Origin of the sequence: Streptococcus sp. 17.1, from assembly GCF_016648655.1 — a bacterium.
Lineage (GTDB): Bacteria > Bacillota > Bacilli > Lactobacillales > Streptococcaceae > Streptococcus > Streptococcus salivarius_E.
Window position 1 is genome coordinate 1 of sequence record NZ_JACLQM010000002.1, and the last position, 57,671, is coordinate 57,671.

49 protein-coding genes and 3 pseudogenes (1 of these 52 running past the window's edge) are annotated in these 57,671 nt (G+C 40.0%); 44 read left to right on the top strand and 8 right to left on the bottom strand.

All coding sequences use genetic code 11. The features are described 5' to 3' along the window. Positions 1–59 precede the first annotated feature (59 nt). Genes H7T99_RS01735 through H7T99_RS01750 form a run of 4 tightly spaced genes read left to right on the top strand, consistent with a single transcriptional unit; the run spans position 60 to position 4,835 of the window. On the top strand, positions 60–2,657 hold the full coding sequence (locus tag H7T99_RS01735; RefSeq protein WP_037600118.1) for an SEC10/PgrA surface exclusion domain-containing protein: 2,598 nt from the start codon (positions 60–62) through the stop codon (positions 2,655–2,657). 42 nt (positions 2,658–2,699) lie between these two features. After that, a complete protein-coding gene (locus H7T99_RS01740; protein WP_037600124.1) occupies positions 2,700–3,020 on the top strand; it encodes a hypothetical protein in 321 nt (106 codons plus the stop codon). A gap of 52 nt (positions 3,021–3,072) precedes the next feature. Beyond that, entirely contained in the window at positions 3,073–4,227 is a 1,155-nt protein-coding gene (locus H7T99_RS01745) for a DUF6287 domain-containing protein (protein WP_037600126.1), read from the top strand. Between the two features lie 29 nt (positions 4,228–4,256). Continuing rightward, complete coding sequence (locus H7T99_RS01750; protein ID WP_201035943.1) at positions 4,257–4,835, top strand: hypothetical protein; 579 nt, start codon at positions 4,257–4,259, stop codon at positions 4,833–4,835. Positions 4,836–5,033: 198 nt separating this feature from the next. Here H7T99_RS01750 and def read toward each other — a convergent pair whose 3' ends face one another. Beyond that, complete coding sequence (gene def / locus H7T99_RS01755; protein ID WP_003095026.1) at positions 5,034–5,648, bottom strand: peptide deformylase; 615 nt, start codon at positions 5,646–5,648, stop codon at positions 5,034–5,036. 93 nt (positions 5,649–5,741) lie between these two features. Continuing rightward, positions 5,742–6,380 carry a Crp/Fnr family transcriptional regulator gene (locus H7T99_RS01760; protein ID WP_037600128.1) on the bottom strand — a complete coding sequence of 213 codons (639 nt, stop codon included), beginning with the start codon at positions 6,378–6,380 and terminating at the stop codon, positions 5,742–5,744. 107 nt (positions 6,381–6,487) lie between these two features. On the opposite strand from H7T99_RS01760, the gene H7T99_RS01765 reads away from it, so the two are divergent. Both H7T99_RS01765 and rpsO read left to right on the top strand, forming a co-directional pair. Next, positions 6,488–7,651, top strand: a complete 1,164-nt coding sequence (locus H7T99_RS01765) for an MFS transporter (RefSeq protein ID WP_037600129.1) — start codon at positions 6,488–6,490, stop codon at positions 7,649–7,651. Between the two features lie 141 nt (positions 7,652–7,792). Then, complete coding sequence (rpsO, locus tag H7T99_RS01770) at positions 7,793–8,062, top strand: 30S ribosomal protein S15 (protein ID WP_008535715.1); 270 nt, start codon at positions 7,793–7,795, stop codon at positions 8,060–8,062. 537 nt (positions 8,063–8,599) lie between these two features. On the opposite strand, the gene H7T99_RS01775 is transcribed toward rpsO, so the two are convergent. Continuing rightward, positions 8,600–9,190 carry a VanZ family protein gene (locus tag H7T99_RS01775; RefSeq protein WP_002889749.1) on the bottom strand — a complete coding sequence of 197 codons (591 nt, stop codon included), beginning with the start codon at positions 9,188–9,190 and terminating at the stop codon, positions 8,600–8,602. 298 nt (positions 9,191–9,488) lie between these two features. Between H7T99_RS01775 and H7T99_RS01780 the strand changes: the two genes are divergently transcribed. Beyond that, positions 9,489–12,056, top strand: coding sequence for an SEC10/PgrA surface exclusion domain-containing protein (locus tag H7T99_RS01780; protein ID WP_037600132.1), 2,568 nt, complete (start codon positions 9,489–9,491; stop codon positions 12,054–12,056). Between the two features lie 88 nt (positions 12,057–12,144). Here the strand turns inward: H7T99_RS01780 and H7T99_RS01785 are convergent, their stop codons facing one another. Further along, positions 12,145–12,885, bottom strand: coding sequence for an amino acid ABC transporter ATP-binding protein (locus tag H7T99_RS01785; protein ID WP_002883694.1), 741 nt, complete (start codon positions 12,883–12,885; stop codon positions 12,145–12,147). Beyond that, positions 12,885–14,432, bottom strand: coding sequence for an ABC transporter substrate-binding protein/permease (locus H7T99_RS01790; RefSeq protein ID WP_037600135.1), 1,548 nt, complete (start codon positions 14,430–14,432; stop codon positions 12,885–12,887). Before H7T99_RS01790 ends, H7T99_RS01785 begins: the two co-directional genes overlap by 1 nt. A gap of 205 nt (positions 14,433–14,637) precedes the next feature. Between H7T99_RS01790 and H7T99_RS01795 the strand changes: the two genes are divergently transcribed. Next, positions 14,638–15,492 carry an undecaprenyl-diphosphate phosphatase gene (locus H7T99_RS01795; RefSeq protein ID WP_002883622.1) on the top strand — a complete coding sequence of 285 codons (855 nt, stop codon included), beginning with the start codon at positions 14,638–14,640 and terminating at the stop codon, positions 15,490–15,492. 59 nt (positions 15,493–15,551) lie between these two features. On the opposite strand, the gene H7T99_RS01800 is transcribed toward H7T99_RS01795, so the two are convergent. Then, positions 15,552–15,923 carry a DUF3021 family protein gene (locus H7T99_RS01800; RefSeq protein ID WP_002886434.1) on the bottom strand — a complete coding sequence of 124 codons (372 nt, stop codon included), beginning with the start codon at positions 15,921–15,923 and terminating at the stop codon, positions 15,552–15,554. Positions 15,924–16,129: 206 nt separating this feature from the next. Between H7T99_RS01800 and mecA the strand changes: the two genes are divergently transcribed. From mecA to H7T99_RS01915, 23 genes are all read left to right on the top strand, one after another. Beyond that, the gene (mecA, locus tag H7T99_RS01805) at positions 16,130–16,879 is read left to right on the top strand and encodes an adaptor protein MecA (RefSeq protein WP_021143484.1); all 750 of its coding nucleotides are present in this window, start codon (positions 16,130–16,132) and stop codon (positions 16,877–16,879) included. A 3-nt stretch (positions 16,880–16,882) separates the two neighbouring features. After that, on the top strand, positions 16,883–18,040 hold the full coding sequence (locus H7T99_RS01810; RefSeq protein WP_037600138.1) for a glycosyltransferase family 4 protein: 1,158 nt from the start codon (positions 16,883–16,885) through the stop codon (positions 18,038–18,040). Positions 18,041–18,201: 161 nt separating this feature from the next. Continuing rightward, positions 18,202–18,972 carry a Fe-S cluster assembly ATPase SufC gene (sufC, locus tag H7T99_RS01815; protein WP_002883600.1) on the top strand — a complete coding sequence of 257 codons (771 nt, stop codon included), beginning with the start codon at positions 18,202–18,204 and terminating at the stop codon, positions 18,970–18,972. Between the two features lie 36 nt (positions 18,973–19,008). After that, positions 19,009–20,271 carry a Fe-S cluster assembly protein SufD gene (gene sufD, locus H7T99_RS01820; RefSeq protein WP_037600141.1) on the top strand — a complete coding sequence of 421 codons (1,263 nt, stop codon included), beginning with the start codon at positions 19,009–19,011 and terminating at the stop codon, positions 20,269–20,271. A gap of 53 nt (positions 20,272–20,324) precedes the next feature. Next, positions 20,325–21,557 (top strand): cysteine desulfurase, encoded by a 1,233-nt coding sequence (locus H7T99_RS01825; protein ID WP_037600142.1) that lies wholly within the window; start codon positions 20,325–20,327, stop codon positions 21,555–21,557. Continuing rightward, positions 21,544–21,975 carry a Fe-S cluster assembly sulfur transfer protein SufU gene (sufU, locus tag H7T99_RS01830; RefSeq protein WP_002883658.1) on the top strand — a complete coding sequence of 144 codons (432 nt, stop codon included), beginning with the start codon at positions 21,544–21,546 and terminating at the stop codon, positions 21,973–21,975. The genes H7T99_RS01825 and sufU overlap by 14 nt, the downstream gene beginning before the upstream one ends. A gap of 75 nt (positions 21,976–22,050) precedes the next feature. After that, a complete protein-coding gene (gene sufB, locus H7T99_RS01835; RefSeq protein WP_002883666.1) occupies positions 22,051–23,469 on the top strand; it encodes a Fe-S cluster assembly protein SufB in 1,419 nt (472 codons plus the stop codon). A gap of 173 nt (positions 23,470–23,642) precedes the next feature. Then, positions 23,643–24,002 (top strand): hypothetical protein, encoded by a 360-nt coding sequence (locus H7T99_RS01840; protein ID WP_013989977.1) that lies wholly within the window; start codon positions 23,643–23,645, stop codon positions 24,000–24,002. A gap of 80 nt (positions 24,003–24,082) precedes the next feature. After that, positions 24,083–24,949, top strand: coding sequence for an Hsp33 family molecular chaperone HslO (gene hslO, locus H7T99_RS01845; RefSeq protein WP_037600144.1), 867 nt, complete (start codon positions 24,083–24,085; stop codon positions 24,947–24,949). Then, a complete protein-coding gene (gene dusB / locus H7T99_RS01850) occupies positions 24,942–25,919 on the top strand; it encodes a tRNA dihydrouridine synthase DusB (protein ID WP_002883588.1) in 978 nt (325 codons plus the stop codon). The genes hslO and dusB overlap by 8 nt, the downstream gene beginning before the upstream one ends. Positions 25,920–26,084: 165 nt before the next feature. Then, positions 26,085–26,528, top strand: a complete 444-nt coding sequence (locus tag H7T99_RS01855) for a zinc-dependent MarR family transcriptional regulator (RefSeq protein ID WP_037600147.1) — start codon at positions 26,085–26,087, stop codon at positions 26,526–26,528. A 1-nt stretch (position 26,529) separates the two neighbouring features. Next, positions 26,530–27,237: a metal ABC transporter ATP-binding protein gene (locus H7T99_RS01860; RefSeq protein ID WP_037600153.1), complete on the top strand. Its 708-nt coding sequence runs from the start codon at positions 26,530–26,532 to the stop codon at positions 27,235–27,237. Continuing rightward, a complete protein-coding gene (locus H7T99_RS01865; RefSeq protein WP_037600154.1) occupies positions 27,230–28,042 on the top strand; it encodes a metal ABC transporter permease in 813 nt (270 codons plus the stop codon). The genes H7T99_RS01860 and H7T99_RS01865 overlap by 8 nt, the downstream gene beginning before the upstream one ends. A gap of 164 nt (positions 28,043–28,206) precedes the next feature. After that, the gene (locus H7T99_RS01870) at positions 28,207–29,145 is read left to right on the top strand and encodes an AEC family transporter (RefSeq protein ID WP_037600155.1); all 939 of its coding nucleotides are present in this window, start codon (positions 28,207–28,209) and stop codon (positions 29,143–29,145) included. A gap of 154 nt (positions 29,146–29,299) precedes the next feature. Beyond that, the gene (locus H7T99_RS01875) at positions 29,300–31,486 is read left to right on the top strand and encodes a PTS transporter subunit IIBC (protein ID WP_037600157.1); all 2,187 of its coding nucleotides are present in this window, start codon (positions 29,300–29,302) and stop codon (positions 31,484–31,486) included. 97 nt (positions 31,487–31,583) lie between these two features. Beyond that, positions 31,584–32,399 (top strand): endonuclease/exonuclease/phosphatase family protein, encoded by an 816-nt coding sequence (locus H7T99_RS01880; protein WP_037600399.1) that lies wholly within the window; start codon positions 31,584–31,586, stop codon positions 32,397–32,399. Between the two features lie 103 nt (positions 32,400–32,502). Continuing rightward, on the top strand, positions 32,503–33,852 hold the full coding sequence (locus H7T99_RS01885) for a glucose-6-phosphate isomerase (protein WP_022496539.1): 1,350 nt from the start codon (positions 32,503–32,505) through the stop codon (positions 33,850–33,852). 184 nt (positions 33,853–34,036) lie between these two features. Continuing rightward, positions 34,037–34,837, top strand: coding sequence for an SDR family oxidoreductase (locus H7T99_RS01890; RefSeq protein ID WP_022496540.1), 801 nt, complete (start codon positions 34,037–34,039; stop codon positions 34,835–34,837). Positions 34,838–34,899: 62 nt separating this feature from the next. Continuing rightward, positions 34,900–36,726 (top strand): BglG family transcription antiterminator, encoded by a 1,827-nt coding sequence (locus H7T99_RS01895; RefSeq protein WP_079119902.1) that lies wholly within the window; start codon positions 34,900–34,902, stop codon positions 36,724–36,726. Further along, entirely contained in the window at positions 36,726–37,223 is a 498-nt protein-coding gene (locus H7T99_RS01900) for a transcriptional regulator GutM (RefSeq protein ID WP_022496542.1), read from the top strand. The genes H7T99_RS01895 and H7T99_RS01900 overlap by 1 nt, the downstream gene beginning before the upstream one ends. Continuing rightward, positions 37,220–37,762, top strand: coding sequence for a PTS glucitol/sorbitol transporter subunit IIC (locus H7T99_RS01905; protein ID WP_022496543.1), 543 nt, complete (start codon positions 37,220–37,222; stop codon positions 37,760–37,762). Before H7T99_RS01900 ends, H7T99_RS01905 begins: the two co-directional genes overlap by 4 nt. A gap of 16 nt (positions 37,763–37,778) precedes the next feature. Further along, entirely contained in the window at positions 37,779–38,759 is a 981-nt protein-coding gene (locus H7T99_RS01910; protein ID WP_022496544.1) for a PTS glucitol/sorbitol transporter subunit IIB, read from the top strand. A gap of 94 nt (positions 38,760–38,853) precedes the next feature. Continuing rightward, positions 38,854–39,216 (top strand): PTS glucitol/sorbitol transporter subunit IIA, encoded by a 363-nt coding sequence (locus H7T99_RS01915; protein WP_022496545.1) that lies wholly within the window; start codon positions 38,854–38,856, stop codon positions 39,214–39,216. Positions 39,217–39,569: 353 nt separating this feature from the next. Here the strand turns inward: H7T99_RS01915 and H7T99_RS01920 are convergent. Continuing rightward, positions 39,570–40,052: pseudogene (locus H7T99_RS01920) on the bottom strand (transposase); the annotation flags it as partial. Between H7T99_RS01920 and H7T99_RS01930 the strand changes: the two are divergent. Further along, a pseudogene (locus H7T99_RS01930) lies at positions 40,044–41,016 on the top strand (transposase); the annotation flags it as partial. The pseudogenes H7T99_RS01920 and H7T99_RS01930 overlap by 9 nt on opposite strands. A 635-nt stretch (positions 41,017–41,651) precedes the next feature. Further along, on the top strand, positions 41,652–43,469 hold the full coding sequence (gene glmS / locus H7T99_RS01935) for a glutamine--fructose-6-phosphate transaminase (isomerizing) (protein WP_022496548.1): 1,818 nt from the start codon (positions 41,652–41,654) through the stop codon (positions 43,467–43,469). A 344-nt stretch (positions 43,470–43,813) separates the two neighbouring features. Here glmS and H7T99_RS01940 read toward each other — a convergent pair. Continuing rightward, positions 43,814–45,063 (bottom strand): annotated as a pseudogene (locus H7T99_RS01940) (ISL3 family transposase). Between the two features lie 314 nt (positions 45,064–45,377). Between H7T99_RS01940 and H7T99_RS01945 the strand changes: the two are divergent. The 11 genes from H7T99_RS01945 to groES form a co-directional block, all read left to right on the top strand. After that, complete coding sequence (locus H7T99_RS01945) at positions 45,378–46,250, top strand: helix-turn-helix domain-containing protein (RefSeq protein ID WP_037600167.1); 873 nt, start codon at positions 45,378–45,380, stop codon at positions 46,248–46,250. Positions 46,251–46,403: 153 nt separating this feature from the next. Then, complete coding sequence (locus tag H7T99_RS01950; protein WP_022496557.1) at positions 46,404–47,981, top strand: ATP-binding cassette domain-containing protein; 1,578 nt, start codon at positions 46,404–46,406, stop codon at positions 47,979–47,981. Between the two features lie 155 nt (positions 47,982–48,136). Beyond that, positions 48,137–48,853: a YebC/PmpR family DNA-binding transcriptional regulator gene (locus tag H7T99_RS01955; RefSeq protein WP_002883635.1), complete on the top strand. Its 717-nt coding sequence runs from the start codon at positions 48,137–48,139 to the stop codon at positions 48,851–48,853. A gap of 125 nt (positions 48,854–48,978) precedes the next feature. After that, positions 48,979–49,317 carry a preprotein translocase subunit YajC gene (locus tag H7T99_RS01960; RefSeq protein ID WP_013989990.1) on the top strand — a complete coding sequence of 113 codons (339 nt, stop codon included), beginning with the start codon at positions 48,979–48,981 and terminating at the stop codon, positions 49,315–49,317. Positions 49,318–49,445: 128 nt separating this feature from the next. Next, on the top strand, positions 49,446–50,195 hold the full coding sequence (locus H7T99_RS01965) for an isoprenyl transferase (RefSeq protein ID WP_002886457.1): 750 nt from the start codon (positions 49,446–49,448) through the stop codon (positions 50,193–50,195). A 12-nt stretch (positions 50,196–50,207) separates the two neighbouring features. Beyond that, positions 50,208–51,002 (top strand): phosphatidate cytidylyltransferase, encoded by a 795-nt coding sequence (locus tag H7T99_RS01970; RefSeq protein WP_037598929.1) that lies wholly within the window; start codon positions 50,208–50,210, stop codon positions 51,000–51,002. A 16-nt stretch (positions 51,003–51,018) separates the two neighbouring features. After that, entirely contained in the window at positions 51,019–52,281 is a 1,263-nt protein-coding gene (gene rseP, locus H7T99_RS01975; protein WP_037600170.1) for an RIP metalloprotease RseP, read from the top strand. Positions 52,282–52,351: 70 nt separating this feature from the next. Further along, entirely contained in the window at positions 52,352–54,214 is a 1,863-nt protein-coding gene (locus tag H7T99_RS01980; RefSeq protein ID WP_142236163.1) for a proline--tRNA ligase, read from the top strand. Positions 54,215–54,696: 482 nt separating this feature from the next. Next, positions 54,697–56,637, top strand: coding sequence for an ABC transporter substrate binding protein (locus H7T99_RS01985; protein ID WP_037600173.1), 1,941 nt, complete (start codon positions 54,697–54,699; stop codon positions 56,635–56,637). After that, positions 56,637–57,440, top strand: coding sequence for an ABC transporter ATP-binding protein (locus H7T99_RS01990; protein ID WP_037600174.1), 804 nt, complete (start codon positions 56,637–56,639; stop codon positions 57,438–57,440). The genes H7T99_RS01985 and H7T99_RS01990 overlap by 1 nt, the downstream gene beginning before the upstream one ends. A gap of 165 nt (positions 57,441–57,605) precedes the next feature. Beyond that, positions 57,606–57,671, top strand: partial view of a co-chaperone GroES gene (groES, locus tag H7T99_RS01995; protein WP_002883604.1) — the 5' end (the start) only. 222 nt of this gene lie beyond the right edge of the window; 66 of the gene's 288 nt are visible here — the first part of the coding sequence; its start codon is at positions 57,606–57,608; its stop codon lies off the right edge, out of view.

A 57,671-nucleotide genomic window follows, 5' to 3' on the forward strand; every position in this document is an offset into this window, starting at 1 on the left:
GGATAATTAGTGGGGTATTTTAATTAATGGGGTATTAATATGAAAAAAAGGAGTCTATGATGAATTCTAAGAAAATCATTTCATCAGTTTCTTTGGCGACAGCTGTCCTTGCGACAGGTATTCTTAGTCAAGAAGCACATGCTGATAGTGTTGACACTACTACGACAACTGTCAGTCAGGCACAGTCTCAACCAGTTACTGCAGAGCAAGTTGCATCTGCAAAAGCAAGTTATGATACGAATCAAGAAGCTCAAGCACAAGCTCAGTCTGTGGTTGACAGTAAAAAGCAGGCTTTAGACACTGTTAAAGCAAATACTACAACGGCACAAGATGCTGTTGCACAAGCAGAGACAGCTGCAGCACAAGCGACAGATGTTAATATTCAGGCTGCTAAAGAGGCTATCCCAACAGCTGAAGCTAAAGTACAGGCTGCTAAAGAAGCTGTTGTAACGGCAAAAACGGATGTAACTACAAAAGAAGCTAGTCAGTCGCAAGCACAAGAAGCTGTTAATGAAGTGCAAGGTAATGTGAATCAAGCTCAGAAAGCAGTTGTAGAAGCGACACAGATTCAGTCTGAGAAACAAACAGCGGTTGATACAAGTGCAAAAGAAGTTGAAACAGCTAAACAAGGTGTCGTCAATGCACAAGCTACAGTAGCTGAGAAGACCGATAAAGTATCACAAGCTGGACAGACCGTTGAAACAGCTAAACAAAATGATGCAAAACTTGACGCTGATACAAAAGAAGCTGAAATCCATGTTGAAAAAGCAGACCAAGCCGCACAAGTTGCGAAAAGCGAAGTTGCTACAGCAAAAGTGAAAGCTGACGAGACAGCACAAGCCCTTAAAGATGCTGAATTTAATCATCCAACACATGTTGTAATGTCTGATGAATTCAAACAAAACTTTAAGCAATATGCATTTGGGTCATTGTCGGATGAGGCATTAGATAAGACTATTGCGACAGAAGCAGCATCTCGTAAATTGAATGTTGATTATATGTCAACAATTAAAGACGATACAACTGGTCCAAAATACGATATAACTAATATCCCACTTGAATTACAAACAGAATTGAGCCAATATTTCGCATATTTGGTGAACGATGTTCGCCAACAACTTGGACAACCAAAACTTGTTGTAAATACTGACACTATTAAGTTTGCGACATTAGTAGCTGAAAAATATGATAAGAATCATGATCCATTTAGTGAACATGATAACAAAGCTATCAATGAAGCAGCAAAAGAAATGGGATACTGGTATAACCGTAAAAACACAACTAATGCTTATGAAAACTTAGCTGGAAATATTCCAGATTCAGCATATGATTTGGATTCTGACGGTAACAGTACTTACAAGATTGGTGACAAAGTTGAGTTAACAAAATCAGAATTGTATAAATTAGTTGCTGAAAATGTAAACCAATTTATTTATGAAGGTAGTTCAAATGGTCATTATGGCCATGCCATCTCATTAGTAACACAACCATCAGTAGGTATTTCATTCACGGTATCACACACTGACGAAGGTTTTGGTACCGTTCCTATGATTGAAACCCATGTTCTATGCACACCGTTGACGGATAAGAGAACAGGTGGACCATTGCTAGATGCTAGCAAGAATGTACCTGATTTGAAAATCCCAGATAAGCAAGCTGCAGAAGTTGCAAACCGTGCGGCACAAGCTGCATTGGTAACAGCAACAGCACAAGCACAAGCCGCACAAACACGTTTTGAACAAGCGAAAGCTGCATATGATGCATTGGTAGCAACACCACGTCAAACAGCTGATGCTGAAGCTAAATTGGTAACAGCAAAAGCTGAATTGGCAAATGCACAAACAGCACTTGAAGCAGCTGAAAACACATTGGCAACCGTGACAGCATCACATGCTGATAAAGTAGCCGCTTTGGATATGGCAAAAGCATCACGCGATGAAGCTGTAAATGCTTTGACAGCTGCGCAAAACAAATTAGATGTAGCTAATCAAGAATTAGCACAACGTGAAACAGCAACAACAGTAGCAAAAGCAAAACTAGCTGAACTTGAACAAGCTGTGAAAGATGCTGAGCAAGCAATAATAGATGCAAAAGCTACTTATGAGCAACTTGTGAAAGCTAAAGCTAATCTTGAAACTGCTCGACAAGCTTACGCCAAAGTAGTGTCAGCACAAGATGCTGCTCAAGTTGCCTATGACAAAGCAATTGTAGCATTAACAAATGCGAAAGCTCAAACGGCATTGAGTGGCACCAAGTATACTAACTTAAAAGCTGCCTATGATGCTCGTATTGCTTATGAAGAGGCTCAACGAAAGGCAAAAGAAGAAGAAGCGCTACGCCGACAAGCTGAGCGTGATGTTAAAGCTAAACAAGTAAGACAGGGTGTGAATGGTACCCAGTCTAATCGTGTGAACTCAAGTAAATATGTTGGAGTTCAAACATTTATGTCTTCAACAAATGAAGTTCATACGACATCATTTTCTGCAGCACAAGTAGCAACAGCAGAGGCGACGCAAGCAGTCGTAAACCGTCGTGGAACGACTGACTATCAAGCGCCACTCCCACAAACTGGTGAAGCTGATACAGCAGTTTATCTTTTAGCAGGACTAGGCATGCTTGGACTTGCGGGTGTGACAACTCGTAAACGTCGTGGATAAAGTTGACTTTCCATCATATTTATTGAATAGGGGTAATGTAATATGAAAAAGATGTTATTAGGTGTTTCTCTTTTAGCTATGAGTCTTGTTTTGGTAGCCTGTAGTTCAGGTCCTAAGGGAACTTATAAGGGAAAAACTATGGGAGTTGAAGTGACACTTAAGTCTGATGGTAAGAAAGCAACCATGACCTCAGAGGCAAACTTTTTAGGAATGAGTTCTTCTCAAGATGAAGAACTTACCATTGATAAGAAGAATAAGACTATGAAATCAGATAAAGGAATCACCTATGACTATACCTTGGACGGTGATAAATTAACTTTGACTGCTAAAGGTTTGAAAGCTGAATTAACTAAAGAAAAATAATAAAAGTGGAACTATCTAGATTGTGCTAGGTAGTTCCTTTTGAAAGGGTATTATGAAAAAGAAACTATTAAGTCTTGTATTGTTGTCTAGTCTGTTGCCACTTGTCGCCTGCCAGAAGCTACCGACATCACAGACGAAAATTAAAAATTCGACTTCAACAACTTCTCAAGTTAAAGAATCACAAAATGAGGCTCCTTCAACCTCAAGTAGTTCTAGTAAAAAAGAAGATAACGAAAAACTCTATGCATCTGTTCTAGACATTTATCGTCCGATTATTGTGAATAAAAGTGTATCTTCTGTTCCTAGTGGTCTCGCCACTGATGAAGCTTATGCAACTAATATTATTTTTGATGCGGTCAATGCAGGTGAAACTATTCAATATAGTTTCGCTGATATTAATAAGGATGGTAAGGATGAACTTCTAATTGGGTCTCCTGAAAAAGTACACGTTATTTATTATCTTAATAATACGGATCAGCCTGTGTTTGCTATTAGTGCTGGGACTTCTGCCAAGGGTGGTTATTTGACTGATATGAAGATTTACAGTGATGGTACTATCTACTGTCAACAATTCCAAAGAATGAGACCTGAAGCTAAGGCAGAAACTTATGAAATTAAGAATGGAGCTTTCAATCAGACACAGTCTGTTGACTTTAGTATGGCAGATACAAAAGATGGCACAAGTCTAGTTGGTCTTAGTGGTGCTAGTTTATTTGAACTAGGTCAGGAGTCATGGAAAGATTTTAGTGATTCCAATGACAGTCAGACTAGTACAAATGAAGCTAAGAATAACTCTAGCAGTAAAGAAAGTAGTTCAACTAAATTTGATGCTAAACAGTCTGGCATGGATATTAATGCTATTCAAAAAGGTGATTTCTCTAGTATTGCTGGGACTTGGAAAAATGGTAGAGGTGACACCTTGACCTTTGATAATAACGGTTTAGTTAGTGATAAAGAGAAGGTAGCGACTGAATATGCGAAATTTACAGATGGCTACCTCACTGCAAGTACTGGTCCAAAATCAGGCGTAGGACCTGGTGGCGCAGCTATGGCATTTCTTCCTACAGGTGTATTCTTAACGAGTGCTGTTACCTCATCGAATGACAACGTAGATGACCAATCAGACAAAAATAAGGACCGTATATGGACCGGTCAGTCGCTAATTGGAACAACTGATGATAGTTATTTTTATTATAAAGTAAACTAATTTTGTTAATGTATGTTAGAGGTTAAAATATGAAGCAACTTGGTAAGTGGCTGTTAGTTGGTGTAGTGACTATTATAGCTTTGAAATATACTTATGGTCTTCTTTACAATGTTTTTCAACCATTTAGTGATTTTTTGATCACACATTTATCTTTTCCTGATTGGTTAGCAAATTTCCTAGGCGGAACCTTTCATACTAGTGTCTATGTACTTGCTGTTTGGTGGTTTTCTGGCATCCTTGGTCTGATTCCTCGTCTTGGTCAGTTCATTGAAAAGTATGGTTGGGTAGTTTTTATTCTTTCGTGGTTTGGTATTAGTGCAACAATAATTATTGCCCTCCTAGTTCTGGCAGCTATAGCTATTTGTTATTTATTCTCAGAAACAATAAATGAGCCAAGTGAAAGTAACACGATATCGGGTGGTATGGATACTTCTGTTCAGAATAATATTCGCTGTCAAGATGACAGAAACAAGGCATTGGATGAACGTGACCGTATTGAGAGAGGTTTACTACATCAGAAACGTTGTGAAGAACGTGCGGGAAATCAAGCAAATGCACGATATTATCAGGATGCAATTGATGCTAATCGGAGGAATGCTCCTCGTTGATCGTCTTTCAGCCTTTGACCCAAGTTATATCAACCTTCACGGTAACGAAACACTTTGCAATATGCTTGTCTGAGGACAGGTTCACATAATGAAAAAAGAACTGACAAAGTCGGTTCTTTTCTACTTTAACCCAGCTATACGGAGGCACTAAGGCTTTATCTTCAAATTAAAACCTCAGTATTGCTACTGAGGCTTTCTTTATTCGATAATCAAGAGTCCATCTTTAATTGCGAATGGATTGTCTTTATTGATGCGGTCGTAGAACATGATACCGTTAGTATGGTCGATTTCATGTTGAACAACAATTGAGTTGTACCCACGGAGCTTAACACGTTGTTTTTCGCCCTCTTTGTTGTAGTATTCAACAGTTACTCGAGCATGACGAACCACATAACCAGGAACGTCGCGGTCGACTGAGAGGCATCCTTCTCCATCACCCAAAGCAGCATCCTGAACAGAATGGGCAACTACTTTAGGGTTGTACATGATTTCTTGAAGGCTATATGCTTCTTTTGGTGGATTACCTTCAGCGTCTTCAGGGTTTGGAACGAGAACCGCGATAATGCGTTTTGAAATATCCAATTGTGGGGCTGCAAGACCGACTCCCCCACGAAGCCCCATTTTTTCAGCAATAACAGGATCTTGTGAATTACGAAGAAACTGCATCATTTTTTCACCTAGGATAATGTCTTCGTCTGATAGTGGGAAGGTTACATCTTCAGCGACAGCACGCAAGGTTGGGTTTCCTTCGCGAATGATATCATTCATATCAATCATATGGCTGGCGCGGATAATTTTGGTTTGAGCGTCCATTTGTTTACCTCTATTTTCTTTGATTTACTTGTTTATAACTATAGCACAAAAGGGTTGAAAATTAAACCATCAATGGTTAAAGTGAGGCTTTTTCTAATCGATAAAAGCCAGTTTTTCCAAGGTTTGTCGTTGCAAAATACGATAGGTCTTAAAAGCTTCTTTTTCAATAATTCCTTGATCGATAAATTGTTTGATGACTCGTTGCACATGGCGATAGCTAGTCCCAAAACTGGCAGCTAGGATAGATGGTGATAGTTGAAAAACACCCTCTTCCTCAATACTCAACATATGAGTAGCCAGACGCTCTTTGACAGAGTAGCTTGCATTTGTTGAGGCAGTAATACCCTGTTTATGCAGTGCCATGGCTAGGTTATGCCCAATTTGATAGAGAAAAACGGGATCTTTGAGGAGCTCTTCTTTATTATTTAAAGGGAGCTGAACTGCTTGAACCTCTTCTAAAGCAATGACTGATGACCCTGCTGGTTGATTGGTCATGAGTTCTACATCTCCAAATATTTGTGGTTGGTTAAGCATTTCTAGGATATGTTCTTTACCATTGAAGAGAGAACGCACAATTTTTACCTTTCCTGACAAAATGTAGGTTAGCTCTGTGATAGCTTGCCCTTGGGTACAAATATAATCATTCTTTTGAAAGGTGACTTTCTGTAATTGGTCGAGGTAGGGGGGTGGAAAGACCTGATCAAGTTGAGGTCTTATGTCATGATTACGCATACATCTCCTTTTTTAGGACCTAGGTCCTATTTTTTAAAGTCTCCTTAGATTATAATGAAAAAATAACTATCAGACAAGTAAGGAAAGGATGTTCTAATCCCTATATTATGACACGAATTTTAGAAAAAATGAGCCTACTTGGGCTATCCTTGCTCTTGATTTCGGCCTTTTCGATTTCAACAGCGCTACCACCTATGTTGGACTACTATAGCCCAACCTTTTCTGCCGCGCAAGTGGAGCTTTTAGTATCTGTCCCTTCATTTTCCGTAGTAGCGATGCTCTTACTTAATTCATTTATTGACAAATGGCTAAGTGATAGACAGCTAATTGTGACTGGATTGCTTTTACTTAGTAGTGCTGGGATTTTTCCTTTTTTTGTACAAGCCTATCCTCTTGTCTTACTGTCACGTATTGCTTTTGGGATGGGGATTGGCCTTATCAATGCTAAGGCGATTGCCATCATCAGTCAACGCTTTCAAGGTAAAGAACGGGTTCAGATGTTAGGTATTCGTGGCTCCATGGAGTTGATTGGTGGAGCTTCGTGTTCTCTTTTGGTTGGTCAACTATTGAAAATCCATTGGACCTTTGCCTTTCTTATTTATGGTCTTGGTTTTGTGATTCTGACCATGTACCTCCTTTTTGTGCCAACGATGGATCAGGTGGAGAGGAAGCAGATTACAGAAAGTAAACAAGGTCTAAACAAAAAAGACCTTAGTATGATCCTTGGCATGGCCCTTTTAGCAGGATTTGTTATCTGTATTAATTCTTCGATTAGTTTGCGCGTGCCTCTATTTCAGGTTGCTGGTAATACCATTGCGAGTGGGCAATCAGCTTTAGTACTTAGTTTAGAGCAGGGAATTGGAATTGTAGCTGGACTAAGTTTCGCTTCTCTTATAGGATATTTTAAGAATCATCTTTTGCATATAGTGATGTTTTTATTGGCGGTTTGTCTCTTTGGGATGTCAGTGGCTAGTAACTTACCGATTTTGATTTTATCCTCAGTTGGTGTTGGTTTCTTCTATAGTACTGTTTTGACAATTATCTTTAACCGACTTTCTGAGCGTATTGCTAGAAATCTGTTGAACAAAGCGACAGCCTATGTCCTCTTGGGGTGTAACCTAGGGTCTGCCCTCTCTCCTTATGTTTTGAAATTATTGGCACTTGTATCTCCAAGTTTTAGTTGGATTTTCCTAGCCTATGCTATAGTAAGTTTCCTACTTTTCCTTGGGTTTTTGATGAAATCAAGAATGACAAAAAAGTCTAAGATGTAGAAATCTAAACAGTGAATCTTGTGATTGACAAAGATTAGTAGATAAGCTAAAATAGAGAGGTCGTAAAGACAAACCAACTCTTTCTTGGTTTTAGGAGAGCCAATCCTAAGACTCGGATGGAGCAAAAAAAGGAGAAAAAACATGGCAATCTCAAAAGAGAAAAAAAATGAAATCATTGCTCAATACGCACGTCACGAAGGTGACACTGGTTCAGTAGAGGTTCAAGTTGCTGTCCTTACTTGGGAAATCAACCACCTTAACGACCACATTAAACAACACAAAAAAGACCACGCTACTTACCGTGGTTTGATGAAAAAAATCGGTCACCGTCGTAACTTGTTGGCATACCTTCGCCGCACAGATGTTAACCGTTACCGTGAGTTGATTAGCTCACTTGGACTTCGTCGTTAATTCAAGATACAAAGACCGTTAAAAGCACAAAGCAAAAATAGGAAAATTGACGAAGAAACTTCAGTTTCTAGGAGATTTTATCTTTTTTGCCAAGTGCTTAGGTCATGTTCAATTGAATACGCGAAGATAGAACTGCTCTATGAAGGAGCGGTTTTTCTTTTTCACTAGGATTTTAGCCCGAGTTCAGAACAGCTCTCTAGATTTAGAGGGCTGTTATTTTTTTGGTTTATGTTCAATCCCCAAGATACAAAGGCCGTCAAAAGTACAAAGCAAAAATAGGAAAATTGACGAAGAAATTTTAGCTTCTAGGAGATTTTATCTTTTTTGCCAAGTGCTTAGGCCTTATTCAATTGAATACACGAAAATGGAACTGCTCTATAATGGGGCAGTTTTTCTTTTTCACTAGGATTTTAGCCCGAGTTCAGAACAGCTCTTTAGATTCAGAGGGCAGTTTTGCTGTATTCATCTAAGAATTTCTTACGATGATAGATCTATAGAGCAAGCAAAAGACCTCTAGGTTTAATTCTGGAGGCTTCTCTATCTTAAAATCTTTTTGATAACTGTTTGAAATTGAGGGAGTTGATGGATAGCGGTTCCGACAAGGATACCTAGCATATTTAAGGCGATATCTCCTAAATCAAAGACTCCCAAATGTCCAAAATACTGAATGGATTCGACGGTGAAAAGGGTCAGGAGACAAAGTAGGAGATTACTCAATCGTGAAGAAAAGAGGAGTCCCAGAGGAATGAACATTAATAGGTTCATGATGGGAACGAAGTGGCTCCCCCAGTATAATTCCCGAGCGAAGGAAAGGGGATTAAGTGAGAGACCTTGGGTACCAATGTTTTTCAAGAAAAGTAGGTAGAAGAGAGCAAGAAAGTAAATGAAGTAGAGTAGGAGCAGTGTCTGTTTTTTCAGCTGTCTAGTAAGAAGGAGTTTCAAAAAAGCATAGACAAAGTAACTAAGCAGGACTATGATGACTAGGTTTAGTAAGACTTGGAAGTAGGAGCCATAATGGGCGATGTAATGAACGTACTGTTCGAGATGGCCCCTATAAAACCAATAAGACAAGCACAGTGATAGGCTTCCTAGTAAGATGTTACTCAATGTTTTTAATGTTTTTGCCACTTTGCTCCTCCATTTGCATATGATGAGTACACATTATATCAAAAAAACGTTTAAAGAAAGTTAAGAAACTGTAACGAAGTTTTGATAGAATGGAAAGATAAGGCAGAATCAAAGACTAAAAAAGGACTTTGAAACAGCAACTCTACTTTTGACTAACAATTTAATGGTTTTTGTAAACAGGCTATGAAAGCTTATAAAATAATTAAATTTAAAAAATTAGGAGTCAGCATCTTGTTTCAGGATTATTAAAATGTTATTATATAGTAGTGAATTTTTAACATAAAAAGGAGTTCGTCTTATGAATAAAAAGGTTTTGGCGACAGCTGGAATTGCAGCACTTGCAGTTTCTGCTACAGTTGCTAAAGCTGATGAGGTAACGACAAACGATCAAGCCTCAACAACAGCATCAGTATCATCGACAGCTACACAAGCTGTCCCAACTCAAGCCCAAGTTGAAGCGGCTAGAGAACAAGCCAGCGCTGCAAATCAAGCAGTATCGCAACAAGAGTCAGTAGTTGCTAATCATGAAGCAGTTGCCAACCAGGCTCAAGCAAATCTAGCGACAGCAGATGCTAACTTGCAAAAGGCACAAACAGCAGCCGATGAAGCAAACCCAGAAACTATTGCTGCCGCTCAAGGTCAAGTAACTACTGCAGAAAATGCGGCTAAGGAAGCTAAGTCAGCAGTCGAAACAGCTCAATCAGCAGAAAAAACTGCCAAAGATGCAGCAGACAAACAGCAATCTGTCGTTAATACAGATCAAGCTAATGTCAATGCTAAAGCTAGTGAAGTTGCTAATGCTCAAAAATCAGTAGATGCTGCTAAAGCAGCTCTTAATGGTTCTAGCGCTTCTGAGGCAGCTTCTAACCAAGCTAAAGCACAATCAGTTTTTGACGCTGCAACAGCAGCTGAGAAAAAAGCTCAAGAAGAATTGGCAGCCGCTCAGGCAGCTGATAAAGAAAAAGCTACTGCTATCTCAGCTAAAGAAGGTCAATTGACTGCAGATCAAAATGCAGCAAACCAAGCTAAAGCAGCCTATGAGACTGCTCAAACAGTAGCTAATGAAAAGGCAGCTGCCCTTGCAGCCGCTGAAGCAGCTAAGAAAAAAGCAGAATCTTCAACAACTTTAACAGCTAATGTTCGTCAAAAATTCTCAGTGTCACAAGAGTATGTTAATGCCCTTAAGATTCATGAGTCTAAAACAGCGACAGCAGCAGAAATAGCTCAAGCTGAACAAGTCTTGAAGAACGTCAATAAACGTGATCGTGGTAACAATAGTTATCAAGATAATGAAGCGGATAAAAATGTTAAAATTAGTGATTTGAATAACCTTAGTGAAGCTCAAATTACAGATTTGTCATTGTATGCTTCAAGTTTGATTAACCAAATTCGTACAGCTTTTGGTACAACTCAAACATCTGTTTCAAAAGGTAGTGTTCTTGCAGCTGATCGTGTTTCAGATGGTTATGTAGCAGATAACTGGGGTTGGGAAGCTATTACCCATAAACGACATGATAGTGCGGCCCTTGACCGTGCTGGTAAGTCATTTAATAGTGTAAGTATTGGTGAAAACCTTAATACATGGCAAGGGTTGACAGGACCATTTACACTTAACGACATTAAGAAATATGTCTATGAAGCTATGCTTGACTTCATGTTTAACGGTAATGAGTGGAACCATGCCCGTTCTATCTCTGGACTTACAGCAGATGGTGGTGAGGCTTACATTGGTACAGATATCAGTGTTGTTGCCGGTGCCTTTAATGTTCACGTAAACAATGTCAACAAAAATTCTATCGCTTCTGATAGTAGCTTTGACACAACTAAGATTGCTAACCCATATGTAGGTAACTCATCTCAACCATCTTCAAATGCAAATCTTGCTGCTGCAAAAGCAGCTTATGAAGCTGCTAAGCAAGCTAACGATCAAGCTCAAAGTGATTTGGCTAGCAAGAAAGCGGCTTCTGAGTCAGCAACTCTTAAGCTTAAGAATACTCAGTCAGAACTTGCAGCTCTTAAAGCGACTGCAAGCAAGTTGGCAGCTGCTCAGAATAACCTTTCTGAAAAACAAGCAGCCCTTGCAACTGCTAAATCAGAATTGGAAAAAGCTAATGCTGCAGTTGAAAACCTTAATGCTAACGCACAAGAAAAAGCAGCAGCCCTTAGCAAAGCTAAAGCAACTCTTGATGAAAAACAAGCAGAGCTTCAAACAGCTAAAGATAAACTTGCGACAAGTTCTGCAACCTTGCAACGTTTGACAAATGCCTACAACGCTGCTAAGCAAGATACTGCTAAGAAACAAGTAGCATTGACACAAGCTAACCAAGCTTTGACTGCTGCTAAGAACCGTCTAGCAGCCCTTACAAATGCTTCAGGTAACCTAGCTAAGGCTAAAGCAGAACGTGCAACAGCCTTTGCCAAATTTACTGCGGCGAAAGCAGCTCTTTCAACTGAACGTGCGAAACTTGTTGAATTGTCAGCTAAGCGTGATAAATTAACGAGCGAATACACGACTGTTCAAACAGCCTTCGATAACTACATGAAAGCTAATGCAGACAAAGAGCGTCAAACACAATTGGCTAAAGAGTTCGCTAACATTACATCTAAAGGTCTTACACCAGTACCTGTTTACGATGTAGATGGTAAAGTTATTGCTTTCACAACACAAGAACAAGCAGCTCAAACTGTAGCCCAAGTTCCTGTTAATTATGGTCAAACAAAAGCTGAGAAACAAGCTCCTGTACAAGCAGCAGACAGCTTGCCAGAAACAGGTGAGTCAACTGCAGTTGGATTCAGTCTTGTAGGTCTCTTCATGACACTATTGGCTTTCCTTGGTTTCGTTGACAGACGTACACGTCGTAACTAATCATTATAGACAAAAAAACGGCAACTGCCGTTTTTTATATGTCTGAGAATCTAAAAAAGTTAAGGTCTAAACCTTAACTTTTTCGTTTTTAACCCAAGAAACGTTTGAGGAATTCCTTAGTACGTTCTTCTTTAGGATTTTCAAAGATTTGTTCTGGGCTACCTTGTTCAGCAATTACCCCTTTATCCATGAAGATGACACGGTCTGAAACGTCACGTGCAAACTCCATTTCATGGGTAACGATAATCATGGTCAAACCAGTTTCAGATAGCTCCTGCATAGTCTTGAGTACTTCCCCTACCATTTCTGGGTCAAGGGCTGAAGTTGGCTCGTCAAAGAGGATGGCTTCTGGATCAACAGAGAGGGCACGAGCAATCGCCACACGTTGTTTTTGTCCCCCTGAAAGTTGTTTTGGCTTAGCTTTCCAGTATTGTTCTCCCATACCAACTTTCTCCAAGTTAGCTTTGGCAATGCTTTCAGCTTCTTTACGATCACGTTTGAGAACGGTTGTTTGAGCTACGATAGCATTTTCCAAGACATTAAGGTTTTCAAAGAGGTTGAAAGATTGGAAAACCATACCGAGTCTTTCACGATAGGTCGTGAGGTCGTAACCTTTTTCAAGGACGTTGTCCCCGTGATAAAGGATTTCACCGCCGGAAGGTGATTCAAGAAGGTTAATAGAGCGAAGGAAAGTTGATTTCCCTGAACCTGAAGAACCGATAATTGAGATAACCTCACCTTTTTTGACGCTGAGGGAGATATCTTTGAGGACTTCATTTTTTCCATATGATTTTTTGAGGTTTTTGATTTCTAAAATCGTATCAGTCATTAGTGAACCCCTCCTTGTGTGTAAGTATCTTGATCCAAACGGCGTTCTACATAACGCAAGATGCGTGTCACTGTGAAGGTAAGGACAAAGTAGATTGCTGCGATAACAAAGAATGTTTGGAAGTATTGATAAGTTTGGCTTGCGACAGTGTTACCTGCGAAGTAAAGTTCCACAACAGAGATAACGTTCAAAACAGAGGTATCCTTGATATTGATAACGAACTCATTACCAGTAGCTGGCAAGATGTTACGGATAACCTGTGGAAGAACAATCTTACGCATGGTTTGACCGTGGGTAAATCCAAGAGCAGTTGCAGCTTCAAATTGTCCTTTATCTACGGCGAAGATACCACCACGAACGATTTCACTCATGTAGGCTCCGGTGTTGATAGAAACGATGAAGACAGCTGCTAGGGTACGATCAATATTGATACCAAAGGCTTGGGCAGTACCGTAGTAGATAACCATAGATTGTACAATCATTGGCGTACCACGGAAAACTTCGATATAGACATTAAGCACCCAACCGAAGAGTTTTTGGAGCAAGGCTACAAATTTATTAGCAGCCTTAGGAGCTGTGCGGTAAACACCAATCATAAGACCGATGAAAGTACCTACAACTGTACCGATAATTGAGATAAGAAGGGTAATTCCTGTACCACGTAAGAATTGTGGCCAGTTCTTAGCGATGATAGTGCTCATCTGACTAAAGAAGTTTCCTTTTTTAGCCTCATCAGTCTTATCTGCAGGTTGGATGTTAATGATGTGATCCATCAGTTTGACACGTTCCTCTTGGCTGATTCCAGCAAGGACCTTATTGACTTGCTCCATTTGTTGGCTGTCTCCTTTGCGAAGACCGACGGCCAAGGAGACGTCATCGTCTGAAACCTGGAAACCACCATCTTTAAGCGTAATCATCTTATATTTTGAGCTAGCTTCTTCGGCAGTTTTTGCTTCAGGACGCTCTGAAACATAACCATCGATGATACCAGATGCGAGGGCTTGGCGCATAGCCCCGAAATCACCCATAGCGGTTTGTTTGCTGACACCTGGGATTTGATCAATCAAATTATAGAGATAAACCCCTTGTTGAGCTGTGATTTTAGCATCCTTGAAGTCTTTGAGACTCTTAGCGTTGGCATAATCACCGTCTGAGCTGACAACCATGACAGGTTCGCTTCGGTAGTAGCTATCTGAAAAGTCGATTTCTTGACGACGTTCAGCTGTTGGACTCATACCTGCGATGATCATATCGATTTTGCCGGAAGTGAGGGCAGGAATCAAACCTGTCCAAGCTGTTTTAACCACCAAGGGTTTCTTCCCTTGAGCTTCAGCGATTTTTTTAGCAATCTGCACGTCATAACCGTTGGCATACTGTTTGGTACCTTCGATTGGAACGGCTCCGTTTGAGTCATCGTCCTGCGTCCAGTTGAAAGGTGCATAGGCAGCCTCCATACCGACACGGAGATACTCGTCTGCTTGAGCGCTTGATACTCCGCCAAAAACGAGGAGGAGCGCTGCAAAGCAGGCTATAATAATTTTTTTCATTGAAACAATGTCTCCTATAAAAATGTCATACCTTACTATTTTACAGGAAATTAGGATTAATGACAATAAGTTGGGATTAGAAAAACAATCTCTATATCAAGATTGTCTTCAAATACAAGTTGTAATTTGATATAATGGGAAGGACGATTTGGAGCCTTGATCATTTTTGGTGTGATGAGGCTAGCATTTTAAAACGGAGATAATTATGCAAACGGCACAATTTATTATTGAATTACTAAAAGCAGTCTTTCTTGGGATTGTCGAAGGTATCACTGAGTGGCTACCGATTTCATCTACAGGTCATTTGATTTTGGTGAATGAATTCTTGAACTTGAGACAAAGTAAGGATTTCATTGATATGTTTAATATCGTTATCCAACTTGGTGCTATTCTTGCGGTTATGGTCATTTACTTTAAACGTTTGAATCCCTTCCAACCTGGTAAGACAGCACGTGAAGTGCAATTGACTTGGCAACTTTGGCTCAAGGTGGTCATTGCCTGTATTCCTTCAGCCTTTTTTGGTCTTCTTTTAGATGACTGGATGGAGGCCCATCTCAGTAATTTCTTTGTAGTAGCTATCATGTTGGTAGTCTACGGGATTGCCTTTATTTGGATTGAGGACCGCAATCGACGTGTAGAGCCTAAGGTAACGGATTTGGCACGTATGTCTTACAAGACAGCTTTCTATATTGGTCTTTTCCAAGTCTTGAGTATCATTCCAGGGACAAGCCGTTCAGGTGCTACTATTCTTGGGGGTATCATCGTTGGTACTAGTCGTAGCGTAGCTGCTGACTTTACCTTCTTCCTTGGTATTCCAACCATGTTTGGTTATAGTGGACTTAAGGCGGTTAAGTATTTCATTGACGGGAATACCTTGACAGGTGGACAAGTGGCTATTCTCTTGGTAGCTAGTGTGACAGCCTTTGTTGTCAGCTTGTTCGTGATTCGCTTCTTGATGAATTACATTAAGAAACATGACTTCACTGTTTTCGGAAAATACCGTATCGTGCTTGGTATTATTGTGCTTCTTTATGGAGCTGTCAAACTTATTTTCGGATAATTACTTTTAAGTAAACTGAAAAGGACTTCAATTGAAGTCCTTTTTATCTGGTTTAGAGATTATTTGTGGATAAGTTTTCCAAAGATAAGGTAAGCTAGCAACCATAGGACCAGTCCACAAGTCAAGAAGCTAGCTAGGATTTTCAAGAAGTCCACGATATTATGCAAGGGATACCATCCGGACAAACAGAGAATTGGAAGGATGGTAACACACATGATTGAGAAGTGGAGAAGAGATTGCTGTTTGAGCGATAAACGGTTATCGTCGTAAATGGGTGCAGTTGCTAGTATGATGGCGACGATTAGCCCTGTAAGAAAGGTAGATTTGTTTACTTGATAAGGTTGCCCCGATAAGTAGAGAAAGAGCGTCAATAAACTCGTTATTCCTCCAGCAATGCTAGCTCGTAGCCACCCTTTTTTATAGGCAGTCATGGTCATCACCTCCATGTATATCTTCACTTTTATTATACTCCAATCTAGGATAGATGACAGGTATAAATGGGGAAATACAAGGTTTTGTTAGTATTAAGAAGTTTTTAGAAATCCTTTCCAAAATAAGACTCAAACTTGCTCAGAAATTGCTATCTCTTGGCTTTTCTAGTATAATGAAATAACTACTCGTGCGAGGTTTTTTACATATGGAAATGAAACAAATAAGCGAGACAACTCTAAAAATCATGATTACCATGGAAGATCTTGAAGAACATGGTATGGAATTGAAGGATTTCTTGATTCCCCAGGAAAAAACAGAGGAATTTTTCTATACTGTCATGGATGAGTTGGACTTGCCTGATAACTTTAAAAATAGTGGGATGCTGAGCTTCCGTGTCACGCCACGCAAGGATCGTGTGGATGTCTTTGTGACTAAATCAGATCTTAAGGAAGACCTTGATTTCAACGATTTGTCAGATATGGATGACTACTCAGGGCTTTCTCCAGAAGAGTTCCTCAAGGCTCTTGAGGGTAACTTTATGGACAAGGGTGACATCGAAGCACACCATAAGCTCGAAGAGCTTGAAAAGACCTTGGAAGAGGTTGATAAGGCTATGACAGAGCCTACCAAGGAAGTGGCTGAAGAAAATATTCGTGAAGACTATACCCACTATGTCTTGGCCTTCTCTGACTTTGATCAAGTAGTGACCTTTACACAAGGCTTGAAGGATGTACCTGTTGAAGGTTCTGAGCTTTATAAACTTGGGGATGTCTACTATATGACAATCCTTCTTTACTTGGCTGATGAGCCTGATTATTACGCGAACAATATGTATGCGCGTTTTCTTGAATATGCGAATGTGGCAGACCGAACACGTGCCTACCTGCAAGAGCATGCAACAATTTTGATGGAAGAGGACGCCTTACCGGTACTACAAGCAACGAAATGGAGCTAAGACATGCCTTGGACCATTAACTATATATTCGTTTTGATTGGGACCTTTTTGATCGCCATTGTGGCGACTCCTTTGGTACGCTCTTTGGCCTTACGTGTCGGAGCTGTTGACAATCCCAATGCAAGACGTATCAATAAAAAGCCAATGCCTAGTGCTGGTGGTCTAGCTATTTTGTTGGCCTTTGTACTAGCGACCTTGGTCTTTATGCCTATGATTATTCATAAGGATATCTGGCATGTTTCTTACATCAGGTACATTTTGCCGGTTGTTGTAGGAGGATCTGTCGTAGCTCTGACTGGTTTCATTGATGATATCTTGGAATTAAAGCCTCTACCTAAGATGCTTGGTATTGTCATTGGAGCTGTCATCGTTTGGGCATTTACAGACTTCCGATTTGATAGCTTTAAGATTCCATTTGGTGGTCCCATGATTCATTTTGGGCCGGTCTTGACCTTGATTTTAACGGTGTTATGGATTGCGGCCATCACCAATGCCATTAATCTGATTGATGGTTTGGATGGCTTAGTTGGAGGAGTTTCTATCATTTCCCTTATGACTATGGGGGTGATTTCTTATTTCTTCCTCTATGACACTGATATTTTCTTGACCATGACCATCTTTGTCTTGGTGGCTGCCATTATGGGATTTTTCCCTTACAATTATCATCCAGCGATTATCTATCTAGGTGATACAGGGGCGCTCTTTATTGGCTTTATGATTGGTGTCTTGTCATTGCAAGGGTTGAAAAATGCGACAGCGGTGGCTATTTTGTCACCTGTTATTATCCTTGGAGTGCCTATTGTTGACACAGTGGTGGCTATTGTCCGCCGTAAGTTGTCAGGGCGCCCAGCTATGGAAGCTGACAAGATGCATTTGCATCATCGTCTTCTAGCTATGGGCTTTACTCATCGTGGAGCGGTTCTAGTGGTCTATGCCATCGCTATCCTCTTTTCATTGATTGCCCTCTTGTTAAATGTTTCTAGCCGTCTTGGTGGTATTCTCTTACTCTTGAGTTTGATTTTGGGAATGGAAATTCTGATTGAAGGGCTTGAGATTTGGGGCGTTGGTCGAACACCTCTCTTCAATTTCCTAAAATTTATCGGGAATAGCGATTATCGTCAAGCAACCATGTTAAAATGGAAGCAAGGGCGAAAAAATTAAACATTTGAAAAGCCAAGTAATGGCTTTTTTGTTATAATGATTCTAATTAAGGAAAATGGAAGTTCTCTTTTTATTTTCCAGAAAATAGTAAGACTATTTTCAAAAAAATAATGCAAATTAGCGAGCAAGTGCTCGCTGTATATATGAAAAAGGAGTATACAATGTCTGTACTTGAAATCAAAAATCTTCATGTTTCTGTTGAAGATAAAGAAATCTTGAAGGGTCTTAATTTGACTCTTAAAACTGGTGAGATTGCTGCTATCATGGGTCCTAACGGAACTGGTAAATCTACTCTTTCAGCTGCTATCATGGGTAACCCAAACTATGAAATCACAGAAGGGGACATCCTTTTTGATGGCGAAAGCATCCTTGACTTGGAAGTTGACGAACGTGCACGCCTAGGTCTTTTCCTTGCTATGCAATATCCAGCTGAAATCCCAGGAATCACAAACGCTGAGTTCATCCGTGCGGCTATGAACGCTGGTAAAGAAGATGACGAAAAGATTTCTGTTCTTGATTTCATCACTAAATTGGATGAAAAGATGGAATTGCTTGGTATGCGTGAAGAAATGGCTGAGCGTTACCTTAATGAAGGTTTCTCAGGTGGTGAGAAAAAGCGTAACGAAATCCTTCAATTGCTCATGTTGGAACCTAAGTTTGCTCTTCTCGATGAGATTGACTCAGGTCTTGATATCGATGCCCTAAAAGTGGTTTCAAAAGGGGTTAACGCTATGCGTGGCGAAGGCTTCGGTGCTATGATTATCACTCACTACCAACGTCTTTTGAACTACATCACTCCAGATGTCGTACATGTAATGATGGAAGGTAAAGTGGTTCTTTCAGGCGGTCCTGAATTGGCTGCTCGTCTTGAGCAAGAAGGTTATGCGAAAATCGCTGAAGAGCTCGGTTACGAGTACCACGAAGAAGCGTAAGTCTGTTACTCGAAATAACTAGAAAAGGAGTAACCTATGTCAAAAGAATCTATTGTCGCTTTTTCACAAGCAAAAGCAGAGCCACTTTGGTTGCAAGACCTTCGTCAAGCAGCCTTTGATAAGCTTGAAAGTTTGGCTCTTCCAAAAATTGAGCGTGTTAAATTCCACCGTTGGAATCTCGGTGATGGAACGATTACTGAAAATGAACCATCAGCAAATGTGCCTGATTTTACAGCGCTTGGAAACAACCCTAAATTGGTCCAAGTAGGAACAAATACTGTACTTGAACAATTGCCAGCCGACTTGATTAGCCAAGGTGTGGTCTTTACAGACCTTACGACTGCTCTTGAGGAAATCCCAGAAGTCGTTGAAGCCTTCTTTGGTAAGGCTGTAGCCTATGATGAGGACAAATTGGCAGCTTATAACTATGCCTACTTCAATAGTGCAGCAGTCCTTTATGTACCAGATAATGTTGAAATTGACTTGCCAGTTGAAAGCTATTTTTACCAAGATGGAACTTCAAATGTTCCATTTAACAAACACGTTTTGATCGTGGCGGGTAAAAACAGTAAATTGACTTACCTTGAGCGTTTTGAAACGCTAGGTGAAGCGACTGAAAAAGCTAGTGCCAACATTTCGGTTGAAGTCATTGCTCAAGACGGTGCACAAGTTAAGTTTGCGGCTATTGACCGTTTGGGTGAAAATGTCACAACTTATATTAGTCGTCGTGGTCGTATCGGTCGTGATGCCAGCATTGACTGGGCTCTCGGGATTATGAACGAGGGCAATGTTATTGCTGACTTTGATAGTGACTTGATTGGTAATGGAAGTCATGCCAACCTTAAAGTTATTGGTCTTTCATCAGGTCGTCAGGTTCAAGGGATTGATACTCGTGTGACTAACTATGGTAACAACTCTGTGGGACATATCCTCCAACACGGTGTTATCTTGGAACGTGGTACTTTGACTTTCAATGGTATTGGTCACATTGTCAAAGGTGCTAAGGGTGCTGATGCACAACAAGAAAGCCGTGTGCTTATGCTTTCTGACAAGGCACGTTCAGATGCGAACCCAATCCTCTTGATTGACGAAAATGAAGTTACAGCAGGACATGCTGCTTCAATCGGTCAGGTAGATCCAGAGGATATGTATTACCTCATGAGTCGTGGACTTGATCAAGACACTGCAGAACGTTTGGTTATTCGCGGTTTCTTAGGAGCAGTTATTACTGAAATCCCAGTTAAAGAAGTGCGCGATGAAATGATTTCTGTAACTGATACAAAACTAAACAAACGTTAGGAACTATCGACGCAGATAGTCTAACCTATGATATATCTAGATAGGGAGATAAGATGTCAGCTTTAGATGCCTATAAGATTCGACAAGATTTTGCCATTTTAGATCAGGTAGTTAATGATGAACCTTTGGTATACTTGGATAATGCAGCAACGACCCAGAAGCCCCAAGTAGTTTTGGACACTCTCATGGCCTACTATCATGAGGACAATGCCAATGTTCACCGTGGTGTGCACACTTTGGCTGAGCGTGCAACAGCTGCTTACGAAGCTAGTCGTGAAAAGCTTCGTCAGTTTATCAATGCTAAATCAACCAAAGAGGTCCTCTTTACACGTGGAACGACAACTGGTCTTAACTGGATTGGTCGTTTTGCAGAGCAGGTTCTTGAGCCAGGAGATGAGGTGGTTATTTCAATTATGGAACACCACTCAAATATCATTCCTTGGCAGGAAGCTTGTAAGAAGACGGGGGCAAAACTTGTTTATGCCTACTTGAAAGATGGCCAATTGGATATGGAAGATTTGGCTAACAAGATTACTGAAAAGACAAAATTTGTCAGTCTAGCTCAGGTCTCTAACGTTTTAGGCTGCATCAATCCTGTCAAAGAAATTGCCAAGCTCGCCCACCAAGTTGGTGCCTATATGGTGGTGGATGGTGCCCAATCGGCGCCCCACATGGCCATTGATGTTCAGGATTTGGATTGTGATTTCTTCACCCTTTCTGGACATAAGATGTTAGGTCCAACAGGGATTGGGGTTCTTTATGGCAAGGAAGAGATTCTTAACCAGATGAATCCTATTGAATTCGGTGGTGAGATGATTGATTTTGTTTACGAACAGGAAGCCACTTGGAAGGAATTGCCTTGGAAATTTGAGGCTGGTACACCTAACATTGCGGGGGCTATTGCTCTTGGCGCTGCTGTGGACTACCTCTCTGCTTTAGGTATGGAAAATATTCATGCTTACGAGCAAGAATTAGTAGACTATGTTTTGCCTAAGCTTCAGGCGATTGATGGTCTGACAGTCTACGGTCCAGAAGATCCTAGCCAGCATGCAGGTGTTGTTGCCTTTAATATTGATGGGCTTCACCCTCATGATGTGGCGACCGCTCTTGACTATGAAGGAGTGGCAGTGCGTGCGGGTCACCACTGTGCTCAGCCTTTAATTAATCATTTAGGAATCTCATCAGCTGCCCGAGCTAGCTTCTATATTTATAATACTAAAGAGGATTGCGACAAACTTGTAGAGGCAATTCTTGCGACGAAGGAGTTTTTCAATGGCACTCTCTAGACTAGATAGTTTATATATGGCTGTTGTGGCCGATCACTCTAAGAGCCCTCACCATCATGGTGTTCTACCTGATGTGGAGCAACTTCAACTGAATAATCCGACTTGTGGAGATGTTATCAATCTGTCAGTAAAATTTGATGGTGACGTGATTGAAGACATTGCCTTTGCTGGTGATGGTTGTACCATTTCTACAGCGTCATCAAGTATGATGACGGATGCGGTTATTGGTAAAACTAAGGCAGAGGCTTTGGAACTAGCGGAGATTTTCTCTCTTATGATTCAAGGAGATCATAAAGATGAAGATAAGCTAGGTGAGGCTAAGCTCTTGGCGGGGGTTTCTAAATTTCCACAACGTATCAAATGTGCAACACTCTCTTGGAATGCCCTTAAAAAAGCTATAGAGAGAAGTGAGCTTTAGGAAGTCAAGGAGCAGTCAGTCTCCTTGCCCAAGCAAAAAGGAAAACGAATCAAACCCTTAATAAAGGAAAATACTATGACTGAAACAAATGAAAAAGTAGAACCAAAACCCATTGATTTGGGAGAATATAAATACGGTTTCCATGACGATGTGACACCAGTCTTTTCAACCGGAAAAGGAATCAGTGAAGACGTTGTCCGTGCCATGTCTGCTGAAAAGGGGGAACCTGAGTGGATGCTTGAATTCCGCTTAAAATCATTGGAAACCTTTAACAAAATGGCTATGCAAGAGTGGGGGCCAGACCTTTCTGGTATTAACTTTGATGACCTGACTTATTTCCAAAAGGCATCAGACAAACCTGCTCGTGACTGGGAAGATGTTCCTGAGAAAATTAAGGAAACTTTTGAACGTATTGGTATCCCAGAAGCAGAGCGTGCTTATCTTGCTGGAGCCTCAGCTCAGTATGAATCAGAAGTGGTTTACCACAATATGAAAGAAGAGTACGACAAGTTGGGGATTATCTTTACAGATACGGATTCAGCTCTTAAAGAGCATCCAGAACTCTTCAAGAAGTACTTCTCAAAACTGGTTCCGCCAACAGATAATAAATTTGCAGCCCTTAACTCAGCCTTCTGGTCAGGTGGTACCTTTATCTATGTACCTAAAGGCGTTAAGGTGGATATTCCGCTTCAAACCTACTTCCGTATCAATAACGAAGCAACTGCTCAGTTTGAACGTACTCTTATCATCGTTGATGAAGGTGCCAGCGTTCACTATGTTGAAGGATGTACAGCGCCAACTTACACAACTGCCAGCCTTCATGCGGCTATCGTTGAAATCTTTGCACTTGATGGTGCCTACATGCGCTACTCAACTATCCAAAACTGGTCAGATAGCGTCTACAACTTGGTAACTAAACGTGCTACGGCTAAGAAAAACGCAACTGTTGAGTGGATTGATGGTAACCTGGGTGCTGAAGTAACCATGAAGTACCCTTCTGTTTACCTTGATGGCGAAGGTGCACGTGGTACTATGCTTTCAATTGCCTTTGCCAATGCTGGTCAACACCAAGATACAGGGGCTAAGATGATTCACAATGCACCGCATACATCATCATCTATTGTTTCTAAATCAATCGCTCGTAATGGTGGTAAGGTTGACTATCGTGGACAAGTAACCTTCAACAAGGATTCTAAGAAATCGGTATCTCACATCGAATGTGATACCATCTTGATGGATGACTTGTCTAAATCAGACACTATCCCATTCAACGAAATCCACAATTCACAAGTTGCGCTTGAACATGAAGCTAAAGTTTCTAAGATTTCTGAAGAACAGCTCTACTACCTCATGAGCCGCGGACTTTCAGAACAAGAAGCAACTGAAATGATTGTCATGGGATTTGTGGAACCATTTACCAAAGAACTTCCAATGGAATATGCTGTTGAACTTAACCGCTTAATTAGTTATGAAATGGAAGGATCAGTTGGGTAAGAACTCTGATAATCTAAAGGGACCGGATGGTCCTTTTTGTTTTGGTTGAAAAATGAGGAAATGAGCTCTAGCTTAATGTTAGTGAAGCGCAATTGCAATGTTTGGAAAGCGTTTACAACTGATATTTAAAAAGATATAATAGATTTGAACAGCAAGTAATGGAGGTGACTAATATGGGAGTATATAACAGTGACTGGCTACTCAATCAGATTCGAGGGACAGCTAATGTCGTCAGCAAGGCTTTTAAATTTGAGACTCTGGATATTGATTTAGGTCAGGTGGAAGATGAGCAAGGGCACACTGTTGATGGAAATGACTACATTGATGATTTGTTAATTCACGAAAAGTATGATCAGGCGACAGCCTTCATTCATAGTCAACTCAAACGTTTGACGACTAATGACTATAATCTCCTTGTCAGCATCTATATTGAGTATTTGGAGAATTTGCCGCCATTAATAAAAGAAAAACATCAGCTTGATAATCGCCAAATAATGGACTGGAAAGCTAAACTGTCCGAGTTTTCATGGTAATTTGCTAGAGAGAGTGGGAGAGGAAACGCCAAGCGTTTACGACTTTTCCACCCTCTTTTTTGTGTTATAATAGAGACACTATGGATAAATTAATTAAAACAATTTCAGAATCAGGTTCTTTCCGTGCTTATGTTCTTGATAGCACTGAAACAGTTAGAACCGCACAAGAAAAACACAATACATTATCATCATCAACAGTTGCTTTGGGGCGTACTCTTATTGCCAATCAAATCTTGGCTGCTAACCAAAAGGGTGAAAGCAAAATTACAGTTAAGGTTATCGGAAACAGCTCTTTTGGTCATATCATCTCTGTAGCTGATACCAAAGGACATGTTAAGGGCTACATCCAAAATCCAGGTGTGGACATCAAGAAAACAGCGACTGGTGAAGTTTTGGTGGGTCCTTTCATGGGTCAAGGGCAGTTTGTCTCAATCATCGATTATGGAACTGGTAATCCTTACACGTCATCAACACCACTTATTTCTGGTGAAATCGGTGAAGACTTTGCCTACTATTTGACAGAATCTGAGCAAACACCATCTGCTGTTGGTCTTAATGTACTTCTTGACGAAGAGGATAAGGTTAAGGTTGCTGGTGGTTTCATGCTTCAGGTCTTGCCAGGGGCTAGCGAGGAAGAAGTCGCTCGTTACGAAAAACGCATCCAAGAGATGCCAGCCATTTCAACGCTTTTGGAGTCTGATGACCATATCGAAGCTCTCTTGAATGCTATTTATGGGGATGAGCCTTTCAAACGTTTGTCTGAAGAGGAGCTGAGTTTTGACTGTGATTGCTCACGTGAACGCTTTGAAAATGCCCTCTTGACGCTTGGTAAGGATGAACTTCAAGCTATTAAAGATGAAGATCACGGTGCTGAAATCATCTGCCAATTCTGCCAAAACAAGTATGAATTTTCAGAAGCTGACTTGGAGGAACTCATCAATGACTAAACTTAATTCGTCCTTCATGATTGGAAATGTAGAGATCCCTCACCGAACAGTCCTAGCTCCTATGGCAGGCGTGACCAACTCTGCCTTTCGTACCATTGCAAAAGAGTTTGGTGCTGGTCTTGTGGTGATGGAGATGATTTCTGAAAAAGGTCTCCTCTACAATAATGAGAAAACTCTTCACATGCTTCACATCGATGAGAATGAACATCCAATGTCTATCCAGCTTTTCGGTGGTGATGCTGAAGGCTTGAAGCGAGCAGCCGACTTTATCCAGACCAATACGAAGGCTGATATCGTTGATATCAACATGGGTTGTCCGGTCAATAAGGTAGTCAAAAATGAAGCTGGTGCCAAGTGGCTCAAGGATCCAGATAAGATTTACCACATTGTCAAGGAAGTAACGTCAGTACTTGATATTCCTTTGACTGTTAAGATGCGTACGGGTTGGTCAGACAGTGATTTGGCTGTGGAAAACGCTCTTGCAGCTGAGTCTGCAGGTGTTTCTGCTCTTGCTATGCACGGTCGTACCCGTGAACAAATGTATACTGGTCACTGTGACCATGAGACGCTGGCTCGTGTTGCTAAAGCTATTACTAAGATTCCATTTATCGGAAATGGTGATGTTCGTAGCGTTCAAGACGCTAAACTCATGATTGAAGAACTTGGTGTAGATGCGGTTATGGTGGGGCGTGCAGCTATGAACAACCCATACATCTTCACGCAAATCAATCACTTCTTCGAAACGGGAGAGGAATTGCCAGAGCTTCCATTTGATAAGAAGCTGGACATCGCTGAAGACCACCTCAAACGTTTGGTGGACCTTAAAGGTGAAAAGATTGCTGTTCGTGAATTCCGTGGTCTGGCACCACACTATCTTCGTGGAACAGCAGGAGCAGCTAAGGTTCGTGGCGAAGTCTCACGTGCCGAGTCTGTTGCTCAGGTCGAAGAAATATTTGCGACTTTGCGATAAATGTATATACATAATGAAAACTTGACCAACTTGGTTAGGTTTTTATTTTACTCTTATTCTTCCCTGATATTGATGACAGCGAACTGCTAATCTTTTTCTAGGTCTTCCCTTGCAAAACCTCTGTGTTTTCGATATAATTAACTGGTTAAGTAAATGGAGAAAGAAATGCTAGAACTAGAAGAACAAGTCAATCAATTGATTAACCAAATTTTGCTTAAGGCTGAGAATCAGCATGAGCTCCTTATTGGTCAGTGCCGTAGTCAGGTTAAGTTGACCAACACCCAGGAGCATATTCTCATGCTTTTGTCTGAGGGGCGAAAGACTAATTCTGAGTTGGCTAAGACTCTCAATGTCAGTCAGGCTGCTGTTACCAAGGCGGTAAAAACCTTGGTCAAAGAGGGCATGTTGGAGGCTAAGAAAGACAAGGATGATGGGCGCGTGACCTACTTTGTCTTGACACAAGAAGCTCAACCCATAGCCCGAGAGCATGAGGAACACCACCAAGAGACCTTGGGGGTTTATCGGTCTGTATTGGATCAGTTCGATAATCAAGAGCGTCAGGTTATTGGACGTTTCTTGACAACATTAGCAGAAAAAATCGAGGAATAAGATGCGTTATATTACAGTTGAAGGACTGAGCTTCCAGTATGATGCGGAGCCCGTTCTGGACAATATTCACTATCATTTGGATTCTGGGGAGTTTGTGACCCTGACTGGGGAAAATGGAGCTGCCAAGTCAACGCTTATTAAGGCTACCCTAGGAATTCTCAAGCCTAAGAAAGGGACTGTGACGATTTCTGATATTAACAAAGATGGTAAAAAGCTTCGTATGGCCTATCTTCCACAGCAGATTGCCAGCTTTAATGCAGGTTTTCCAAGCACGGTATACGAGTTTGTTAAGTCTGGCCGTTATCCTCGTCAGGGCTGGTTCCGTCGTTTGACGAAACACGACTTGGAGCATGTTCAACGTGCCCTAGAGTCTGTTGGTATGTGGGAAAATCGTCACAAGCAGATTGGACATCTCTCAGGTGGCCAAAAGCAGCGTGCTGTTATTGCGCGTATCTTTGCTTCAGATCCTGATATCTTTGTTTTGGATGAACCAACGACAGGGATGGATGCAGGAACAGCCAATACCTTCTATGAACTCATGCACCACTCTGCCCATAAGCATGGCAAGTCTGTCTTGATGATTACCCACGACCCAGAGGAAGTCAAGGAGTACACAGACCGTAATATTCATCTGGTTCGTAACCAGAAATTGCCTTGGCGTTGTTTCAACGTCCATGAAAAGGATGGAGAGGAGCACAAACATGATTAGTGAATTATTAGCCTATGATTTTATGCAACGTGCTATTCTCGCCGTGATTGCTATTAGTATCTTTTCGCCAATTTTGGGGCTCTTCTTAATTCTTCGTCGTCAGAGCTTGATGAGTGATACGTTGAGTCACGTGTCCCTAGCTGGGGTGGCTGTTGGGATTTTCTTGGGACAATCAACCACTTGGATGACCCTTGTGGTTGTGGTTATTGCCGCTTTGGTCTTGGAATATCTCAGGGTCAGTTACAAGCATTATATGGAGATTTCAACGGCTATCCTCATGTCAATGGGATTGGCAGTGGCTCTTATTCTTAGTAACAAGGCGGGTAGCAGTAGCATGAGTCTGGATAGCTATCTTTTTGGTTCTATCATCACGATTAGCTCTGAGCAGGTTCATGCCCTCTTTGTGATTGCGGCTATTGTACTGGTCTTGACGCTACTATTTATTCGTCCTATGTATCTTTTGACCTTTGACGAGGACACTGCTCATGTAGATGGCTTGCCAGTACGTCTCATGTCGCTTCTCTTCAATATTGTGACAGGTATAGCGATTGCTCTGATGATTCCAGCAGCAGGATCACTTTTAGTTTCTACCATCATGATTCTTCCAGCAGCTATTGGTATGAAAATAGGTCAAACCTTTAAATCTGTCATTTTTTGGGCTATTGGTATTGGTTTGGTTGGCATGCTCTCTGGTATTTTTATTTCCTATTATTGGGAAACACCTGCTAGTGCCACTATTACCCTTATCTTCATCGCCTTCTTTGGTCTGGTATCAATCTTTGAACCTCTCTTAAAAGCAGAGTAAGTATATAGAAGAAAAGAGCTTGAGAAATCGAGCTCTTTTTGTGATATACTAAAGTGGTTTTTGAGAGAAGTTAAAATAAGAATGGTAGCTTTCTAGGCAGAAATGATGATTATATTTCTCTGGTATCCACTATCATTTGTAATAGTAACAAAAAAGGAGAAAACATGGAAATCTTTCTAACGAGTATATCGGGAATCCTAGTCATTTTGGGTATGATTTTAGTGGGATTCGTAATGGGTGAAAAAGGCTGGTTTGACGACAAGTCACGTGGTCTTATAGCTAAGCTAGTCACTCAAATTGCCCTTCCTTGTTATATGCTCTATACGATTACACAGCGTTTCACAGCGGCAGACCTACTTAAAATGTTGCCGGAATTGCGTTTTCCTACACTTTCTATGGTGATTTTACTCGGGATTGCGACAGCGGTGGCTAGAATTTTTGCAGTGAAAAAGGAGCGTCGTGGTCTCTTTATTTCCATGTTTTTTAATTCGAATACCATTTTTGTGGGGCTCCCTATCAATCAAGCCCTCTTTGGCGACGCTAGTATCCCCTATGTTCTTATCTATTATATGTGCAATACGACCTTTTTCTGGACCTTGGGGACCTACCTCATCCAACGTGATGGGGAAGGAGACGCTGAATTTGATTTAAGAACAAGTCTGAAAAAAATCTTTTCCCCCCCTCTAATGGGCTTCATGTTAGGCCTTCTTATTGTTATCCTCCATATTAAATTACCAAGCTTTTTAGCCAGTGACTTGCAGTATTTAGGTAGTTTGACGACTCCTTTATCTATGATTTTCATCGGTTTGTCAGTATCCAATGCAGGTGTCAAGCAGTTGGTTCTTAAAAAGGACCAGTTACTGATTTTGCTGGGACGCTTTGTGGTTGCTCCTCTCTTAATGGCTACCATCGTATATTGGGCGCCCCTCCCAACTTTGATGAAGCAAGTTTTTATCATCCAGTCGGCTATGCCTGTCATGACCAATGCTCCAGTCGTTGCTAAACTATATGGGGCTGATAGTGATTACGCTGCTGTCATGGTTACTGAGACTACCCTTGCTACCATGATTGTAATTCCAATTTTGATGGTCCTTATGGCTTAAAAATAATCAAGTAACCCCGGTTTTTCTGGGGTTTTTTAAATTTGTAAAAAAATTCAAAAAAAGTTTACGAAAACGCTTTACAAATTGTAAAAAGATGCTATAATAATTACATAAGTTATGCAAACGTTTGCATCAAAACGTAGGAGGAAATGAAATGAATAAGCTAAAAGAAAAATTTGGCTTTGAGTTCTGGCAAAAATTCGGTAAAGCCCTCATGGTTGTTATCGCGGTTATGCCAGCAGCAGGTCTCATGATTTCTATCGGTAAAACGATTGCCATGATTAATCCAAACATGGCACCACTCGTTATTACTGGTGGATTTCTTGAGCAGATTGGTTGGGGGGTTATCGGTAACCTTCACATCTTGTTCGCCCTTGCCATTGGTGGTAGCTGGGCTAAGGAACGTGCAGGCGGTGCCTTTGCGGCAGGTCTTGCCTTTATCTTGATTAACCGTTTGACTGGTTCAATCTTTGGTGTTACTTCAGATATTCTTGCTGATAAGGCTGCTACAGTCCACACCATTTTTGGTCAATCAATCAAGGTATCTGATTACTTCATCAGTGTTTTGGAAGCTCCAGCCCTCAACATGGGTGTGTTCGTAGGTATCATCTCTGGTTTCATCGGAGCTACTGCCTTCAACAAATACTATAACTTCCGTAAATTGCCAGAAGCTTTGTCATTCTTCAATGGTAAACGCTTCGTACCATTCGTAGTTATTCTTCGTTCAGCTATCGCAGCTATCGTCCTTGCTATCGTATGGCCAGTTATCCAATCAGGAATCAACGGCTTCGGTATGTGGATTGCCAACTCAAAAGAAACTGCTCCAATCTTGGCACCGTTCTTGTTCGGTACTTTGGAACGTCTTCTCTTGCCATTTGGTCTCCACCACATGTTGACTATCCCAATTAACTACACTCAATTGGGTGGTACTTACCACGTATTGACTGGTGCCGCTAAAGGTACTGAAGTATTGGGTCAAGACCCACTCTGGCTTGCTTGGGTTACTGACCTTGCAAACCTTAAAGGTGCACACCCAGAACAATACAAACACCTTCTTGAATCTGTTACACCAGCCCGCTTTAAAGTTGGTCAAATGATCGGTTCATTCGGTATCTTGATGGGTATCGTCGTAGCCATCTACCGTAACGTCGATGATGATAAAAAACATCAATACAAAGGGATGTTGACTGCAACTGCACTTGCAACATTCTTGACAGGGGTAACAGAGCCAATCGAGTACATGTTCATGTTCGTGGCTACTCCACTTTACATCGTTTATGCTTTGGTACAAGGATGTGCCTTTGCCATGGCTGATATCGTTAACCTTCGTGTTCACTCATTCGGTTCTATCGAGTTCTTGACACGTACACCACTTGCTATTAACGCTGGTTTGGCGATGGATATCGTTAACTTCATTTGGGTAACTGTACTCTTTGGTGTTATCATGTTCTTCATCGCGAACTTCATGATTAAGAAATTTGACTACGCTACACCAGGACGTAACGGTAACTATGAGCAAGGTGATGATGCTCCATCAGAATCTGCTGGATCAGCAAGTGCTGGAACAAGCTCAGCAAGCTCACAAGTTATCAACATCATCAACCTTCTTGGTGGACGTGCTAACATCGTCGACGTTGACGCATGTATGACTCGTCTCCGTGTTACTGTTAAAGATGCTGATAAAGTCGGAACTGAAGAACAATGGAAAGCTGAAGGAGCTATGGGTCTTGTCATGAAAGGACAAGGGGTTCAAGCTATCTATGGTCCTAAAGCAGACGTATTGAAATCTGATATTCAAGACGTTCTTGATTCAGGTGAAGTTATTCCTGAAACACTTCCAAGTCAAATGACTGCTGTTCAAAAAGCAGAAGCTACCTTCAAAGGTGTGACTGACGAAGTACATTCAGTTGCTGATGGTCAAGTTATCAACATCGAAGATGTTAAAGACCCAGTATTCTCACAAAAAATGATGGGTGACGGTTTCGCTGTAGAACCAGAAAACGGTAAAATCGTTTCACCAGTAGCTGGTAAAGTGACAAGCATCTTCCCAACTAAACACGCTCTTGGTTTGGTAACAGACAATGGTCTTGAAGTTTTGGTTCACATCGGACTTGACACTGTTAGTCTTGAAGGTAAACCATTCGACGTTAAAGTTACTGAAGGTCAAACAGTTGCTGCAGGTGATCTCTTGGTTGAAGCGAACCTTGATGCTATCCGTGAAGCAGGTCGTGAAACATCTACAGTTGTTGTCTTTACAAATGTAGATGCAATCAAATCAGTTAAAGTAGAACATACAGGTAAATTGGCTGCTAACGCTCCAGTTGCAAAAGTAGAACTTTAATTTGCTAAACGATAAACAAGCAGACAGCCCTTGGGCTGTTTTGTTTGTAAATGACCCTATGTCATTTCTAGATGCAAGTCAGAAGAGGGATAAACTTATGAAATTTCTAACTTTAAATACCCACAGTTGGATGGAAGAAGATGCAGAAGGGAAATTCCAAACCTTAAAGGAACAGATTCTTAAAGCTCAGTATGATATTATTTGCTTCCAAGAAGTTAACCAAGAAATAGAGACTTCTGTTGTAGACACGGATGATTACTATCATGCACTTCCATCAGCAACACCAATCCACCAAGATCACTTTGTCCGTCTTCTTGTGGAAAAGTTGGCTGAAGAAGGTCTTCAATACCATTGGACTTGGGCTTATAATCACATTGGTTATGATCACCTTAATGAAGGGGTTGCCGTCTTGTCACGTCAACCATTGACAGCTAGCGAAATCTTGGTTTCAGATGTTGATGATCCAACTGACTACCATACACGCCGTGTAGCAGTTGCTGAAACCACTGTAGATGGCCGAGAAGTGGCTGTTGCTAGTGTTCACCTTTCATGGTGGGACAAAGGTTTCCAAGAAGAGTGGGTACGTATTGAGGAACGTTTCAAAGCTATTGGAAAACCACTCATCCTAGCAGGTGACTTTAACAACCCAGCAGGTCGCGAAGGTTATCAAGCCATTTTGGCTAGCCCACTCAATCTTCAAGATAGTTTTGAAGTAGCTAAAGAAACAACTGGTAGCTATACAGTTGGACCTGGTATCGATGGCTGGAAGGGCAATGAAGAGCCTTTACGTATCGATTATGTCTTTGCAAGCCAAGAGTGGACAGTAAATCGCCTTAGTGTCATTTTTGATGGAAACAATCAACCTCTAGTAAGTGATCACTATGGCCTTGAAGCAGACCTTGCATTTAGATAGTAACTGTAGCCTATCTTGACCTAATAAGGGTAAAAAGTATTGTCAAAAGATAAATAAAAGAGTAGAATAAAGGGTAGAATTGATTTTTTTAAAGGAGAAACTAATGGCTCATATTACATTTGATTATTCAAAAGTATTAGACAAATTTGTTGCACCACATGAAGTGGAATACATGCAAGCACAAGTTACAGCAGCAGATAATGCTCTACGAAACGGAACAGGTCCCGGAGCAGAAATGACAGGCTGGTTGAATCTGCCTGAAGAATATGATAAAGATGAATTTGCTCGTATTCAAAAGGCGGCTGCTAAAATCCAATCTGATAGTGAAGTGTTAATCGTCATCGGTATTGGAGGATCTTATTTAGGGGCACGTGCAGCGATTGATTTCTTGAATAATTCTTTTGTAAATCTACAAAGCAAGGAAGAACGTAAGGCACCTCAAATCCTCTATGCTGGAAACTCTATCTCATCAAGCTATTTGGCTGATTTGGTAGACTATGTATCAGACAAAGATTTCTCTGTCAACGTTATTTCTAAGTCAGGAACAACTACAGAGCCTGCTATTGCTTTCCGTGTCTTCAAAGAACTCTTGGTTAAGAAGTATGGTCAGGAAGAAGCAAATAAACGGATTTATGCAACTACAGACCGCGCTAAAGGTGCAGTTAAGGTTGAAGCAGATGCTAATGGCTGGGATACTTTTGTAGTGCCTGATAGTGTTGGTGGTCGTTTTACAGTATTGACAGCAGTGGGACTCTTGCCAATCGCAGCTGCAGGGGCTGATATCAGCAAGTTGATGGAAGGAGCAAATGCTGCTCGCAAGGCTTATGCTTCTGATAAGTTGGCTGAAAATGAAGCATATCAATATGCAGTTGTACGCAATATCTTGTACCGTAAAGGTTATCTGACAGAAGTTCTAGCTAACTACGAACCATCATTGCAATACTTCTCAGAATGGTGGAAGCAATTGGCTGGTGAGTCAGAAGGTAAAGACCAAAAAGGTATTTACCCAACTTCAGCGAACTTCTCAACAGACCTGCACTCTTTGGGGCAATTTATTCAAGAAGGAACTCGTATCCTCTTTGAAACAGTTATTCGTGTAGATAAGCCTCGCAAAAATGTGTTGATTCCTGAATTAGCAGAAGACTTGGATGGCCTTGGCTATCTGCAAGGAAAAGATGTTGACTTTGTCAATAAGAAAGCAACAGATGGAGTGCTGTTAGCTCATACAGACGGCGGAGTGCCAAATATGTTTGTGACCCTGCCTGAGCAAGATGAGTTCACTTTGGGCTATACTATTTACTTCTTTGAGTTAGCTATTGCTCTTTCTGGCTACCTGAATGGTATCAATCCATTTGACCAACCAGGTGTGGAAGCATACAAGAAGAATATGTTTGCCTTGCTTGGTAAACCAGGCTTTGAAGAGCTTGGTGCTGAGTTGAATGCACGTCTTTGATTCTCATATGCTTTGAGTTCATTTAGAATATAAAAAGATCCACAAGTTCATTTCTAGTGGATTTTTTAGTACAAGCCTCTTAATTAGTTTATTAATTTTTTGAACAGTGTAAAAAAGAGTGTCTTAATTCTTTTATGAAAGCGCTGTATAATTGCCTTGTAAATAAAATTTGAGAGGTATCAAAATGAATGATTGGTTAGACATTAAAGGCAAAACAGTTCTTGTGACGGGTGCGTCATCTGGGATTGGTAAGGCAATAGTCGAAGAATTGTTGGAATTAGGAGTCAATGTAGCGAATTTTGATCTTAGCGACAACGATTTGCGTCACCCGAATCTATTATTTGTAAAAGTTGATGTAACTTCTCGCTCTGAAGTAGAAGCAGGAGTCGCTAAAATAGTTGAAAGATTTGGCAATATTGATGCGGTAGTCAATAATGCGGGGATTAATGTACCTAGATTATTAATCGATGCAGAAAATCCTAAAGGTCCTTACGAGTTGGACGATGAGACGTTCGAAAAAATAACAATGATTAATCAAAAAGGTTTGTATTTGGTTAGTCAGGCAGTAGGACGTATTTTAGTGAAAAATGGAAAAGGTGTAATTGTGAACATGGCTTCAGAAGCAGGCTTGGAAGGTTCTGAAGGACAAAGTGCCTATGCTGCAACAAAAGCAGCAGTCTATAGTTACACTCGTTCATGGGCGAAAGAGCTTGGTAAGCATGGTGTACGTGTGGTTGGAATTGCTCCAGGAATTATGGAAGCTACGGGACTTCGAACTCTTTCTTATGAGGAAGCTCTTGCTTATACCCGTGGAAAGACGGTAGAAGATATTCGAGCTGGTTATGCTTCAACCTCAACGACTCCATTGGGACGGAGTGGGAAACTACGTGAAGTAGCTGATCTTGTAGCGTTCTATATTTCAGACCGTTCTAGCTATATAACAGGTGTCACTACAAATATTGCCGGAGGTAAAACTCGCGGATAAAACAATGAAGGTGGGGAAGAGAGTTGACCTTAGTAAATCGATGGTATAATATTTTAGACAAAATGGTTTCGCAGCCAACTTATTCCTTGGTAGATATGCGCTCAGAACTGGATATTAGTTTGCAAACCTTGCAAAAGAGTATCCAACAATTAAATGATGTTTTGGCTCCTAATATCCAGATTATCTCACAAGATGATCTGTTAATGTTGGAAGTGTATGACTATACAGAGTTGGAAAGGATTTTATCTGGTAGTTTAAAACAGGAGAGTGACTTCAATTCTTCCAGTAAAAGAATTGCCTATTTGCTAAAACGTTTAATTGAGTCAACCTCCCCTCTTCTTATTGACGACTTGGCTGAGGAAGTAGGTGTTAGTAGAAGTACCCTTAATAAGGATTTAAAACAAGTAAAATCTTTGGCAGAGAGTTACTCTATTACTATTTCAGGAAAGCCCAACCGTGGGCTGGAGGTCTTGGGGAGCGAGCTGAATTTGCGCTTGCTCTATATTCACCAAGTGGCTCCTTACTTTGAAGAAAGGACACTCACTGAGGCAACCTCTTCTTTTCTGGAGACGCTAGTCCAGGACTATAAAATCCCTAAAGAAACACAGGAACTCCTTCGAAAGACCATTTCAATTATGGTGGAACGTATTCATACATCTAAGGTGTTGAATTGTCCTATTCCTTATTATAAGAATGATTTAACAGAGACACCTTTGGCTGAGAAATTAATCTATCATATTGAGATGACTTATAAGATTTCCCTCAGTCAGTTTGAAATAGACTTTTTGTGTTTTCCGTTTAATGTCCGTTTTATTGACACTTTAAGCAAGCCGTCTTATCAATCTGAACAGGTTGCAAACATTTTTCAAGGGATTGTCAAGAAAGTCAAAGAAACAATGTTGGTTCACTTTGATGATGAAGAATTATTTGAAGAAATAAAGTCTCATCTAGGCGCTTTAATCAATCGACTGATTTTCCATGTGCAAGCTAATGATATATTTCATGGCGAGGTTCAAACTCAATATCCTTTTGCTTTTGAAATGGCGAAAATTGCTGGAGAAGAACTATCTGCAATTTTGGGTTCAGAATTGGAATTATCTGAAATCGGATATCTGGCTTTGTATTTTGAAATGATTTTAAGAAAGCAAAATTCTGCTGTTAAGGGTTCTCGCAAGCAGATAGCTGTAGTTTGCACAACAGGAAGAGGAACCGCTGCGATGATTATTCAGCAACTCAGACGAGTCCTTGGAAATGATGTAGACATTACTCAGTATTCTGAAGAGGATTTTAATGTGGAATTGAATCAGGACTATTTCGCGATTTTTACGACAGTTCCTCTAAAATATAAAGATTCTAAATCTCCAGTCATTCAAGTTAATCATCTTTTTGATGATCAATGGCTGCAGGAAGAATGGCAGAAAGCCAATGCTTTTCATCAAAAAAATCTAGAAACAGTTAGCTTACGCTTTCTTCGATTAAGCCCCCAAAAAACCTATCAGCAATACTTGCTAAATATGGTTGCAGAGTTAGGGAAACTTCAGATGATTGATAAAGGTTTTATAGAACGGATAATTGATAGGGAGAAAAAGCAATCAACCATTTTTGGTGGAGGAATTGCCTTCCCCCATACAATTAACCAGGGTTATGCAAAGACTATTTTAATGTTTGGAAAACTAGAAGAGCCTTATCAAAAAGGAGATGAATGGATTGAATTTATCTTTCTAGTCGCCATTCCCTCAGAAATTGAAACAAAAATGGAAAGTGAATTACTGGAATTGTATGATGATATTTTTAGAATTGCAGGAGAGCCTTCTCTGAAAGAGGCATTGAGATCGGTAGAAACAGAGACAGAGTTTCTATCATTTTCTAAGAGCAAAGGAGTATTTTAATGAATTCGCTAATAATTTTCGCCGTATTTGTAATGGCAGCTTATATATTTCAAATGTTCCTCGGCTGGCAGCAACTCAAAGACTTCAATAAGACCTATACGATGCTCCGAAAACTGGGTCGCGTAGCGATTGGCAGGAAGTCCGGAAGAATCAAATCCGGTACGATTGTCATGTTCGCGGTTGATGAAAACGGTCGGGTTCTTAAAGCTAGCAAAATGCAAGGAGTCACAATCTTAGCGCGTTTTCAAAATATGGACGATTATGTTGGAGAAGACATCCATTATTTTGACAAGTATAATCCTCTTGTGAGAAAAGAAAATAAGTTGATGCAATCAGCCATAGAAGATGCTAGAAAAGTCTATCTTTTGCATGAGGCAGGTATTGAGAAAGAGACAAGTTCATCTGATTCTTTTTTGGGATTTGGCTTTTATGCGAATTACTTACAATTATCTATTAAACAGTTATTAAAAAAAAATAAGAAAAGGGGTTCCTTATGAATCACATTACAAAATTTGCAGAGAATTTTATGAAACTCTTCCAATTAGGTGGAGAAACCTTTATTAGCTGGATGACAAATATTGTACCGCTTGTCCTAATGCTATTGATTGCAATGAATACCCTTATCGCTTTCTTGGGAGAAGAGAAGGTCAATTCCCTGGCTAAGATTTCTGCCAAAAATCCTGTTAGCCGGTATATGATTTTACCTTTCATTTCAGCCTTTATGCTGGGGAACCCGATGTCAATCAGTATGGGACGTTTTTTACCAGAATATTATAAACCTAGTTTTGTAGCAGCTCAGATGCAGTTCTGCCACACTTCAAATGGTGTATTTCCGCATATCAATCCTGGGGAATTGTTTGTATGGATGGGAATCGCGACAGGGATTCAAACTTTAGGCTTGAGTCAAATGGACTTAGCCATTCGTTACATGCTTGTTGGGATTGTCATGAACTTTGTAGGTGGCTGGGTAACAGATTTTACAACTGCTTATGTTGCGAAACAGCAAGGGGTTACCTTGAGTAAAACATTTGATTGATAGAAAGAGTGAATTTATGTCATATAAGAGTATAAAAGTTGTTAAAGGAAATGGCGGTTTCGGAGGACCTTTGGTCATTACTCCTAGTGAGGCAAAGCATAAATTTATCTATATCACTGGCGGCGGAGAAAAGCCAGATATTGTGGATAAAATTGCTGATTTGACAGGTATGGAAGCTGTTAATGGATTTAAAACATCTATTCCTGATGAGGAAATTGCTTTGGCAATTGTAGATTGTGGCGGAACTCTTCGCTGTGGAATCTATCCTAAGAAGGGGATTCCGACGATCAATATTGTCGCTACAGGTAAAAGCGGACCTCTAGCTCAGTATATTACAGAGGAAATCTATGTATCAGCAGTTGGTCTTGATCAAATTTCCGCTGCTAATGAAGATGAAAAAGCGACAACGGTGGTTACTGAAAAACCAACTTACGATACTAGTAAAAAAATCACAGAACAAAAAGCAGAAACAAGTATTGTAGCAAGAATTGGGATGGGGGCTGGTAAGGTTGTTGCGACTTTCAACCAGGCTGCTCGTGAAGCCATCCAAACAATGCTCAATACTATTATTCCTTTCATGGCCTTTGTTTCTTTACTAATTGGGGTTATTCAGGGTTCTGGTGTTGGAAATTGGCTGGCAAAACTAATGGTTCCTCTAGCTGGGAACATTTGGGGACTCATTTTGATTGGCTTTATCTGTTCCTTGCCATTCTTATCTCCTTTGTTGGGCCCTGGAGCTGTTATCAGTCAGATTATCGGAACCTTAATTGGAGTCGAAATCGGAAAAGGAAATATTCCGCCTCAAATGGCTCTGCCAGCTATATTTGCTATCAACACTCAAAATGGCTGTGATTTCATTCCTGTAGCACTTGGGCTATCTGAGGCGAAAGCTGAAACTGTTGAGGTTGGTGTCCCTTCTGTTCTCTATTCACGTTTTCTCAATGGTGTTCCTCGGGTCTTAGTAGCTTGGGTCGCTAGTATTGGTCTTTATCAGTAGAGCATGGTTAGGTTGTGCACACATATAAAAAATAGTATCTTAAACTTATCTATTAGGAACATGAAAGATTAGAGAAAGGATGGATCGGAATTAGATGAAGAAAATTTTTGAAGCTAAAGTAATTCAAGTGGGACCTGAAGCTCAGAATATGATTCAAGACGCTAATATGCTCATTTTATTTGGAGAAGAAGCTCCGGGAGACTTAGCAGAGTATTGTTTTAAGATTGATAACAAAAATCTGCTAGGTTCAATACTAGAAGGCGGCAAGCTGGTGGTAGATAATCAGGAATATTCGATTACTGCCGTGGGAAATGTAGTAGAAAAAAATTTAACTGGACTGGGCCATATCACTATTTCTTTTGATGGTTCAAAAGAGGGCAGTCTGCCGGGCACTCTCCATGTTGCAGCAGACCAAGCAGTAGTAATTGAGAAAGGTTCTACCATTCAGATTTTCTAAGTAGCTCAAGTAGGATAGAAAATCAAATCCTGTAAACTATCAAAGCAGCAGCCTAAAACTAAACGCAGCCTCCCTTAGGGGAGGTTCGGATTGAAGACAAAGTCCTTAGAAGACACTTTTCTAAGGGCTTTTCTTTTTGTAAAGTTGTATAATAGAGGTAAGAAAAGTTGTGAGGTGCTAGCTATGTTTCACAAAGAAAAACCTGATTATCATCGCTGCCAATATGGCTTCTATACGATAGACGAATTGGTCCCAGAAGATCACTTTCTTCGCCAATTGGAATCAGAGGTTGATTTCGACTTTATGATACTGTCAATAATTTTGTGTAAACACTCAAGTAGAGTTATAGAGTGCTAATCAAATAAGCTTTCAAGTGTGTCAGAACATTGTCCAAACCCTTTATGGATTCGTTGACTTTGCTTGAAATTATAATCTTCAAACAAAGTAACTAAGTAACGTTCCAGAGCCTCCTCGTTAGGAAAAAGAACCTTCTTTTTCGTTTGACGTTTGATTTCTTTGTTAAGAGACTCAATGAGGTTTGTCGAATAAATGCTGTGCCAAATTTGATAGGGAAACTGAAAAAAAGTTAAAAGATTATCCGTTTTCTCCAGGCTTTCCGTGACTTTCCTATACTTTGGTTTCCATTCGGCGATAAAGTCCTCTAAAGCTTGTACTGCCATTTCTAAATTTTCAGCACGATAAATCATTTTAAATTACCCCAGAATAACCGCTCGATCAGATCGTTTCACCCTACTAGCCAGATTTCGACTAATATGAATCAAGCAACGTTGTTGTTTAGCTAATGGGTAAGCCTGACTGATAATCTGCTCAAGCCCTTAGAATCACAAAAACAACTAGATAGCTTACGAGTACGTAAAACAGATAAGATTGACGCTGAAAAACTAGCTACGTCTCAGTTCATCCTCAATCGTAAACCAAGCTATGTCCAAGAAGTGCTTTATCAAGAATTACGCGACCTCAGCCATTTCTATCAGAATCTTACTGGGGATATTTTCTGCGCTAAAAATCGTCTGCACAAGGTTCTACAGGTCTCTTTTCCTGAATTGTAAAACATCTTATCTTCACCAACTGTGGGAACAATATTGGAACTTGGTCATGACTTTTCCATGTAATAGTTTTGTACTGGAGTTAGATGACGCCGAATTAACAGCTATCATCCGTCAGTCTACGGCAAAACGCATCTCTGAAAAACGTGTGACTTACTTAGTAGATAAGCTTACAAAACTAGCTAATCAGTCTTATTGTGAGGTCAAGAAAACCTCTCCAATGATGGAAGAGATCAAATACTATGCAGGGGAGTTACTTAGGCTTTCTGAATATAGACAAGGCGTTTTAGAGGAGATGGTAACTTTGGCTCAACCTTTGCCAGAATACGAGATTCTTCTCTCTATTCCTGGAATCACTGAAACCACAGCGACAAGTATTATTGGCGAACTTGGTGACATTCGTCAATTTCATTCTGCCAATCAAATCAATGCTTTGATCAGCATTGACCTCAGCCACTATGAATCTGGGGACTTTCTAGCAAAGGAACATATCACCAAACGTGGGAATCCCTATGCCATAAAGGTTCTCTTTAAGTGCATTCATAACATAGCTTCAGCTGGCTACACCAATCCTTGTCATATAGCAGACTTCTATGAGAAACGGAAAAGACAATCGCAAGTGACTTCAACCAAACCACACACGATTGCCTCTACACATCGTCTCATTAGAACAATGTATTACCTCATAACACATAACAAGCTTTACGATTATACTTCTACCCAAAATCGGTAAAATTGTTTATGCCATATGATTGTAACACCTTATCAAAAAACCACTAGGTAAGGTGTTGTTTTTGCGTGCACTTTTTACACTAAACTTTAGTTCAAAAATAGACAAACTCCTTAGTTTGACTATGTAATTCAATCTATTTTTTTATCAAATGCCTTGATATGCTTGACAAATGGTAGAAAAGGACTCAGTCCTGTGCAATACAGAACTAAATCCTTTGGATAAATTAATTGTCTAACTTTTTGGGGTCAGTACAATTTTTATGGGACTTTTTGTGTATACTCAAAAAGCTCTATAATCTCTACAGTGGTTTTACAAATCACAGAAATAAAAAAATCTGAATTATTAGCGAAATTTTGTTCTTTAAAGGAAAATAGAGTTTAATTGGAAGTGGTATAACAAATTTCGTTTTTATTCATTTAAATAGTTGTTAAGAAAAATTGATTTAGATTATCTGATAATAAGTTTTTACTTGACAAATTGAAGATAGTCATCTTTTATGACTATACCAATTTAATTGTTGACAACTAATAAAACTAGGTATATAATGACTTTGTTCGGTTCAATAATAGGATATTGAACTATACCAATTTGTAGGAAAGGGATAGTAATTTAAAAGTTGCTACAGGTAATAATTAATGTGTGGAATTGTTGGAGTTGTTGGAAATAGTAATGCAGTGGATATCTTAATACAGGGTCTCGAAAAGTTAGAGTATCGCGGTTATGACTCAGCAGGTATTTATGTGACTGATGCCCCAGATAAAGGTTGTCTAGTTAAATCAGTTGGTCGTATTGCAGATCTTCGTGCTAAAATTAGCTCCGATGTTAAGGGATCAACTGGTATTGGTCACACGCGTTGGGCAACACATGGTCAAGCAACTGAGGATAATGCTCACCCACATACTTCGGAAACAGGGCGCTTCGTTTTAGTTCATAACGGAGTTATTGAAAACTATCTCCAAATTAAAGAAGAATACTTGCAAGGACACAAATTTAAAGGTCAGACAGATACTGAGATTGCAGTTCACTTGATTGGTAAATTCGTTGACGAAGATGGATTATCAGTTCTTGAAGCCTTAAAAAAATCTCTTCATATTATCCAAGGGTCATATGCGTTTGCTCTTGTTGACTCTCAAGCACCAGATACGATTTATGTTGCCAAAAACAAATCTCCACTTTTGATTGGTGTTGGTGAAGGTTACAACATGGTTTGTTCAGATGCCATGGCTATGATTCGTGAAACTAGTCAATTTATGGAAATTCACGATAAAGAGTTGGTTGTTCTGACCAAAGATGCTATCACAGTTACCGATTATGAAGGAAATGCTATTGAACGCGGTACTTATACAGCTGAACTTGATCTTTCTGATATTGGTAAAGGAACTTATCCTTACTATATGTTGAAAGAAATTGATGAGCAACCTACTGTAATGCGTAAATTGATTTCTACCTATGCAGATGATGAAGGAAATATCACTGTTGATCCAGCTATTGTCAAGTCAGTACAAGAAGCAGATCGTATTTACATCTTAGCAGCTGGGACTTCATATAATGCTGGTTTTGCGTCAAAAGCTATGTTTGAAAAATTGACAGATACACCAGTTGAAATAGGTGTTGCATCTGAGTGGGGTTACAACATTCCACTTTTGAGCAAAAAACCAATGTTTGTTTTGCTTAGTCAATCAGGTGAAACAGCAGATAGCCGTCAAGTTTTGGTGAAAGCTAACGAAATGGGAATCCCTAGTTTGACTGTTACCAATGTACCTGGTTCTACGCTTTCTCGTGAAGCAACATATACGATGCTTTTACATGCAGGGCCTGAAATTGCTGTAGCTTCTACAAAAGCTTATACTGCTCAGATTGCGGCTCTAGCTTTCCTTGCGAAAGCTGTTGGTGAAGCAAATGGCAAGAAAGAAGCACTTGAGTTTGATTTAGTGCATGAGTTATCAATTGTTGCTCAGTCAATTGAAGCGACTCTCTCTGAAAAAGATATGATTTCTGAGAAAGTTGAGAACTTGTTGGCTACAACTCGTAATGCTTTCTACATTGGTCGAGGAAATGATTATTATGTAGCTATGGAAGCATCATTGAAGTTGAAAGAAATCTCTTATATTCAATGTGAAGGCTTTGCTGCGGGTGAGTTGAAACACGGTACAATTTCATTGATTGAAGATGGTACTCCAGTTTTAGGATTAATTTCTGCAAGTGAAGTTGTGGCTGCTCATACTCGTGGTAATATTCAGGAAGTTGCTGCTCGTGGAGCTAATGTTTTAACAGTCGTTGAGGAAAAATTAGCTAAAGCTGATGATGATATTATTGTCAATCAAGTACATCCATTCTTATCACCGATCTCAATGGTTATTCCAACTCAGTTGATTGCTTACTATGCTTCTCTACAACGGGGTCTTGACGTGGATAAACCACGAAACCTTGCAAAAGCAGTAACAGTTGAGTAAGTTAGTTTCCGCATTCTAAATTTTATTAGCTCTTTTTTATCATTTATCAAGTCTATCAAAGCTTTAAGTTAAAAATGAGATAAGACAGTACTATTCTGAGTTTATTGTCTTAGTTTTAACAATTTTTGAGCCATAAAAAGGCATGCTAAAAAATACCTTTCCTGGTATTTTTGATCAAGGTTTCTTGCCAGTTTGTCAAGTGACGTATAGCGCTATACTACAATTTTACAAGACCCCACTACTTTAACCTAACGAAAAAGTAGTGAGTACTCTCTGGTTGGAGATTTTCTCACTACTCATCTTAGTATGTTTGTCAACTGTAGTGGGTGGCGAAAAGCTAACATCTAGAGAGGACCAGATAGGTCTTCTCTTTTTTTATGTTTAGAGTGATGAAGATACGTTTCTTAAAGTTGATGAAGTTTCTAAAACCGAAGCCCAACCGTTTGATGTCTTTAATCAACTTGTTAGTAGCTTCCAGTTTTGCGTTTGAATAGTCTGTTTCTAGTGCATTTTGGATGTATTGCTTGTGTCTAAGAAAAGTCCTAAAGACCGTTTGAAAATAGTGATTGACCTTGCTTCTATTTTCCTCTATCAGCTCAAAGAACTCATCTACTCTCTTCTCCTGAAAGTGAAAAAGCAAAAGCTGATAAAGAGTATAGTAGTCGGTGAGCTCTTCTGAAAAGACCAATGTCTTCTCAATGACTTCATGTGGGCTTAAGGTTTGACAAAATGTCTTCGAGTGAAATGAGTTACAAGATAGCTTACGACTGTCCTTTTGAAAAAGTCGCCAGTGATTTTTCAAGGCTCGATAAGGTAGTGACTTCTTATCGAACTGGTTCATAATCGCAATTCTTGTCTTTAAAAAGGCACGTCCAAGGTACTGGATAATGTGAAATCGATCAAGAACAATTTTGGCGTTAGGGAAAAGTCTTCGAGCTAGTGGCATATAAGTTCCTGACATATCTATCGTGATAAACTGTACCTTTTGGCGAGCTTTCAACGGATACTTCAAAAAGTAGTTTCGAATAGTGGTTTGACGGCGATTATCGAGGATAGTTATGAGTTTGTTGGTCTCATAGTCTTGCGCCACAAAAGCGAGTTCACCTTTCTTGAACCCAAGCTCATCCCAGGACATAACAGCTGGGAGTTTGTCATAATGCTCCTTGAAAGTAAACTGGTCAAGTTTACGATAGACAGTGGATATCGATACACGAAGTCTTCTGGCAATATCCGTTAATGATAGCTTTTCAGTTAGAAGTTGAGCAACCTTTTGTCGGACAAGGTTTGAGATTTGGTGATTTTTCTCAACGATTGATGTCTCAGCGACCGTGACTCGCCTACAACTTTTACACTGGAAGCGACGTTTCTTCAGACGTAGTAGTGTCGGAGTTCCAGCTTGCTCTAGAAGAGGGATTTTAGAAGGTCTTTGAAAGTCATATTTAATCATCTTTCCTTGGCAATGTGGGCATGGTGGTGCAGGGTAATCCAGTTTTGCATGAATTTCGATATGAGTATCAGTTTCAAAAACAAGAGAAATAATGATGTTAGGGTCTTTAATTCCGATTAATTCTGTGGTATTCTTAATAGGTCTCATAAGTTCTTCCTAATGGTAGTTTCGTCGCTTTTCATTATAGTTCTTATGGGACTTTTTGTGTATACTCAAAAAGCTCTATAATCTCTATAGTGGTTTTACCCACTACAGAAATTATAGAGCCGTAATCAGATAAGATCAGCTTTGGCTGGTCTTTTTTTAACCATTTGTAGGCTAAAACTCTCCATTAATGATTTCTTGTAGCTTAATTTACGAACTTTTATTCTAAACGTTTCGGACGGGCTAGTTGGGTTTTGTGGCTCTTTAATTTAGGGATGATTGTTGCTATAATTAGTTCAAGCATAGGAGGATGAATCATGATTGGACCTGTGGAAATGGGTGCTTTGTTGAAAAAAATTCGTTTATCAAAGAATTTGACATTGAAAGAACTTGCTAGTGATTATTTATCAGTATCTTTCTTATCAAAATTTGAACGTGGAGAATCTGATATCTCATTATCTAGATTTTTTCTTTTGTTAGATAAATTGGATGTCAGTATTGAAGAGTTCTATGGTATTTTATCTCAAGATAATCCGACTCATACTGAAAAGTTATTAGAAAGTGCTAGTAAGGCTTATTATCAAAACGATAGTTTATCGTTACAGAAGTACGCTGGAGAAGAGCGTCGTAAATTTGAGCTCACACAAGACAAATCATTTCTCTATAACAGTATTATGCTAGAATCTTTTTTGGCAAGTGTTTCAAATAAAGAGGTTGATGAAAATAAGGTAAGGGAATTAACAGACTATCTTTTTAGCATTGAACAATGGGGAAAAAGAGAGTTAATCATATTAGGAAATAGTATGTCGTTTATTTCCACCCAGACACTTAATGTTTTGACCAAGGAGATTGTGTATAGAACTAGACTTTTTGGAAATAGCGACTCAAATCAAAGAATCCGAATTAGTCTTCTTATTAATGCAGCTTATGAATTTTTACGACGTGATGAACTAGATTCAGCGAAATACTATTTAGATTTAGTCAATGATAGTGGAATTCCTGAGGTCCTCTTATATGAAAGACATGAGTTGATATTTGTAATGGGGTCTTACTTGATAAAGTCGGGTGAAGTTGCTGAAGGGAGAAATCTAATTGAGGGGTGTTTAGAAACTCTTAGGACTTTAGGTGCGGAAAAGTTATTGCTTGCTAAGGAATCAGAGTATCAAGAGTTGTTAAATTCCACTATATGACAATTTTATAGAGTGAGTTAAAAAATAGAATAAACTAAGACCATAGTACGACATCACTATGGTTTTTAATTTTCAATGGATATATGGTATTCCAATGTCTTCAATTTATCCAACTGATTATATACCAAGGTGATTTAGATTGTGAGGAAATCTATGAGAACCTATATTCTTAAATACAAGTATGACAATTTAGTTCATATCCTACTGTTAGCACTGAATGCTGCTATTTTCGTGAGTGCCTCGGTAACCTTAGCTTTAATGACGAATCAGCTGGTATCTAAGCGAATCCAATCTTTTTTAGCTCTCTTAGGTCTAGAGGTAGGTCTTTACATTATTTATTTAGTTTTGAATTATATTATTGCGGTACATCAAACAAAATTAATCCAAAAAATGACTTTGTCTATTCGTCAGTCTTATCTTAGTAAAATTATTCACCATTCTTTTAGTGAATTTAGAAAGAGTGATATTGGAGAGCATCTCTCAGTATTAAATAATGATATCCAATTGATTGAATCAAATGGCTTTTCAAGTATTTATACTCTTTGTTCAACAGTATTCACCACTTTGTTTTCAATTATCGCCTTATTAAGTTATGATGTAAGGATTGTTCTGCTAGCCATTTTTTTAACTTTGTGTCTGACTTATCTTCCCAAACCATTTACCAATAAAATGCAGAAATCAATGGAGATATTTTCCAAAGCGAATGAGGAGCTTGTTTCTGGAATAAGCGATCAGTTATATGGATATGCGGATGTTTATTACGCTAGTCGTAAACAGATATTTCTTAGACAAGTGAGGTCCATTGTTGAGAAATATATTGTACAAAAAATTATTTTTACAAAAAGAAAGACTAGCACTGAGACGCTGATGGCTTTATTTTCAGTTATCGCCCAGATGTTGATACTTCTTCTAACTGGCTTGTTAATTATTTTTGGAAATATTACTGTTGGAACCATTACCTCAGTAGGACAGATATCAGGTAATATTTTTAACTCTCTATCCACCATTAATCAGCTGCAAGTGACCATTAAGTCTGTCAATCCTATCTTAAAAAAATTTCACGATTTTCCAGAGGGTCCAAAGACTTGTATAGCGACAATTCAGGATGTTCATTTTGAGAATGTAAGTTATCATTTTGGAGAGAAGGCTATTTTTGAGGGATTCACCCAAACCTTTAAAAAAGGAGGCAAGTATGCTATTACTGGATGCTCAGGTAGTGGGAAGTCAACCCTGCTTAATATATTCCTAGGCAATCTTAAAGATTACGAGGGAACAATCTTGTTTGGAAAATTGGAGTCAAAAGAGATTGATGAGAACTCAATCGTGTCTAAATGTGCCTATGTTGGGAGTCAAACTCATATCTATAATGATACCTTGAGGAACAATCTAACTCTTTGGAATGAAGTTATTACTGATACGCAGATCAAGGAAGTTCTTGAAAGAGTTAATCTTTTATCTTTCTTAAGTCGTATAGATGAGCAAGTAAGCGACGGTAGCTTTTCGGAGGGTCAAAAACAAAGAATAGGCCTGATAAGAGCGTTTTTAAAAGGAAGTTCTGTTGTGATTTTTGATGAAGCCACTGCAAATCTTGACCATAATAATGCTACTCGTATTGAGCACCTTTTATTAAGTGATCCTAATATCACTTATATCACGGTTACCCACCATCTTATAAAGGGAAATGAACCATATTTTGATAAGATTATTCGTTTGGGAGAGGGGACTGAGTAAATGTTTCATATGATAAATGCTTAGGATTTATTTCAATTTTACTAACGGCAGTCAAAGTGCTATAATGTAAGGGATTGTGAATTTAGCAAGCTTTGCTATTTTCAAAAAAGAAAAAACAAATCAGAGATACAAATCTCTTAGAAGAGGTGAATCCCATGGGACGTAAATGGGCTAATATCGTTGCTAAGAAAACTGCTAAAGATGGTGCAAACTCTAAGGTTTACGCTAAGTTTGGTGTCGAAATTTATGTGGCTGCTAAACAAGGTGAACCAGATCCAGAATCAAACTCAGCTTTGAAATTTGTTTTGGAGCGTGCTAAACAAGCGCAAGTGCCAAAACACGTTATTGATAAGGCCATTGATAAGGCTAAAGGTAACACTGATGAAACTTTCGTTGAAGGACGTTATGAAGGTTTTGGACCAAATGGTTCTATGATTATCGTAGATACTTTGACTTCAAACGTTAACCGTACAGCTGCTAACGTACGTACTGCCTTTGGTAAAAACGGTGGTAACATGGGTGCTTCAGGTTCTGTTTCATACATGTTTGATAAAAAAGGTGTTATCGTATTTGCAGGTGAAGATGCAGATGCTATCTTTGAACAATTGCTTGAAGCAGATGTAGAAGTTGAAGATGTAGAAGCAGAAGATGGTACTATCACTGTTTATACTGAGCCAACAGATCTTCACAAAGCTTTGGAAGCTCTCCGTGCTAACGGACAAGAAGAGTTCCAAGTGACTGAACTTGAAATGATTCCACAAACTGAGGTTACTCTTGAAGGTGAAGACCTTGAAGTTTTCGAAGGACTTATTGATGCGCTTGAAGCAGACGATGATGTTCAAAAGGTATATCACAACGTAGCAGATATGTAATCTCATTCAACACTTTCCATCGTAAGGAAAGTGTTTTTATGTGGTCTGTCTAAGGATTTGTCTTGCTTGTCCTGACTTAATCTGATATAGTAGTAGCCAAGTGAATTATTGGAGGAATACGAAATATGAATATGATGCTAGTTTTGGCCATTTATGTGGTCGCAATTGTTGCTTATGTGGCTTTCAGCCGTCGTCGCCAAGCAAAGGCACAGGAAGATCGTTTTGCAGGTCTTGCTAAGGGTGCTGAGGTTGAAACAATCGGTGGTTTGATTGCTATTGTCGATGAGATTGACAAAGAAAATAATCGTATTGTTTTGGATGCAGAAGGTGTTTTCTTGACCTTTGATTTGAGTCGTTCAATCATGAAAGTGATCACACCAGCACCAACTACAGAAACAGCAGAAACAACTAAAAAGACAATTATCGAAGAAGATTCAGCAATTGAGTCTTCTGATGAAAAGTAAGATGTGTATTTGAGACTAGGTTAAATCCTGGTCTTTTTGCGTTTTCTAATCTTATCGGTATTAAAAGCTGTTCAGAACCCCTGAAAATGTGGTAGAATAAAGGGTAAACTATATTTAGAGGATATTCCATGTTTAAATTTAGAAAAAAATCTCATCAAGAGGTTCTAGACAATATTCCCAACCATATTGGTATTATTATGGATGGAAATGGCCGTTGGGCTAAAAAGCGTCTACAACCACGTGTGATGGGGCATAAGGCTGGGATGGACGCCTTGCAAAAGGTAACTATCGAAGCATCACAACTTGGAGTTAAGGTATTGACAGTCTATGCCTTCTCAACTGAAAACTGGTCACGCCCACAAGATGAAGTGAAATTCATCATGAATTTGCCAGTTGAATTTTTTAACAAGTATGTACCAGAATTAGACAAAAACAATGTTCGTATTTTGACAATCGGAGATAACAGTCGTTTGCCTAAGGAGACTTTAGATGCTCTTGAAAAGGCAGTTGAGCAGACGAAACATAATTCCGGTTTGGTTCTTAATTTTGCACTGAACTATGGTGGTCGTGCGGAGATTGTGTCTGCTGTTCAAGCGATTGCTAAAGAGGTTGAAGCAGGAAAACTCAGTCCTGAAGCTATTGATGAAGATCTCATTGCTAAGCATTTGATGACAGATAAATTGCCTTACCTCTATCGTGATCCAGATTTAATTATCCGTACGAGTGGCGAGCTTCGTCTTAGTAATTTCTTACCTTGGCAATCTGCCTATAGTGAGTTTTACTTCACAGATGTTTTCTGGCCAGACTTTGACCAGCAGGGGCTACGTCAAGCCATATCTGACTACAATAAACGTCACCGTCGCTTCGGTGGTGTCTAGAAAGGACCTCTCATGCAAGAACGTTTAATTGGTGGGGGTGTGGCAGCAGCCATTTTCCTCCCATTGCTCTTTATCGGCGGTCTTCCTTTCCAACTTTTAGTTGGGGCTATGGCCATGGTTGCGGTGTCTGAGATGCTTCGCATGAAGCACTTGGAGATTTTCTCTATCGAGGGTATTTTATCAATGGTGGCAGCCTTTATCTTGGCTGTACCGATTGATCGGTATTTTATCAGTCTTCCAACAAATGCTAGTGTGACAGGTTTCGCTGTTATTTCATTTTTGATTCTAGCAGGGACTGTCCTTAATAGCGACCACTATTCTTTTGATGATGCAGCTTATCCAATCGCATCTGCCTTTTATGTTGGTTTTGGTTTACAAAATCTCATTGCAGCACGTTTGGATAGTTGGGAAAAGGTTCTCTTTGCCCTTTTTATTGTTTGGGCAACGGATATTGGGGCTTACCTTTTTGGTCGTCAATTTGGTCAAAATAAGTTATTGCCAAAAGTATCACCAAATAAGACTATTGAAGGTAGTGTCGGTGGTATCTTATCAGCAATCATTGTGGCCCTTATCTTTGGTTTGATTAACCACGGAGTTTATGCCCCTCATAACTTCTTCTGGTTGCTTATCTGTACGATTCTCTTTAGTATTTTTGGTCAATTTGGTGATTTGGTTGAATCAGCTATTAAACGTCACTTTGGCGTTAAAGACTCAGGCAATCTCATTCCTGGGCATGGTGGTATTTTGGACCGTTGTGACAGCTGGATTTTCGTTTTCCCAATCATGCACTTCCTAGGACTTTTTTAAGAGTGGGGGTGTCTAGATGAAAGCTATTATTACCTTTTTACTGATTTTCTGTGTGATTGTCGTTTTCCATGAGTTTGGTCATTTCTTTTTCGCCAAACGTTCAGGAATTTTGGTTCGTGAATTTGCCATTGGTATGGGACCGAAAATTTTTGCACACACTGGTAAGGATGGTACCGTTTATACTATCCGTATCCTCCCTTTGGGTGGTTATGTCCGTATGGCTGGTTGGGGTGAAGATACAACTGAGATTAAAACAGGTAGTCCTGCTAGTCTAACGATTGGGTCAGATGGTAAGGTAAGACGTATCAACCTTTCGGATCGCCAGGTTGACCAGACGGCTTTACCTATGAACGTCACTGCCTATGATTTGGAAGATAAGTTAACCATTACAGGTCTAGTCCTAGATGAGACCAAGACCTATGAGGTTGACCATGATGCCACTATCGTTGAGGAGGATGGTACAGAACTTCGTATCGCTCCTAAGGATGTTCAATATCAAAATGCTAGCATTTGGGGACGCTTAATTACCAACTTTGCTGGTCCTATGAATAACTTCATTCTTGGGGTGCTTGTCTTTATTATCTTAGCCTTTGTTCAAGGTGGTGTTCAAGACACATCAACCAACCGTATTCAGGTGGCTGATGGTGGTGCTGCTCAGGTAGCAGGCTTGAAAAATGGTGATGCTATCGAGGCCATTAATAAGGACAAGGTTACTGATTGGGACAGCTTGAAGGAAGCATTGACAGAGAATACTCAAAAATACTCCAAAGGTGACAGCCTTTCTGTGACGGTTAAGAGAAGTAACGGTCAGGAAGAAACGGTTTCTGTTAAACCTAAGGAGAGTCAAGGTAGCTACTTTTTGGGTGTTTCTCCAGCCTTAAAAACAGGTCTAAAAGATAAGATTTTTGGTGGTTTCCAAATGGCTTGGGAAGGGGCCTTCAAAATTCTCGCGGCACTCAAGGGGCTTATCACCAACTTTAGTTTGAATAAACTTGGTGGACCAGTTGCCATGTTCCAGATGTCTGCCCAGGCTTCAGAAAGTGGCTTGATTTCCATTCTTAACCTTATGGGGATGCTCTCAATTAACTTGGGAATTTTCAATCTTATCCCAATTCCAGCCCTTGACGGTGGAAAAATTGTTATGAATATTATTGAAGCCATTCGTCGTAAACCACTTAATCAAGAAATTGAAAGCTATATTACACTTGCAGGTGTTGCTATCATGGTTGTTCTTATGATTGCAGTCACTTGGAATGATATTATGCGTGCTTTCTTTTAATTAGAAACAAAGAAACGAAAGGAAGTCTAAGGGACTTGACCCAAGGGCCAGCCTCCTTAGTATGTAAATGATGAAACAAAGTAAAATGTTGATTCCAACACTTCGTGAAATGCCAAGTGATGCTCAAGTTATCAGTCATGCCCTTATGGTACGTGCGGGTTACGTGCGTCAGGTTTCTGCTGGTATTTATGCTTATATGCCATTGGCAAATCGTGCTATCGAGAAATTCAAAACTATCATGCGTGAGGAGTTTGAAAAAATCGGTGCGGTTGAAATGTTGGCGCCAGCGCTTTTGACAGCAGATTTGTGGCGTGAGTCAGGCCGTTATGAAACTTACGGTGAAGACCTTTATAAACTAAAAAACCGTGATAAATCTGACTTTATCCTCGGTCCAACTCACGAAGAAACGTTTACAGCCTTGGTTCGTGATGCAGTTAAATCATACAAACAATTGCCACTTAACCTCTACCAAATCCAATCAAAATACCGTGATGAAAAACGTCCTCGTAACGGTCTTCTTCGTACACGTGAATTTATCATGAAGGATGCTTATAGTTTCCACCAAAACTATGAAGATTTGGATGTAACCTATGAAGACTACCGTAAAGCTTACGAGGCTATCTTTACACGTGCTGGCCTTGAATTTAAGGGAATCATCGGTGATGGTGGTGCCATGGGTGGTAAGGATTCTCAAGAATTTATGGCGGTTACTCCTGAGCGTACAGATCTCAACCGTTGGGTAGTTCTTGACAAGTCAATTGCTTCATTGGATGAGATCCCAGAAGATGTCATGGAAGAAATCAAGAAAGAATTGACATCATGGTTGGTATCTGGTGAAGACACAATTGCCTACTCTACAGAGTCAAGCTATGCAGCTAACCTTGAGATGGCAACAAACGCCTACACACCAGCGACTAAGGTTGTGACTCAAGAAGAAGTGACTCGAGTTGAAACGCCAGACTGCAAGTCAATTGATGAAGTCGCTGCTTTCTTGAATGTTCCAGAAGAACAAACCATCAAGACTTTACTTTTCATCGCTGATGATGAACCAGTAGTGGCTCTTCTCGTTGGTAATGATCAGGTTAACGATGTGAAGTTGAAAAACTACCTTGCAGCTGATTTCCTCGAACCAGCTACGGAAGATGAAGCACGTCAAGTCTTTGGTGCTAACTTCGGTTCCCTTGGTCCAGTTAACCTTCCTGAAAATGTTCGCATCGTTGCGGACCGTAAGGTTCAAGATGTGGCTAATGCGGTTGTTGGAGCTAACGAAGATGGTTACCACTTGACAGGAGTTAACCCAGAGCGTGACTTCAAGGCAGAATACGTGGATATTCGTGAAGTTAAAGAGGGTGAAATTTCTCCAGACGGTCAAGGTGTCCTTCAGTTTGCGCGTGGTATCGAGATTGGTCATATCTTTAAACTTGGGACACGTTACTCTGAAAGTATGGGTGCTAACGTTCTTGATGAGAATGGCCGTGCTGTTCCAATTATCATGGGATGTTACGGTATCGGCGTTAGCCGTATCTTGTCAGCTGTGATTGAACAACATGCACGTCTCTTTGTTAACAAGACACCAAAAGGTCAATACCGCTATGCATGGGGAATTAACTTCCCTAAAGAATTGGCTCCATATGATGTTCACTTGATCACAGTTAACACTAAGGATGAAGAAGCCAATGCTTTGACAGAACGTTTGGAAGCAGCTCTTATGGCTGAAGGTTATGATGTCTTGACAGATGATCGTAATGAGCGTGTCGGTTCTAAATTCTCTGATAGTGACCTCATTGGACTTCCAATCCGTGTTACAGTTGGTAAAAAAGCTTGCGAAGGTGTTGTTGAAGTTAAAATCAAGGCAACTGGTGATACTATTGAAGTTAATGCCGATAACTTGATTGAAACACTTGCTATCTTAACAACAGAACAAGATGCTTAAGATTAAAAAATCTTTTCTTGCTGGAGCAGGAAGAGATTTTTCTTTTGCAGTGATAATGATAAATTGAGAGAAAAGAGAGTAAATTCCAATTTGACAGAATTGTCTAAATAGTGTAAACTTAAAACTATCGTAACTACGGAGGCATCACATGCTTAATAAAGCGACCCATTTGGGAAATCTTAAAGCTTTTTATTACTTTAGTTTCTTTAGATAGGACGTTTGTGTTTCAGGATACAAGCGTCAGTCAGTTTGTATCTATGAAGCTAAAGCATTTTGTGATGGATTAGCCGATTAGATGAATAGGTCTAACCGGTGACATAAGCTAGCCTGTGCTAGTCAAGATGCATAAAACCAGTTGGGCCTGTCCTAACTGGTTTTTTTCATACCGTGGTCTATTTTTAATTTTCTTTTGACCCTATCGTCTCGGAAAAAGCATAAAAGAAAATTGGAAATAGATAGAATAAAAAATAGAGGTATACAAGATGAAGAAATTCTTGGTCAGTATGATGGCTGTTATCACAGCTGTCCTCTTGGTAGCATGTTCCAATGCTTCTAATAAAGATTTGGTTCACGTCGGTGTGCTCCAATATGTGGAACATCCTTCCTTGTCAGCGACACGTAAAGGGTTCATTGAAGAACTCAAAGAGGAAGGTTATGTTGACGGTAAGAACATCAAAATTGATTATCAGAATGCACAAGGGGATCAGTCTAACTTGCAGACGATTTCTCAGTCGCTTATTGAAGATAACGATCTTATGTTGGCTATCGCAACCCCAGCAGCCCAGTCTTTGAGTAGTTTGACAAAGGACAAGCCAATTCTCTTTACAGCTGTCACAGATCCAGTCTCAGCTAAACTGGTTAAGTCTATGGACAATGTTGGAGGAAATGTGACAGGGACAAGTGACATGTCCCCTATCAACAAACAAGTTGAGTTGTTGAAAAAGGTCCTTCCAAATACTAAAAAAGTTGGGATTATGTACACGACCAGCGAGCGTAACTCGGAAGTTCAGGTTGAAGAAGCCAAGAAATACTTCAAGGAAGCTGGTATTGAAACGGTTATCAAAGGAATTTCATCAACCAATGATATCCAAGATACAGCCAAGAGCTTGATGAGTCAGACCCAAGTCATCTTCATCCCAACTGACAATACCATTGTTAGTGCTATTAATACCTTGGTAGATCTTTCTAAAGAGACTAAGGTTCCAGTTGTTGGTAGTGACGCTGGTAGTGTAGAAAAAGGTGTCCTGTTCACTTATGGAACTAACTATGAAGCGCTTGGACGTCAAACAGGTAAGTTGGCAGGCCGTATTCTCCGAGGTGAGAAGGTCACGGATGTCGATGCCGAGTATCCTAAAACCCTCAATGTTGTGGTTAACCATGACATGGCTAAAGAACTTGGTATTGATGTTTCTAGCATTAGTGACGAGGAATCTAAAGCATCAACGCAAGATGACAAACCAATTGCTAAAAAAGATAAGGGTGTCATTAAGCTTAAGGTCAATAAGTCTTCTAAAAAAGGATTTTCAAATGTGGTGCTAACAGCCATTTCTCAGGGCCTTCTCTGGGCTATTATGGCTATTGGGGTCTTCATTACCTTCCGTATTTTGGACCTTGCTGATTTGACAGCTGAAGGGGCCTTCCCACTTGGTGCTGCTACGACAACTATCATGATTATCCGTGGAATCAACCCAATCTTTGCGACTCTCGGTGGTTTTGTGGCTGGTATGCTTGCTGGAGCTGTGTCTGGCTTTATGCATACGAAAATGAAGATACCAGCACTCTTAACAGGGATTATTACCTTAACGGGGCTCTATTCCGTTAACCTTTTGGTTCTTGGAAGTGCCAATGTCTCTCTATCAGGACATAATACGCTAGTAACTATGGTGATGGGACTCGGTTTGTCTAAGCTGAATGGTGTGATTCTATTAGGACTTATCTTTGTGAGTCTTGTGGTACTCATGCTAGTTGTCCTCCTTAATACTCAGGTTGGTCTGGCCCTTCGTGCAACAGGTGATAACCTTGCCATGGGTGAAGCTAATGGTATCAAGGTTGACCGTATGAAGATTCTTGGCTACATGATTTCCAACGGTTTGATTGCCCTATCAGGTGCCCTCCTAGCTCAAAACAATGGCTATGCGGATATGAATATGGGTACTGGTACAATCGTAAATGGCTTAGCTGCAATTATCTTGGCTGAAGTTATCGTCAAGTATCTACCACTTGGTAAACGCCTGTGGTCAATTGTTGTAGGAGCTGTTCTTTACCGTCTGGTCTTGGTTATTATCCTTGCCATGAACGTTGATGCTCAAATGTTGAAATTGGCTTCAGCCATCTTGCTTGCTGTCATCCTATACGTACCAGAAGTACGACAAAAATTGAAAATCAAACCTAACAAATCCTTGACTTTAGGAGGTGACAAGTAATGGCTTTACTTAGTTTACAACAGATTCACAAGACCTTTGAAAAAGGCACAGTCAATGAAAATCACGTCCTTCGTGGTTTGGATCTCGACATTGAGCAGGGAGACTTTATCTCTGTTATTGGAGGAAATGGTGCTGGTAAATCAACCTTGATGAATTCAATCGCTGGTGTTCTTAGCATTGATGAAGGGGATATCTTGTTGGAGGGACAATCTATTAAGAAAGCATCTGTAGATGAGCGCTCTAAAGATATTAGCCGTGTTTTCCAAGATCCTCGAATGGGGACAGCGACAAACCTTTCTATTGAAGAAAATATGGCGATTGCCTATCGTCGAGGTAAGAAACGTAGCTTCTTTAAAAAGTCTATTACTGAGAGCGAACGTCAAGTGTTCAAGGAAGCCTTGATAGATCTTGGTCTTGGGCTTGAAAATCGTATGAAGACCGATGCTAATTTCTTGTCAGGTGGACAACGTCAGGCCTTGACACTTGCTATGTCGACCTTGGTTCGCCCAAAGATTTTGCTTTTAGATGAACATACAGCTGCGCTAGATCCTAAGACAAGTGACATGGTCATGAATTTGACGCGTAAGATTGTTGAAGAACAAGAGTTGACAACTCTTATGATTACCCATAATATGGAACATGCTATCGAATATGGGAACCGTCTGGTCATGCTCTATCATGGTAAAATCGTCGTCGATGTGCGAGGTGAGGAAAAGAAAAATCTCACTGTTGCAGAACTTATGGATCTCTTCCACAAAAATAGTGGACAAGTCCTCAATGACGATGCCTTGGTACTCGGTTAATAAGCAAAAAGAAACTATCCAAAGTTTAGATTTTGGGTAGTTTTTTCTTGACTATTTTTGACCAAGTGCTAAAATAAATATATAGATTAGCACTCTTGGTTAATGAGTGCTAAAAATAACGTTTCAAACGTTACTAATAACAAATAACATTTGGAGGTAATCGGTATGGCATTGAAACCATTGGGCGATCGTATCGTTGTCCGTTTTGAAGAAACAGAAGAAAAAACAGCT

What these genes read in the sequence shown, in the direction of transcription:
- H7T99_RS01735 (WP_037600118.1), top strand. Translation starts at nt 60, where the DNA reads ATGAATTCTAAGAAAATCATTTCATCAGTTTCTTTGGCGACAGCTGTC.
- H7T99_RS01740 (WP_037600124.1), top strand. Translation starts at nt 2,700, where the DNA reads ATGAAAAAGATGTTATTAGGTGTTTCTCTTTTAGCTATGAGTCTTGTT.
- H7T99_RS01745 (WP_037600126.1), top strand. Translation starts at nt 3,073, where the DNA reads ATGAAAAAGAAACTATTAAGTCTTGTATTGTTGTCTAGTCTGTTGCCA.
- H7T99_RS01750 (WP_201035943.1), top strand. Translation starts at nt 4,257, where the DNA reads ATGAAGCAACTTGGTAAGTGGCTGTTAGTTGGTGTAGTGACTATTATA.
- def (WP_003095026.1), bottom strand. Translation starts at nt 5,648, where the DNA reads ATGGACGCTCAAACCAAAATTATCCGCGCCAGCCATATGATTGATATG.
- H7T99_RS01760 (WP_037600128.1), bottom strand. Translation starts at nt 6,380, where the DNA reads ATGCGTAATCATGACATAAGACCTCAACTTGATCAGGTCTTTCCACCC.
- H7T99_RS01765 (WP_037600129.1), top strand. Translation starts at nt 6,488, where the DNA reads ATGACACGAATTTTAGAAAAAATGAGCCTACTTGGGCTATCCTTGCTC.
- rpsO (WP_008535715.1), top strand. Translation starts at nt 7,793, where the DNA reads ATGGCAATCTCAAAAGAGAAAAAAAATGAAATCATTGCTCAATACGCA.
- H7T99_RS01780 (WP_037600132.1), top strand. Translation starts at nt 9,489, where the DNA reads ATGAATAAAAAGGTTTTGGCGACAGCTGGAATTGCAGCACTTGCAGTT.
- H7T99_RS01785 (WP_002883694.1), bottom strand. Translation starts at nt 12,885, where the DNA reads ATGACTGATACGATTTTAGAAATCAAAAACCTCAAAAAATCATATGGA.
- H7T99_RS01790 (WP_037600135.1), bottom strand. Translation starts at nt 14,432, where the DNA reads ATGAAAAAAATTATTATAGCCTGCTTTGCAGCGCTCCTCCTCGTTTTT.
- H7T99_RS01795 (WP_002883622.1), top strand. Translation starts at nt 14,638, where the DNA reads ATGCAAACGGCACAATTTATTATTGAATTACTAAAAGCAGTCTTTCTT.
- H7T99_RS01800 (WP_002886434.1), bottom strand. Translation starts at nt 15,923, where the DNA reads ATGACTGCCTATAAAAAAGGGTGGCTACGAGCTAGCATTGCTGGAGGA.
- mecA (WP_021143484.1), top strand. Translation starts at nt 16,130, where the DNA reads ATGGAAATGAAACAAATAAGCGAGACAACTCTAAAAATCATGATTACC.
- H7T99_RS01810 (WP_037600138.1), top strand. Translation starts at nt 16,883, where the DNA reads ATGCCTTGGACCATTAACTATATATTCGTTTTGATTGGGACCTTTTTG.
- sufC (WP_002883600.1), top strand. Translation starts at nt 18,202, where the DNA reads ATGTCTGTACTTGAAATCAAAAATCTTCATGTTTCTGTTGAAGATAAA.
- sufD (WP_037600141.1), top strand. Translation starts at nt 19,009, where the DNA reads ATGTCAAAAGAATCTATTGTCGCTTTTTCACAAGCAAAAGCAGAGCCA.
- H7T99_RS01825 (WP_037600142.1), top strand. Translation starts at nt 20,325, where the DNA reads ATGTCAGCTTTAGATGCCTATAAGATTCGACAAGATTTTGCCATTTTA.
- sufU (WP_002883658.1), top strand. Translation starts at nt 21,544, where the DNA reads ATGGCACTCTCTAGACTAGATAGTTTATATATGGCTGTTGTGGCCGAT.
- sufB (WP_002883666.1), top strand. Translation starts at nt 22,051, where the DNA reads ATGACTGAAACAAATGAAAAAGTAGAACCAAAACCCATTGATTTGGGA.
- H7T99_RS01840 (WP_013989977.1), top strand. Translation starts at nt 23,643, where the DNA reads ATGGGAGTATATAACAGTGACTGGCTACTCAATCAGATTCGAGGGACA.
- hslO (WP_037600144.1), top strand. Translation starts at nt 24,083, where the DNA reads ATGGATAAATTAATTAAAACAATTTCAGAATCAGGTTCTTTCCGTGCT.
- dusB (WP_002883588.1), top strand. Translation starts at nt 24,942, where the DNA reads ATGACTAAACTTAATTCGTCCTTCATGATTGGAAATGTAGAGATCCCT.
- H7T99_RS01855 (WP_037600147.1), top strand. Translation starts at nt 26,085, where the DNA reads ATGCTAGAACTAGAAGAACAAGTCAATCAATTGATTAACCAAATTTTG.
- H7T99_RS01860 (WP_037600153.1), top strand. Translation starts at nt 26,530, where the DNA reads ATGCGTTATATTACAGTTGAAGGACTGAGCTTCCAGTATGATGCGGAG.
- H7T99_RS01865 (WP_037600154.1), top strand. Translation starts at nt 27,230, where the DNA reads ATGATTAGTGAATTATTAGCCTATGATTTTATGCAACGTGCTATTCTC.
- H7T99_RS01870 (WP_037600155.1), top strand. Translation starts at nt 28,207, where the DNA reads ATGGAAATCTTTCTAACGAGTATATCGGGAATCCTAGTCATTTTGGGT.
- H7T99_RS01875 (WP_037600157.1), top strand. Translation starts at nt 29,300, where the DNA reads ATGAATAAGCTAAAAGAAAAATTTGGCTTTGAGTTCTGGCAAAAATTC.
- H7T99_RS01880 (WP_037600399.1), top strand. Translation starts at nt 31,584, where the DNA reads ATGAAATTTCTAACTTTAAATACCCACAGTTGGATGGAAGAAGATGCA.
- H7T99_RS01885 (WP_022496539.1), top strand. Translation starts at nt 32,503, where the DNA reads ATGGCTCATATTACATTTGATTATTCAAAAGTATTAGACAAATTTGTT.
- H7T99_RS01890 (WP_022496540.1), top strand. Translation starts at nt 34,037, where the DNA reads ATGAATGATTGGTTAGACATTAAAGGCAAAACAGTTCTTGTGACGGGT.
- H7T99_RS01895 (WP_079119902.1), top strand. Translation starts at nt 34,900, where the DNA reads ATGGTTTCGCAGCCAACTTATTCCTTGGTAGATATGCGCTCAGAACTG.
- H7T99_RS01900 (WP_022496542.1), top strand. Translation starts at nt 36,726, where the DNA reads ATGAATTCGCTAATAATTTTCGCCGTATTTGTAATGGCAGCTTATATA.
- H7T99_RS01905 (WP_022496543.1), top strand. Translation starts at nt 37,220, where the DNA reads ATGAATCACATTACAAAATTTGCAGAGAATTTTATGAAACTCTTCCAA.
- H7T99_RS01910 (WP_022496544.1), top strand. Translation starts at nt 37,779, where the DNA reads ATGTCATATAAGAGTATAAAAGTTGTTAAAGGAAATGGCGGTTTCGGA.
- H7T99_RS01915 (WP_022496545.1), top strand. Translation starts at nt 38,854, where the DNA reads ATGAAGAAAATTTTTGAAGCTAAAGTAATTCAAGTGGGACCTGAAGCT.
- glmS (WP_022496548.1), top strand. Translation starts at nt 41,652, where the DNA reads ATGTGTGGAATTGTTGGAGTTGTTGGAAATAGTAATGCAGTGGATATC.
- H7T99_RS01945 (WP_037600167.1), top strand. Translation starts at nt 45,378, where the DNA reads ATGATTGGACCTGTGGAAATGGGTGCTTTGTTGAAAAAAATTCGTTTA.
- H7T99_RS01950 (WP_022496557.1), top strand. Translation starts at nt 46,404, where the DNA reads ATGAGAACCTATATTCTTAAATACAAGTATGACAATTTAGTTCATATC.
- H7T99_RS01955 (WP_002883635.1), top strand. Translation starts at nt 48,137, where the DNA reads ATGGGACGTAAATGGGCTAATATCGTTGCTAAGAAAACTGCTAAAGAT.
- H7T99_RS01960 (WP_013989990.1), top strand. Translation starts at nt 48,979, where the DNA reads ATGAATATGATGCTAGTTTTGGCCATTTATGTGGTCGCAATTGTTGCT.
- H7T99_RS01965 (WP_002886457.1), top strand. Translation starts at nt 49,446, where the DNA reads ATGTTTAAATTTAGAAAAAAATCTCATCAAGAGGTTCTAGACAATATT.
- H7T99_RS01970 (WP_037598929.1), top strand. Translation starts at nt 50,208, where the DNA reads ATGCAAGAACGTTTAATTGGTGGGGGTGTGGCAGCAGCCATTTTCCTC.
- rseP (WP_037600170.1), top strand. Translation starts at nt 51,019, where the DNA reads ATGAAAGCTATTATTACCTTTTTACTGATTTTCTGTGTGATTGTCGTT.
- H7T99_RS01980 (WP_142236163.1), top strand. Translation starts at nt 52,352, where the DNA reads ATGAAACAAAGTAAAATGTTGATTCCAACACTTCGTGAAATGCCAAGT.
- H7T99_RS01985 (WP_037600173.1), top strand. Translation starts at nt 54,697, where the DNA reads ATGAAGAAATTCTTGGTCAGTATGATGGCTGTTATCACAGCTGTCCTC.
- H7T99_RS01990 (WP_037600174.1), top strand. Translation starts at nt 56,637, where the DNA reads ATGGCTTTACTTAGTTTACAACAGATTCACAAGACCTTTGAAAAAGGC.